The sequence below is a fragment of the Pararhizobium sp. P1_E7 genome (assembly GCF_056405855.1).
On record NZ_JBFUBH010000001.1, the window covers coordinates 401,012 to 456,945 of the forward strand.

Below are 55,934 nucleotides of genomic sequence, written 5' to 3' on the forward strand. Positions count from 1 at the left end.
GGCGTTGCCGCCTACAACATCATCAACGAACCGGCGCCGGAAAAGAACAACGGCGTCGCCGAGCATGGCGGCACCGACGCAATGAAGGCCTGGTATGCCAAGCAGGCCGATACCGCGCGCGACCTGCCTGCCTTCTACGATACGGTGATCAAGGCCATCCGCGAGGTCGATCCATCGACCCCGGTCATGGCCGATGCCGGCTGGTATGCGGCTGCCGATGCTTTCAGCTACTGGCCGAAACCGCTCGCCGACGGCAAGGTACTCTACAGCTTTCACATGTACGAACCCTATGCCGCGACAAGTGCACCGAACATGAAGCGTGAAAAACCCTATGCCTATCCGGGCAAGGTGCCGTTTGGCGAGGTCGATGAGACCTGGAACGGTGAGCGCGTCGCCGCCTACCTGAAACAGCCGGTCGACTGGGCTGACAGTCACAACATACCGCGCAACCGCATGGTCGCGGGTGAGTTCGGCTGCATGCGCCGCTGGACGGGCTGCAAGACCTATCTCGAGGATGTGCTGACCTCGCTCGACGACAACAAGCTGCACTGGGCCTTCTACAGTTTTCGCGAGGACAGCTGGGATGGCATGGACTACGAGCTCGGCTCGCAGAAGGTCCATTGGACATATTGGGACGCCATCGACGAGGACAAGCCTGATCCGGTGGAGCGTAAACCGGGACCGGAATTCGATCCGATCCGGAAAAGGCTGTAAGCTACAGTTTTTCCATCAGATTTTGCGTGCTTGATCGCGTGTTGCCAACTCTCCCGTCATTCCTGGGACAGGCACTGGAATGACGGGGACGATGGATGCCCTTGAAAGGGGAACAACAACAGCCAAGGCGATCGGCACCCCCTACCGTCCCTCGCGATGCCAGGTGGCCGAGAGCATGAACAGCAGGGCAGCCAGGCCGAGAAAGCCGGCAAACAGCGACAGTGAATTGATGCCCTTCAGCACGGTTTCGTCGGTCATGCGCAGCGACAGGCGATGGTCATCGGCAACGCGGACCGCGCCGCGCACCGGCAGGATCGGCGGCAGGTCCACGGGGCCATCGGTGTTGGCAAGGCGCTGCACCAGTCCCTTGGTCTTTTCCGCCCAGGGGGCAAGCGTCCCGGTGGTCGAGATCGTTGCCTTGAATTCAGGTGCATCGACGCTGCCGACATGCACCAGCGTGTTGAGTTCGCCGTTGGTAATCTCGAAAAGACCTGTCTCGTCGGTGCGCACGCTGGCCTTATAGAGGCCGGGCTCGCCTTCCTTGAGGGCAATTTCCTGGGTCTTTCCGGACGGAGACGTCAGAACCGCAGGGCCCGGATCGCTTGCGATGGTCTGCCGTGCAATCTCGAGCGTGCGGCCGCTGGCATGCGCCGTCAGCGCCTCTTCCTCCAGCGCCGGTTCCTGCATCAGCCAATGAGCCGTTCGCCGGTAGAGCGAAATGCTCGGGCCGCCGCCTTCGAAGCCGCGCGCCCAGAGCCAGCCCTGGTCGGAGAGCAGCATGGCGACGCGGCCCTTGCCGACGCGGTTCAAGACCAGCAGCGGCTTGCCGTCGGCCGCCTGCATCACGGTCTGGCCGAGCGGCTTGTCGACATCGACGGTGCGGAACCAGCGTCCCCAATGCGGCGGTTCGCTGTCGGCGCCTTCGAGCCCCCGGGTAACCGGATGTTTCCTGCCCTCGTCGGAAAGGCGCGGATAAAAGGCCTTCTCGTTCATGAAGCCGGTCGGGTTTGCAGGTAGCACCGCCGACAGCGGCGTCGTCGCGATCGAATCGTTGCCGGCATGTTCGGGCCCTGCGGCAATCAAGAGCGCGCCGCCGTTTTCGACGTATTGGGCGATATTGTCATAGTAGAGGATCGGCAGCACGCCACGGTGCTGGTAGCGATCGAAAATGATCAGGTCGAATTCCTTGATCTTTTCGACAAACAGTTCGCGGGTCGGAAAGGCGATCAGCGACAATTCGTTGATCGGCGTGCCGTCCTGCTTTTCCGGCGGCCGCAGAATGGTGAAATGCACGAGATCGACAGCGGCATCGGACTTCAAGAGGTTGCGCCAGGCCCGTTCGCCGGCATGCGGCTCGCCCGAAACCAGAAGCACACGCAGGTTTTCGCGGATGCCGTCGATGACATGGACGGCGCGGTTGTTGGCCTCCGTCACTTCGCCGGCAACCGGGGCGACGGCAAATTCGAGAATGTTGTTGCCGCCGCGCGGCACGGTGAAGGCAAAGGGCACATCGGTGCCGGGCTCAGCCATTTCGGTGGCGATCTTGTTGCCATTGAGGCTGATGGTCACTTCCGCCGTACCGCCGGGTGCCTTGCCATCATCGGCGACGCGAAACGTCACCTTCTGTTCCTCGCCGACAATGCCGAAGCGTGGGCCGCTGACGATCTCGACGCGGCGGTCGAACTCGTCCGGCTTGCCGGTGATCAGCCCGTGCACCGGCGCATCGAAGCCCAGCGGCTGGCTGATGTCGGGAACATCGTGGATCTGGCCGTCGGTGATAAAAATCGCGCCGCCGACGCGGGCGGGCGGTACATCGGCCAGTGCCGTCTGAAGGGCCGTAAAGAGCTTCGTCGAGGGCGCTTCGGTATTGTCGTCATCGGCGGCTTCGACGATGCGCGCCTCGATCTGCGGGAACTTGGCCAGCCGCTGCTTGAGCGTTGCCAAGGCCGCATCGGTCATGGCGCGGCGCCCGGCATTGTCCTGGCTCTGGCTGCGGTCGACAACGACGCCGACGATGGTGGAGAGCGGCTCGCGCTCTTCCTGGAAAAACACCGGGTTGGCGACGGCAAGGCACGAGGCTGCGAGTGCTGCGGTCCGGAAGGTGGCGCCGCGCACGCCGCGCCAGAAGCCGAGCATCGACAACAGCACCGCGGCAAGCGTAAGCACAGCGATGAAAGGCCAGGGGAGCAGAGGCTGGAAATCGAGTGTCATCCGCACGCCCTCACTGGCCAAGCCGTTCGAGCAGGGCAGGGATATGCACCTGGTCGGCCTTGTAGTTGCCGGTCAGCATATACATCATGATGTTGACGCCGGAGCGGAAGGCCAGTTCGCGCTGCTGCTCGTCCGGCGGCACGGTCGGCAGAAGCGGCATGCCATTGCCGTCGATCGCCCAGGCGCCGGCAAAATCATTGCCGGTGATCATGATCGGCGAGACGCCATCGCCCGTACGCGCCGGCCTGCCGGTCGGCTGCGAGCCGTTGTCCGGCTGCGCCTCGATCCACAGTGGGCTGCCATTGTAACGGCCGGGGAAACTCGACAGCAGATAGAAGGACTTGGTCAGCACGTTATCGGTCGGTACCGGTTCCAGCGGCGGAATGTCGAGATCGGCAAGGATCGTCTGCAGCCGTTCCGCATTCGGGCTGGTGCCGGAGCCGGACGACAGCGAGGAAAACTGGTCGCGTGTATCAAACAAAACGGTGCCGCCCGACCGCATATAGGCATCGATCCGGCTGATCGCCTGCGGGCTCGGCATCGGCGCATTGGCGGATACCGGCCAGTAGATCAGCGAATAGAACGACAGTTCGTCCGCGGCGATATCGAGGCCGATCGGCGGGCCGGGTTCGAGCGTCGTGCGGTAGGTCAGGAAATCGGTGAGGCCTGCCAGACCGCGCTCCGACAGGCGGTCGACATCGGTTTCGCCGGTGATGACATAGGCAAGATGGGTCTTGTCCAGCTGCCGCAGAATGTTGTCGTCCCCAGGCTTGCTGTCGTCGGCGAGGGATTGACCGGGCATTGCGATCAGCGCGCCGGCTGCAAGCGTCAGGGCAATCATGACTGCCACAGGTATTTTCAGCCGGGCGAAGGCGCCGGCCATGAAGAGGACGACAGCGGAATCGATCAACAGCAGGATGAGGGCTACGGCGAACAGCGATGGTTTCAGCGACCAGGCCTCAGCGCCGATCAGCGGCTCTGCCGTGTAAGGAATAGACAGCCCGCTGGCGTCAATCGGTTTCAACTGGGCGTCGCGGGGCAGGAGGTTCAGTGCAGTAAATCCTTCTTCCGAACCATAGAGACCGGGCGGGTGCTCGGCGCTGGAGACCGGTGCCGTTCCGGCGGCGATTTCAAGCGGCCGCGCCTTGCCGGTCTCGCTGATCAGGATGCCATTGGCATTGAGCAGGCGGTACGGCGCCAGCGTTTGACCCGGTGTTGCCCCGTCGCTTGCCACACCGCCGCTGCGCGACAGTTGCACGCTGCGCCGCAGCATCTCGACGAAATCGCCTGAGATCGGCAGGTTCGACCATGTGGCTTCGGCGCTGACATGGAAGAGGATGATGCGGCCGGCCCCTTGCGTCTTCGTGGTCACCAGCGGCGTTCCATCGGCAAGGCTTGCCCAGGTCCGCGAGGAAAGATCGGCCGTCGGTTCGGCGAGCACCTGGCGCTTGACGAGGATACCTTCAGGCTTGGGCATGCCGGCAAATGGGCTCAGCGCCGGATAGTCGGCAAGCGGCTGCGGTTCAGACCAGGAAAGCGCTCCGCCCAGCGCCCGTTCACCCTGCCGCAGCGTTACCGGCACCAGCGGATCGTCGGCGGGAGCGGCGGCAAGGCGCGGACCGGCAAACCGAACCAGCGTGCCGCCGTTTTCGATCCACTTGGTGATCGGCGCGTAGGTTTCTTCCGGCAGGCGGCCGATATCGGCCATGATCAGCATGGATGGCTTCTGGGCCAGAAGTTCGGGGATCGAAACCGCCATATCGGCTTCGTTCGGCTGGATCAGGTCCGCATAGGGGGCGAGCGCCCGGTTGATATAGTAGAGCGGCGAGAGCAGCGGCTGCGATTGGTCGCGGGCTTCGCCGCTCAGGAGCGCCACGCGGCGGCGGCGGAAACCGTCGTCGAGCAGGAATGTACTGCCGGCGGTTGCTGCGCCATCAATTGCGACGCGGGCAAAATCGTTGCGCAGTTCGAAGGGGGCGGCGAGCGTGCCCTTGGCGAGGCCTTCGCCGGCTGCAAAGACGACCGAACCATTGGCGATCGCCCGGCCGCGCGTGTCGTAGGCGGTGACCGGCAATGTCTGCGCATTGGCCGTGTCGAGGCGGCTTAGGCTGACGACCATCGATTCGGCGTCATTGGCGGAATTGCTGATCGCTACCGCCTGATCGTTGCTGCCTTCGATCAATTTGAAATTTTCCGGCAGGAGCGCGGCAAGCTCAGTCATGACATTTGTGTCACCGGCCTCGATACCATCCGAAAGGAAAGCCAGCGTGCCTGGCGCGGTGCCATTCAGAGCGGTCTTCAGCGCGTTGACGGCAGCAGCCCGATCCGGGCGAAGCGGTTGCGGCTGAGCGGCTGCCAGACGATTGCGTGCGGCTGCGGCCAATCCCGGCACGGCATTGTGTTCCTGATCCGCGGTAAAGACGATTGCGACCGGCAGGTCCCTTTCTTCGGCGTCACCGATCAGGGCGTCTGCCGTCTCGACGCGGCGCTGCCAGTCGGGCGCTGTCGCCCAGCTGTTGTCGATCACCAGAGTCAGCGGGCCGTTGCCGGCAAGCGTGTTGGTCCGCGGATTGAACACCGGATCGGCAATCGCCAGGATGATGGCGGCGGCCATCAGCATGCGCAGCAACGTCAGCCACCACGGGCTTTTCGAGGGCGTCTCCTCGCGTTTCAGGACGCTGGCGAGGATGCGCAGCGGCGGAAACACCTCGGTGACAGGTTTGGGCGGCGTCATGCGCAAAAGCCACCAGATCGCCGGTAACGCAACAAGGGCGGCGAGCATCAGCGGATTGGCGAAGACAAACGGCAGGAAGCTCACAACTGGCCTCCATGGGTGGCGCGTCCGGGCATGCCGGAGAGATACATATGCACGGCGACCAGCGCCTCTGAGGCGAGGTGGTCGGTGCGATGCGGCGTGAACGTCCAGCCGAGATGGCGCAGATTTTCACCGAGGCTGTCGCGCCTTGCGATATAGGCCCGGCGATAGTCGTCGCGGACGATTTCGGCGCGGCCGGCGGTCAGCTTCTCGCCGGTTTCCGGATCGGTAAACTCGGTGCGTCCGGCATAGGGAAAGCTCTCCTCGGCCGGGTCGGCAATCTCGATGACATGGCCACGCAATCCGCGCCGGGCAAGCGGCCCGAGGCGTGCCATGATCTGTTCGGCAGGATCGAGGAAATCGCCGATCAGCACCAGGTCGCTCGCACCGCGGATCATTGCCGTCTGCGGCAGTCCGCCCGAAAGGGGCGTGTGCATCAGCGCTGTTGCCAGCCGTTCGGCAGCGTTGCGGGCCGAAACCGGCTCCATCACGCCAGGGCAGCCGATCCGCTCGCCGGAACGGGCAAGGATTTCGGCCAGCGCCAGCATCAGCACCAGCGCCCGGCTTTCCTTGGAGACCGAGCCGAACTTCGACTTGTACATCATCGAGGGCGACAGGTCGGCCCACAGCCAGATCGTGTGGGCAGCCTCCCATTCCCGGTCGCGCACATAGGTATGATCGTCGCGGGCGGATCGACGCCAGTCGATGCGTGACAGGCTCTCGCCGTCGCTATAGGGCCTGAACTGCCAGAAGTTTTCGCCGATGCCGCGCTTGCGGCGGCCGTGCCAGCCGGAAATCACCGTATTGGCGATGCGCTTTGCCTCGACCATGCAGTCCGGAATCAGCCGGGCACGGCTCTGCGCGCGGGAAAGGACCTCTCCGGACGGTGTTGGCTCGACGATTTGGCCGATGGCAGCCATTCATTATCCCTTGGCTTGCTTGACCAGACTGGTGATGACGTCACGAACCGACATGCCTTCCGCCCGGGCTGCGAATGTCAGCGCCATGCGATGCTGCAGCACCGGTTCGGCAAGCGCCATGATATCATCGATGGATGGCGCGAGCCTGCCGTCATAAAGGGCGCGGGCGCGGGCGCACAGCATCAGCGACTGGCCGGCGCGCGGGCCGGGACCCCAGGCGACGTTCTTGTCGGTGGCGGCATTGCCGTTGCCGGGGCGGGCCGAGCGAACGAGCGACAGAATGGCATCGACCACTTTCTCGCTGACCGGCATCTGGCGGATCAGGTGCTGGATATCCTTGAGCTGGGCGGCATCGATGACGCCGCGCGCTTCGGCTTCATGAATGCCGGTGGTTTCCAGCAGTATCTGCCGTTCGGCGGCAAGTTCGGGATAGCCGACATCGACCTGCATCAGGAAGCGGTCGAGCTGGGCCTCGGGCAGGGGATAGGTGCCTTCCTGCTCCAGCGGGTTCTGTGTCGCCAAGACGTGGAAAGGCTGCGGCAGGTCATTGCGCTGGCCGGCAACGGTGACGTGATATTCCTGCATGGCCTGCAAGAGCGCCGATTGCGTGCGTGGGCTGGCGCGGTTGATTTCGTCGGCCATCAGCAGCTGGGTGAAGATCGGGCCGGGTACGAAGCGGAACGAACGGCGTCCGTTTTCGTCCTGGTCCATGACTTCGGAGCCTAGAATATCTGATGGCATCAGGTCGGGCGTGAACTGGATGCGGCTGGAGTTGAGGCCAAGCACGGTACCGAGCGTCGAGACCAGCTTGGTCTTGGCAAGACCGGGAACGCCGACCAGGAGCGCATGGCCGCCGGACAGGACCGCAAGCAGGGTCTGCTCGACGACGCTTTCCTGGCCGAAGATCACCTTGCCGACTTCCTTGCGGATCAGGGCGATCTCGCCCAGCGCCTTTTCGGCCGCGGCGATGATCGCCTTTTCGTCGACCGCGCCGTCTGTCGTTTTCATCACACCCATTGTCTGTCTCCAGTGGCCGGCAACGGTGCCGAATCGCGAAAAGCGCTCTTTCCGTCTCTGTTTTTCAATCTATGCTCCGCCCGGTGGCTGACAAGACGTGAGCAACGCACTATCTCGTGAGCCAATGCTCGATAAAAAGCAAGAATAGGGCCAAACGGGACGGAACGATGGCGGATGCGGAAATACATCAGACGGGCGATGCAGCAGGACTTGCAGCGCTGATCACCCGCGCGGCCGGGCAGACGAACGGGCAGACCAAGGGTTTGCCGCCCGTCGAGCGGTGGAATCCACCGTTTTGCGGCGATATCGACATGGAAATCCGTGCCGACGGAACCTGGTTCTACATGGGCACGCCGATCGGCCGGCAGCCATTGGTGCGGCTGTTTTCCACGGTCCTGCGCAAGGACGAGGACGGCAAGACCTATCTCGTAACTCCTGTGGAAAAACTGGGCATCCGCATCGCCGATGCGCCTTTCGTCGCCGTCGAAATGAATGTGACCGAACGCGACGGCACGCCGGTCATCACCTTCCGCACCAATGTCGGCGATGTCGTCGAGGCAGGCCCGGACCATGGCCTTCGTTTCGCCGTTCATGGCGAGAACCGCGAATTGAAACCCTATCTGCATGTGCGCGGACGGCTGGAGGCGCTGGTATCGCGCGCCGTGATGTACGATCTGGTGGCGCTCGGTGAGACGATTGATGTCGGCGGCACCCGGATGTTTGCCGTCCGCTCCGGCGGCGTGACATTCGCCATCATGCCGGCGCAAGAACTCGAAGCGCTGTCGGCATGAGCGGGGTCTTGTTTTCAGCGGATGATTTTCGCCGCCGCGCGCTTCAGCAATCCGGCAGTCCGGTCGAGGAGGCCTGGCGGGAACATGGCGATTTTCTGCTCAATCCCGATACCGTGCCTTATCTCGAAACCTTGAAGCTGAAGGACGCCGCCGTTCTCGTGCCGGTGATCGACGATGGCGACGAGGCGCGGGTCATTTTCACCCAGCGGACGGCGACGCTGCGCAAGCATTCCGGCCAGGTTGCCTTTCCCGGCGGCGCCATCGATCCGCAGGACGACACGCCGGAGCGCGCGGCCTTGCGCGAAACCGAGGAGGAAATCGGCCTTGACCGGCGCTTCGTCGAGACGGTCGGCCGGTTGCCCCACTACATGGCCATGTCCGGCTTTCGCATCACGCCGATTCTGGCCGTCGTGCAGCCCGGCTATGACCTTACGCCCAATCCGGACGAGGTGGCCGCCGTCTTCGACGTACCGCTGTCGTTCCTGATGAACCCTGACAATCACGGCCGCGGCCAGGCCACCTGGAAGGGTGCCGAGCGGCATTTTTACAGCATGCCCTATGGCGAGCAACATATCTGGGGCATTACCGCGGGCATCGTCCGCCTGTTGTATGAAAGGCTTTATGCATGACCTCCGTTGCCGCTGAAACATGGTTTTCGGCGCCCGCGCTGACGCGCATCTTTGATCTTCTCAATGCCGATGGCGGCGAAGTTCGTGTGGTCGGCGGCGCGGTGCGCAACAGCCTGATGGGTCTTGCTGTCGCCGATATCGACATGGCCACCACGCTTCTGCCGGACGTGGTGGTTGCGCGTGCCAAATCGGCCGGCATCAAGGCGGTGCCGACCGGGATCGACCACGGTACGGTGACGCTGGTCATCGACGGAAAGCCATACGAAATCACGACCTTGCGCCGCGATGTGGAGACGGACGGCCGCCATGCCGAGGTCGCCTTCGGTACGGATTGGAAGGTCGATGCCGAGCGGCGCGACCTGACGATCAATGCGCTCTATGCCGATGCCAAGGGCGAAGTGATCGATCTGATTGACGGTCTCGCCGACATTGAAAAGCGCAATATCCGCTTCATCGGCAATGCCAGCGAGCGAGTGGCTGAAGACTATTTGCGGGTGCTGCGTTTCTTCCGCTTCTTTGCCCATTACGGCTCCGGCCGGCCGGATGCCGACGGGCTGCGCGCCTGCGCGCAAGCGCGCTCGAAACTGTCGGCCCTGTCGGCGGAGCGGGTCTGGTCGGAGCTGAAGAAACTGCTCTCGGCAAAGGATCCGGGCCGGGCGATGCTCTGGATGCGGACCTCCGGCGTGCTGACGGAAATTCTGCCCGAAAGCGAAAAATGGGGCATCGATGCGATCCCGGGCTTGGTTGCCGCCGAGCAGACCTTTGGATGGCAGCCCGATCCGCTGCTCAGGCTTGCATCGATCGTTCCGCCGGACGCCGAGCGGCTTGATGCCATGGCCAGGCGGCTCAGGCTGTCGAAGGCGGAAGCAGCCTATTTTGCCGCCTGGACCAAGGCACCGCGCCTGCCGGCTGAGATTGCCGATACGGCATTTGACCGGCTGCTTTACCGGAACGGGGCGAAGGGCCTGTCGACGGTGCTTGGGCTGGCGCTCGCCTCATCGCGTCAAAAATCTGAAAACGACCCGGCACATTTGTCCGAGACGGCACGGCTGCAACGGCTGCTGACGCGGGCAGAGAAATGGCAAAAGCCGGTGTTCCCGCTAACCGGTGCCGACGTTTTGGCGACGGGTATTCCCGCCGGGCCGCGTGTCGGCGAAATTCTCGGGCTGCTTGAGGACACATGGGTGGACGGCAATTTCAATGCCGACCGGGCAACGCTGGTTGCCCGGCTTCAATCATTGGTCTGAAGGTCAGAGGTTGAGGATCAGGCGGCCTCGGTCTCATCGACGATACGCGCCTTGATATTGTCGATCATGTTTTCGCGAATGAGCGTTTCTCCATGCGCCGAGCGCATATGTTCCACGACGCGCCGCACGACTTCGGCGTCGTTGTCGGCGTGGGTGTGCCATTCGCAGCCGGGCACGAGGGTCCCGCATTCAAACAATCGCATGATGCTCCTCCTTGCGTTTGCTCATTCCGCCCGAATGGTCGGTTTGCAAGCGGGCGGAATACGCTGAGTATAACTGAAAACGGGCGTCGATGGTTCCGCCGAATGCTCATTCGCGTTCACAATATCAGCCGTGCGGTCAGGACCGATGCCCGTTTTCTGAACGCGACATGGCCTTGAAGCTTCCTTTTCAGGGTCACATTGTCGCCCGATCCGTCCTCAAACCTTAAGCATGGGGCTCGCCCCTTTCTGAAAAGAGCGGTGAAAGCCGTCTTGAGACTGACTTAAGGAAGGATACGCATATGACCATTCGCCACATGCCCGTTGCAGCCCTGACCGCTGCTGCTCTGAGCCTGATCGTCATCAATTCGCCGGCCTTTGCGCAGACAGCTGCCGAACCGCAAGCGACCCAGCCGATGCAGGGCGCAGCGCCTGCCGCCATCACAGACAAGAAGATCGAAGCCTTCGCCGTCGCCTATCTGCAGGTCGACAAGGTGCGCCAGGACTATGCCGCCAAGATTGGCGCCGAAACGGACGCGACGAACAAGCAGAAGCTTCAGAACGAGGCCAACAAGCAGATGATCAATGCGGTCGAAAAATCACCGGACATGTCGCTCGATGAATACAAGTCGATCATCACCGCCGCGCAGACCAACCCGGATGTCGCCAAGAAGGTGCAGGAAAAGCTCAAGACGACTGGAGCTGCCCAATAAGGCTGTGATCGCGGGGCAGGGCGGTCCGGTCCTGCTCCCCATTTCCAGCAAGAAAGCACTATAGAAAACCTGATCTTTGATGCTATGCCTTCGTCTCCCTGAGACGTCCGCAAAGGCATGCCATCCATCATGAGATCTTCTCTTCAGCAGGAACTGATCGATTCAATCCGCAACATTGCTGATTATCCGAAGCCCGGCATCATGTTCCGCGATATCACCACCCTGCTCGGCAATCCGCGTGCTTTCCGCCGGGCGATCGACGAACTCGTGCATCCGTTTGCCGGCACCAGGATCGACAAGGTGGCCGGTGTCGAAGCGCGCGGTTTCATTTTGGGCGGCGCCATGGCGCATCAGATGTCGGCCGGCTTCGTGCCGATCCGCAAGAAAGGCAAGCTGCCGCACGATACGGTGCGCATCGCCTACAGCCTGGAATACGGCGTCGATGAGATGGAAATGCATCGCGACGCCATCAAGCCCGGCGAGAAGGTCATTCTGGTCGATGACCTGATTGCGACCGGTGGCACCGCCGAAGGCGCGACCAAGCTCTTGCAGCAGATGGGGGCCGATATCGTTGCCGCCTGCTTCATCATCGACCTGCCTGAACTCGGCGGCCGCAAGAAAATCGAGGCGCTGGGCGTCAAGGTGCTGACGCTGATCGAGTTCGACGGTCACTGACAAGGCGGGAAAAGACTATGGCTTCGATACGCGATGCGCTCAGCTCTGCGGCTGACGAGGGGATCATCACGGCAGCGCAGGCCGAAATGCTGATGCCGTTTCTGCTCGGCGCGGGTCCCGGTGCGAGCGGCGAAACGCATTCTGCGATCGGTGAGCTTTCTTCGGCCGCTGATGCGCTCGAGGCCGAAGAAAGCGAACAGCCGCGCTTTGTTCGTGGCTTCCACGACATCCTGATCACCATCGGCGTCGTCGTGGCACTGGTTGGGCTCTGGGGTATAGGCAGCCTGTTTGCGGTTCTGCCGGCGATCATTATCCTGGCCGAAATCCTCATCCGCCGCCAGCGGCTGGCGCTTCCGGCCGTGGCGCTGACGGTGGCTCTAGCCCACTGGACCGGCATGTTTGCCCTGCTGGTTGTCGAAATGGCTGCGCCAGATGGCCTCGACACCCTTAGCAACTGGCTTCTGGTGCTGCCGATCTTTGTCGCGGTTCTCTCGGTGTTTTACTGGCGATACCGCGTACCGCTGGCGCTGGCCATAACGCTTCTGGCGCTGTTCCTTTTGGCGATGGACATCGTGCTTGTCTTGCTCACCAGGGCCTTGGGCTCCGCCGAGATCATTGTCGAACATTCCGGGCTGGCAGCGACGGTGTTCCTGATCAGCGCGCTGGGCATCTTTTCAGCGGCGATGTCCTACGACATAGCCGATCCCACGCGCAAAAGCCGTCAATCCGATGTGGCGTTCTGGCTGCATCTCGCAGCCGCTCCGGCGCTGCTCTACGCCATGCTGTCATTCATCTTCCTGCGCAATGTTTCGGGAGACTGGTGGGGAGACGCCACGTCGCCGAGCGATGCCGCGGCGGTGCTGGCGATCGTCGTGGTGTTCATGGCGATCGGCCTGATCATCGACCGGCGCGCCTTCGTCACCTCCGGCCTGCTCTCGCTCGGTCTGGCGATCTGGACGATCCTTCAGCGCGGCGGCGTTGCTTTCACCGATTATTTTTCCGTCACCGTCCTTGCTGTCGGCATCGTTGTGCTGATGATCGGCATTTTCTGGCAGGTGCTGCGGCGGGCGATTGTCTCTATGCTGCCCGCCAGCATCACGTCACGCCTGCATCCGGTTTACCGGGCAGGCCGCTGACGGCAGAGTTTCTCAAGGGAACTCGATTACCTTGCTTTCGAACCGGATGACCGGCTGGCCGTCCTGGTTCTCGCCTTCGCACAGGATGGTGTTGATCCGCCATCCCGGCCGCGATTCCAGATCCTTTGCTGCAACGAAGGTGACGGAGTAGGTGATGGCGTCGCCGGCAAAGACCGGCCGAAGCCAGCGCATGTCGCGAAAGCCCGGCGAGGGGCCAAGCTTGGGGGCAACGATGCCCTCGGCCGCCAGCCGTTTCATTTCCCCCATCCAGTAGGGCACGAAGCATTTCATCCATCCGGCACAGGTATGCCAGCCGGATGCGCAGAGCCCGCCGAACAGCGATTGCCTGGCCAGGTCTGCATCGAGGTGAAACGGCTGCGGATCGAATTTTCCGGCAAAATGGATGATATCCGCGGCGGTAAAGATCACCGTGCCGATGGTTTCGCGCGTGCCTTCGGGGTGCAGGTCCGACAGCTTCATGGCTTTTCTCCTGCCGTTTGTTCTCCCGTCGGTTGGCAGCGGATCATGTTGGCATAGTCGCAGATCGCCACGGTTTCGCCGCGCTGGTTGGTGACGGTCGCTCTGAGCCGCACGATGCCGATCTGTGGCCGCGAGCGCGACACACGCGCCTCGACGACCGTGCAGCTGCCCGACAGGGTATCGCCCGCCAGCACCGCCTTCTTCCATTCCATGCTATCGACGCCGGGAGAGCCTTCCGATGCGGTCTCGTGAATATAGCTGTCGCAGAGCATGCGCATCATCATCGCGCTGGTATGCCAGCCGGAGGCCGCGAGCCCGCCCAAAATGCTGGCCTTGCCGCCTTCCTCGGACAGATGCATCGGCTGCGGATCGAACTCCCACGAAAAGGCGATGACCTCTTCGGCCTTGACCTCGACCGGCGTGAAATCGAACCGTCTGCCGGCCGGAAAATCCTCGAAATGAAGCATGGTCACTGTCCTCCAACCAGGATGTTCTCGCATCCGTGCCACGTCCGCGGCGCCGCGCGTCATTCATGACGCCACAATACACAACGATATGTATTTTTGCCCCTCATCCGCCCTGCCGGGCACCTTCTCCCCGTCGTAACGGGGAGAAGGGACAAGCCGCAACCTCTGTCGTCCCCTGTCCCCGCCTGCGGGGAGAGGGCTAGGGTGAGGATCGTAAGTGTCGTGCACTGTGTCTCTCAAGCCAAATCAAGGCTGGAAAGGCAGGTCCTGGCCGTTGATCTTCACCTTCTTGTTCTCATCGACAACAATGTTCCACATCTGGCGGCCATCGGGCGCCTGCTTGGCAAAGCCCTTGACCATCAGAAGCATGAAGGCCGCCTGGCCGAATTCGGGCACGGTGGCGGCGTTCTGCTGGAGATAGGAAACCGTCTTGTCGAAATCCTTGGCGTAAAGGGTAATGTCTGTGTTCTGGCGGCCCTGCTGCTCGGGATAGACCGTCGTCGTGCCCGAGAGGCTGAAATCGTAGACCGCTGAGCGGGCCGAAACCTCGTCATACTTGATCGTCATGGCGCCGCCCGGCAGGAAGATACGGCCGACTTCCGCCGATTGTTCGTCGGTCAGCGGCGTGTCGGTGTCGAAGTTGGCGTGATCGATGAAGTAGGTGATGCCGCTGGCGAGATTGATGTTTTCCAGCGAGATGCGGGTCGTCACGGTTTCAGGAAGCGCCGAGGCAAAGGCATCCGGAACCAGGCCGGCCGGGATGGAAGGTTTGTCGATTGTCACGCCGAAGCCGAAATTGGCGTTGTCCTTCAGGCCGTTGGTGCTGATCGTATAGCGCAGGGTTTCCGCGCCATAGCTACCGGTGGGGGTGCCGACCTTGAGATTGGCGACTTCGATCGATTCCAGCAGATTTTCGAACATCGGCAGATTGGCGCGAACCAGAGACTTGAGACGCACCTGCTCGGTTGCCGCCAGCTTTTCCTTTTTCGCATTGTCGAGGACGAAGAAAACCAGATCCTGCACCGGGCGATAGGCGAGCCCATTGAAGGCGACATCGCCGGTGACGCTGCCGGCCGACACGTCGATCTTCATCTTGGCCGGGTCGATGATCGTCTCGGTAAAGCCGTTCATCGCCATGTTGGAGCGCACGTCGATGGTCGCAGGCGTCGCCCGGGTCGAATTCATCGTCGAAGTCATCGATCCGAACCGCGCTTCGACCGATTGCTGCGGCGACGTCGAGGTCATGACAATGCCGTCTGCCGACATGTCGGCGGATTTGAAATAGAGCAGATCGGGATCGACAATGCCTTCGGCACGTATCGCGTCGACCTTGTAGGTGAAATCGGTCTTTTCGGTTCCGGCGGTGAAGTGCCCCTTCACATCGAGGTCGGCGGCCTGAGAGAAGTGCCAAAGCCCGTCTTCCAACGGCCGGATCAAAGAGAGCAGCGGCTTGAGGCCGGAAATGCTGAAGGTGTTCGGGTCCACATCCTTCAGGAGCACGGTGGGATCGAAGGTCAGCTCGTAGTCGGCGGTGCCCGGCCTCACCTTGATCAGACCTGATTTAGCCAGGTTTTCCGGCAGGTAGGCGGTGAATTTCTGCTCGAGCTCCTGCGCACCCTGATGGCTGATATCCGCGGCCTGAACCGATTGGGTGGCGAGGGCGGTTGAAAGCAGAAGGGCAGGATAAAGGCGCATTGAAAACTCCTAAAGTGATTGCGAGGCCAACATATCGCCGATTGCCCGAAGGGCAAGCGCTGTGGCCGCGACAAACGGCTCCTGACGAAAACGCCGTTCGTCAAAGTTAACGAACGGCGTTGTGATCGCTTGAATTGCTGGCCGTAGCGCAGCCGTCTTGTTGGCCGGCGCTCCGTTTAAAGCATGCCGCGCAAAAGTGTACAGCGGTTTTGCGATAACGGCATGCGTGAAATCAAAGACCTAAAGCGCAGGAAGCGGGACTGAAAGATCGCGACCCGCTTTAGGTGTTGAAGCGGAAGTGGATGACATCGCCGTCCTGGACGACATATTCCTTGCCTTCGTCGCGCGCCTTGCCGGCTTCCTTGGCGCCGGTTTCGCCGCCAAAGGCGATGTAATCGTCAAAGCCGATGGTGAAGGCGCGGATGAAGCCGCGCTCGAAGTCGGTGTGAATGACACCGGCGGCGGCCGGTGCCTTGGTGCCGCGCGGGATGGTCCAGGCGCGCGTTTCCTTCGGGCCGACGGTGAAATAGGTGATCAGGTCGAGCAGCTTGTAGCCGGCGCGGATCAGCTGGTCGAGGCCGGCTTCGTGCAGGCCGAGGGCCTCGAGGAATTCCTTGGATTCCTCTTCCGGCAGCTGCGCCACTTCGGATTCGATCGCCGCCGAGATGACGACGGTTTCGGCCCCTTGAGCCTTTGCCATTTCTTCAACGGCCTTGGTATGGGCGTTGCCGGTCGCGGCATCGCCCTCGGCGACGTTGCAGACATAGAGAACCGGATGGGCCGTCAGGAGATTGAGGCTCTGCAGCACCAGCTTTTCCTCAGCGTCCAGCGTCGGCAAAAGCGTGCGTACCGGCTTGCCGTCCTGAAGCAGTTTCAAGGCCGCGTCCATAACCGGTAGCAGGGTGAGAGATTCCTTATCCTTGGAGGCGGCGCGCTTGCGCGTCTGCTCGGTGCGGCGCTCCAGGCTTTCCAGGTCGGCGAGCATCAGCTCCGTCTCGATCGTCTCGGCATCGCCGACCGGATTGATGCGGCCTTCGACATGGGTGATGTCGTCGTCTTCAAAGCAGCGCAGCACATGCACCGTCGCATCGACTTCGCGGATATTGGCGAGGAACTTGTTGCCGAGACCTTCACCCTTGGATGCGCCGCGCACGAGGCCGGCGATATCGACGAAGGAGATGCGGGTCGGGATCAGTTCCTTCGACTTGGCGATATCGGCCAGCTTGCGCATGCGCGGATCGGGCACGGCCACCTCGCCGGTGTTCGGCTCGATGGTGCAGAACGGATAGTTTGCCGCCTGCGCCTGCGCCGTCTTGGTCAGCGCGTTGAAGAGAGTGGACTTGCCGACATTCGGCAGTCCGACGATACCGCATTTGAAACCCATGGTCTTGAAACCTGTCCGATCGAATTCTGTTGCAGTGCCTTTTGCGGAAACTTGGGCCGAGGTCAAGCCTTATACCAAGGATCGATGATTGGAGATGGCGGGCAAGCGCATCTTGTTTGAAGGCTGCTTGCGATGCACAATAGCGTTTCCACCACTCCCTGTGATCAAAGGGCGGTTTCCGATGGCGGACAACGACACCAGTCTCAAACCGAAAACGACGACCAAGCCGAAGCTGGAAAGGCCGAAGCTCTACAAGATCATTCTGATCAACGACGATTATACGCCGCGCGAATTCGTCATCATGGTGTTGAAGGCGGTGTTCCACATGAGCGAGGAGACCGGCTACCGGATGATGATGACCGCCCACAAGCTCGGCGTCTGCGTCATCGCCGTTTGCGCCAGGGACATTGCCGAGAGCAAGGCCAAGGAAGGGACCGATCTCGGCAAGGAGGCTGGCTTTCCGCTGATGTTCACGACGGAGCCGGAGGAATAGGCCGGCGTTCTCTGGGCGTCAAATCCCGGCTGGCCGCCTGATCTGGAAACCGGTCTTGTCCTGCCTGAACCCGCATCCCTCGTAGAATTTCAAGGTCGCGGGGGCCTTTGATCCGGTCAGAAGCATGACTTTGTAGCAGTCCTCCTCCCAGGCGGACGCGAATGCATGTCTGATCAGGGCTCTCGCATGGCCGCGCTGGCGGTATTCTGCGTGCGTGACGACATTCTCGATCAACGCATAAGGCGCGCCGCCGCGGGTGAGGTTCGGGATCACGGACAGCGTCACCGAGGACGTCAGGGTCTCGCCCGAGACGCCGATCAGCACCGTCATTCCGGGACGGGCGGTAATCTCGGCGAAGCGTCCGGCTGCGACATCCGCCGGTATCTCCGGATCATTCGCATTGAGGTGGCGATAGAGCGAAAGCAGCGCCGGCAAGTCGCCTTGCGCTGCAGGCCGGATGGAGAAATCGTCAGCGGGCACCGGCTAGTCGCCCTTGTTGCCGAACAGCTTCTTCAGCATGTCGGCCATCGGTCCGGTTGTCGGCAGGATCTTTGGCTGGGCGCTGTTGCGGGCTTGGCGGATATGCGATTTTCCAGCCGGTTTGGCGGGCGCGGGTTCAGGCTCCGGCTTGCCGCCGGTTGCCAGCGTCAGCTTGTTGAGAAACTGTGAATCCTCGGCCTTCACCAGCATGTCGGCATTGTCGGCAAGCGCATCCAGAAGCGGTTCCAGCCAGACGCGATCAGCCTTGGCGAAATCGCCGAGTACATGATTGTGCACCTTTTCCTTCGAGCCTGGATGACCGATGCCGAGGCGCAGACGGCGATACTCCCGGCCGCAATGGGCGTCGAGCGACTTGATGCCGTTATGGCCGCCATGGCCGCCACCGGTCTTGATCCGTGCCTTGCCCTGAATGAGATCGAGTTCGTCGTAGATCGCCAGAATATGTTTCGGCTCCAGCTTGTAGAACCGCATGGCTTCGCCGACCGCTTCGCCCGACAGGTTCATGAAAGTCTGCGGCTTCATCAGGAGCACACGTTCGCCGCCGATCTCGCCTTCCGAAATCAGCGCCTTGAACTTCCTCGACCATGGCGAGAAGTTATGGCGCCGCTGGATCGCATCGACGGCCATGAAGCCGATATTGTGGCGGTTGCCGGCATATTCGGCGCCGGGATTACCGAGACCTGCGAAAATCAGCATGGAATAATCTCTAACAGTCGGACAGACCTGTCTTGCACCGCGTCGGCGGGCGGAAGTCAACTGTGTAGCGCAGAAAACCGCTATTTTCCCGATTGACCCTGCTGTTTGTGGAACGCTGTCCGGGCGCCGTTGGCGGCGAACGAAAAACACGCCGCCGCCGGTTGGGCGCAATCGCGGGATGGGTCAGCGGTTCGGGCGCAACCCGTATTTCAAGAAGATCCGGTCTTGCGTGCCGTCGGCAATGAGCTTGTCGAGTTGCGCCTGCATTCCGTTCACTACGTCGTCCGGCATGCCGAGATTGCAGGCAAAGCCATAGAATTTGCCTTCAAGCACCAGAGCGGATTCAAGCGCTGCACCCTGATCGCGCATCATCTCGAATGTCTTTTCCGAGGTCATCATCAGATCGATGCGGCCGCTCAACAGCTTCTTCGCCGTTGTTTCCAGATCGGCAGCGAGATCGATCTTGGGGAAATCGTGTTTTTCAAGATAGCTGGCCGAAAAGTCGCCGCGCTGTGTCCCGACGGTGAAGCGCTTGGCCTGCTCCGCATTGGCCGGATTGACGCCAGAGCCTGCCTTGCGCACCATCACCATGCGATCGACCAGCAGGGGCTCGACCCATTTGAATCGTTTGTCCCGCTCGTCGTCGTGACCGGTGGTGAACAGACAGGTCCACGGCTGGTTTTCAGTCAGCGACAGCGCCCGCGCCCAGGGGAGAATCTCAAGCGAGTAGGGCGCGCCGAGCGCCTTCATCATCAGTTCGGCCTGCTCGACCGCAGCCCCGCTGATGACGCCGTCCTTGCTGAAATTGTAGGGAGCATATTCCTCGGTCAGCAATCTCAGCGTTTCGGCATCGGCCGTGCCCGACAGCAGGAGGACGAGTGCGAACGCGATGTGTTTCATACCCATTCTCCCTTGGTTTTTGTCATGCGGTGACCTTCGCTTCTGATTCCATTTCAAGCATCAAGAGCATGTTCTCGATCGGCATCGGCCGGCTGAACAGATAGCCTTGGCCGAAATCGAGGCCGAGCTTGCGCAGCAGCTCCCATTGCTCCTTGGTCTCGATGCCCTCGGCCACGACGGTGCAGCCCATCTGGTGGGAGATCGTCCGGATGCCCTTGATCAGCATACGGCTCTTGCGGCGAATGTCGGCTGCTCCCGTCGTCAGCGACCGGGTGAAGGACTGGTCGACCTTGACGATATCGACGGGGAACCGGTTGAGATAGCTGAGCGAGGAATAGCCGGTGCCGAAATCGTCGAGTGCGATGCGGCAGCCGAACTCGCTGAGCTGTTTCAGCACCGCGTGTACATCCGGATTGTCGAGCATCAGCACGGCTTCGGTAATCTCGATGACGATGCGGGCAGGCGAGACATGATACTTCAGAAGCAGTGCGGCCAGCTTGTGCGGCAGTGTCTCCTCGAACTGCAGCGGCGAGAAATTGACGGCGAGATAAGTCGTCTCGGTGCCTTCGAGCTGCGTCAGGCGGGCGAGGTGGCCAATGGCTTTTTCCAGCACGCGCTCGCCGATGCGGGCGATCGAGCCGTTCTCCTCGGCTATGCCGATGATCTTGGCTGGCGGCAGGATGCCCTTTTCCGGATGGTTCAGGCGCATCAGAGCCTCGAATCCGGCAATACGGCCATCGCTGAGACTGACGATCGGCTGCAGGTAGGCTTCGAACCAGTCTTCCTTGAGGCCGGCCTCGATGTTCTGTTCCATCTCGTGGCGCTCGCGGGCGGTATCAAGCATGCTGGTATTAAAGAGCAGCATGCCGTTCTTGCCGTCGCGCTTGCGCGCATACATCGCCATGTCGGATTTCAGCAGCAGTTCCGACGCGTTTGCTGCATGGTCTGGATAAAGTGCGATGCCGACGCTGGCGCTGACCGAGAGTTCGGCGCCTTCGATGAGGATCGGCTGGCGCAAGCTGGCGCAGATGCGGTCGCCGATTTCGCTTGCCAAGGCCCCAACGTCCTCGGCGCTGACAAGGATGGCAAACTCATCGCCGCCAAGCCGCGACAGCGTATCGTCGGGGCGAAGCGTGGTGCGGACACGGGCAACGACCTGGCGCAGCACTTCGTCGCCGGCGGCATGGCCGAAATTGTCGTTGATCCATTTGAAGCGGTCGAGGTCGATGAAGATGCAGGCCAGTTGCATCGTATTCTCATCTGCGTGGCGGATGGCCTCGTCCAGCGCGGCCTCGAAGCCCTGCCGGTTGAGAAGACCTGTCAGGTGATCGGTGATCGCCTGGGCGTGGTTGCGGCTTTCTGCCTGCTTCAGTTCCGTAACGTCGGTCATGACGGACAGGGAGAGACCGCCGCGCTCGCCGCTGGTGGCACTCTTCATCTCCAGGATCAGCACGGTCATGGTTTCACCGTTCGCCTTGATGAACGGCACCGTGACTTCGCAGATATTGGCATGCGTGGTGTTGCCGTTGCGGCGGCGGGCCCGGTAGGTTTCGTGCCAGTGCTCATCAACGAAATCGGTAAAGACACGGCCGATCGCCTCGTCGCGGCCATAACCGGTGGCCATCAGCCAATAGTCGCTGACCGCGGTGATGCAATTGGCAGGGTCAAGCGAAAACAGCATGGAGGGCGTGAGGTTGTAGATATCGGTCGCATTGCTGTGGGCGAGTTTCAGCTCGGTCTCTTCGCGCTCCAGTTTACTCTGCATTTCGTTGAAGTTGTGGGCAAGCGTGCCCATCTCATCGCCCGAGGTCCAGTCGACATGATGCCGTGAGCCCAGCCGGCGCGTCGCCTCGATGGCAGCGGTCAGGCGCATCAGCGGCCGGATCACCGTCAGGCGGTTGCCGATGATGGCGGAGGCAAAGACAATGCCGACGGCCACGATCAGAATGCAGAATATGCTCAGTTCATCCTTGCTGAAGCGTGACAGGAGACGGGGGGTGGAGACCATTATCTCGACGGTACCGACCGCTTTTTGCCCGTCTTGCGAGTCGTAGAAGATCTCTTTGCTCAGTATCCTGTGTCGCGCACTGGTATCCACCGGGCCGGCAGGCAGCTTGAGCGAAATCGAGTTCGAGCTGTCCCTGACCTGAACGGTCATGATGTCGGCATCGGCAATCAGCGATTTGGCGATCTGCTCAATGGCGTCGGTATCGAAATCCCACAGCGGTTTGCCAAGCGCCTTCGCGCCGGCTTCCATGAGAATCTGCGTGTTCTGCAGGTTCTCACGGGCGACACGCTCTGACGACAGGGTCAGAAACAATACGATGAGAGGGGCGATGAAAATAAGCATCGCACCGCAAACAATCGCGATAAAACGATTTTCGACAGAATGCATCATCGGATGCACCCGGTCGCGTTACCAGTCTGACGTCCCATTAGGATTCTCGTACCCTGAAGCCGGATAATCCCCCAGCGACAACACATCACGAAAATCTTAAATGTTGCTGAAACATTTGGACAAAAGTGGAAACGGCGCCTGTCCCGCAGGCTGGAAATCCGGGCACCATGACGCGCAATAAAAAACCCGCCTCACGCAGGGTGAAGCGGGTTCGCAATCCAGGCCGTCAGGCCGGAATTTTTATTCGGCTACGACTTCTTCTTCCGTCGTGCCGCCAGCCGGCTGCGCGATGGTCGCGATCGTGAAGTCGCGGTCGGCGATAACCGGCGCTGCGTTCTTCGGCAGCTTGATGTTCGAGATATGAACGCTGTCGCCGATCTTCAGGCCGGACAGGTCTGCCGACAGGAATTCCGGAATGTCGTCGGCCGGAACAACCAGTTCGACTTCGTGGCGAACGATGTTCAGAACGCCGCCGATCTTCAGGCCCGGGGACTTTTCTTCGTTGACGAAGTGAACCGGAACTTCAACGGTGACGACGCTGTCCTTCGAAACGCGAAGGAAGTCGACATGCATGGTGAAGTCACGGACCGGATCCAGCTGGTAGTCCTTCGGCAGGACGCGGATCTTCTCGCCGCCAACGTCGATCGTGGCGATGGTGGTCATGAAACCACCGGCGTGAATCTTCTGGGTGACTTCCTTCGTGGAGAGGGCGATGGAAATCGGAGCCTGCTTGTCACCATAGATGACTGCAGGAATAAGACCGTTGCGGCGAAGTTCACGGGAGGACCCCTTACCAACCCGTTCGCGCGTTTCGGCCTTGAGCTCGTAGGATGCGTGGCTCATGGTCGTACCTTTCTGGTGTTTTTGGAGAGCTCATCCGCTTTTCTATAAAGACAGGATGAACCGAGACGTTTGACCGTCTCATCCGCGTTTGCCTCCAAGGGTGTCTGCGCGGACGCGCGTCCATAGCCGAGAACGCCCGCAATTGCAAGCAAAGCCCGGCTTTCCCGGAAAACCCACTCGAAAGTAGCGTTGCAATCTTGGCTACACGTCAGGCGCGATATCGTTCAGGGCTTGATAACCGTCAAATGATCATCTCTGGGGCGCGTTAATCTCTCTTAGTCCTTGCATGGCACATTGCGCTCGATTTTAAAACAGGTGTCCCATGCTCAAGATTCTTTCCTGCATCGCTGTAGACCATGATTACGGCCTGCTGGCGCTTGCAACTCTCGTCTGCATACTCGGTTCGGTGCTGACCATGCGGCTCTATGCCCGTGTCAGGCGCTCCGTCGGCGTGCAGAAGCTGAACTGGCTGTTCATGGGCGGGGTCATCGGCGGGTCCACCATCTGGACAACACACTTCATTGCCATGCTGAGCTTCAAATCCGCATTGGAGCACGCTTATGAGCCCATACTGACCATGGCGTCGCTGGGTGCTGCAATCGGCATAACGGTAGTCGGCTTTGCCGTCACGGCCATGCGCAAGACCGGCCCGACCATCGAGCTGGGCGGTGCAATCGTCGGCGCTGGCATCGCCATCATGCACTATATGGGCATGATGGCCTATCAGGTCGCCGGTCATATGGAATGGGATTTTACCTACTACGCCGCCTCGATCCTTCTTGGCGTGTTCTTTGGCGCCGTTGCCACGAGCCGGATTGCGCGTCCGGTAACGCGCTTCTGCAAATATGGCGGTGTGCTCGGTCTCATTCTGGCAATCGTCAGCATGCACTTTACCGGCATGGCGGCCGTCACCATCATTCCCGACCCGATGGTCACCCCGTCTGCAGCGCTTATTCCGGACAATCTGCTGATCATCATGGTTCTGGCGCTGATGTGCCTGATGCTGGGACTTGGAGCATCGACCTATGTCATCGATCTGCATTCCAGTCATCTGGCTGCCGAACGGTTCCGACATCTCTCGCTTCACGATCCTTTGACGGCGCTGCCGAACCGGGTTGCCTTTGGCGAACACCTTGACGAGATCATCCGCTTCCAGAAGGACGACACTGCGCGGGTCGCGGTTCTCTCCTTCGATCTGGACCGCTTCAAGGATGTGAACGATGTCCACGGGCATGCGGCGGGAGACGCGGTTCTGCGCGCGATCGCCGAGCGGATGACGCAGGTTCTGGGCGAGGGGGAATATGTTGCGCGGGTGGGTGGCGATGAGTTCGTCGCCCTGACGTCCAATTTTTTCATGAGAAGCGAAGCAAAGGCTTTTGCTTCGCGGCTGATTGCGGAGATTGGCAAGCCTGTCGAGTGGCAGGGCAAGACGCTTTTGGTCGGCACGAGCGTCGGCATTTCGCTCTTTCCCGTTGATGCACGCACGCCAGAAGAGCTTTTGGCACAGGCGGATCTGGCCATGTATCGCGCCAAGGCGGCCGGATCGAACTCCATCCGGCTTTACGAACCGTCGATGGACGACGCCGCCAGAAGTCGCAGCATTCTTGCCATGGATATGCGTCAGGGGCTCGAACGCAACGAATTTGAACTCTATTACCAGTATCAGAACAACTCGCTCACCCGCGATGTCATCGGTTTCGAGGTTCTGTTGCGCTGGAAACATCCGGTGCGCGGCATGGTGCCGCCGGCAGAGTTCATTCCGATTGCCGAGAAAAACGGCTTCATTCACGAACTCGGCGACTGGGTCCTGTTGACGGCCTGCCAGCAGGCGGCGTCCTGGGAAAACCCGATCAAGATCGCGGTCAATGTCGCGCCGGCCCAGCTCGCTGACACGAATTTCCCGAACCGTGTGAGCGAAATCCTCATGCTCACCGGTCTCGACGCCGCCCGCCTCGAACTGGAAATCACCGAATCGGGCATTATCGCCGACCAGCAGCACGCACTGCACATCATCCGGCAGTTGAAGCAGCTCGGCGTCAAGATCGCCATGGACGATTACGGAACAGGCTACTCGTCTCTCTCGACCCTGCAGAACTTTCCGTTCGACAAGATCAAGATCGACCGCGCCTTCATCGACGGCGTGACCAGCAACCGTCAGTCGGCGGCAATCGTGCGCTCGACCATCATTCTTGCCCAGAGCCTCGATATCCCTGTACTTGCGGAAGGGGTGGAGAACGAGGAACACATGGATTTCCTGCGCAGCGAAGGCTGCCTGCAGGTGCAGGGATATCTGTTCGGAAAGCCGATGCCGCTCAGCGAAATCGAGCATATTGTCAATGCATCAAGCGCTGGGCATTCCGGGACGGCAACGGCATCCGAAATGGACGGGGATAGTGCGGTCGCCGCATAACCTGCCTTTCGATACCCCGCGTCTGTCGAACCGGACGCGGACGAACATGAGGGCGCCGGCGCAATAGCCGTGGCAACAGCGGGCTCAGCGTCACGGCAGGTCCTGGCAAAGCCACCGCCGCACAACACGTATCGGTTGTGCCCCTCTGGTTGGAGGGGGAGTGCCGGCGCAGAGATTCAGGAGCCGCAGCACCGAAGAACGCATGTTTTCCGGGCGTTGCCTCCCAAAGAACATTCGATTTCCTGAGGCGTTGCCGGTCACGAGAATTAGAAGAATGTCATTTAGTTATTATTAGTGGTTGTATGAAACGATGCCTCCCGTATCAATACGGGCGGCGTCAATGCTTAAGGTTCTTTCCTGTATCGCCATGGAGCATAGTTACGGGCTCCTCGCGCTCGCAACTCTTGTTTGCGTATTGGGTTCGATCCTCGCCGTCCGGCTCTACGCCCGCGTCGAGCGCAGCACCGGCATGCAGCAGCTGAACTGGCTGTTCACCAGCGGCGTCGTCGGTGGATCGACGATCTGGATGACGCATTTCATTGCCATGCTGAGTTTCAAGCCGCCGCTGCCACATGCCTATGAGCCGACGCTGACAATGGCATCGCTGGCTGCGGCGGTCGGCGTCACAATTTTGGGATTTCTCGTTACCGCGGCAGGCAAGCCCAGCTTTCTCGTCGAACTCGGCGGCGCCATTGTCGGGGCAGGCATTGCCATCATGCACTATACGGGCATGGCCGGCTACCAGATCGCGGGGCGGCTGGAATGGGATTCCGGCTACTACGCGGCGTCCGTATTCCTGGGCGTCGGCTTCGGCGTGGCCGCCATGAGCCTGATTGCACGGCCGGGTACGCAGTTCCGCCAATATGGCGGCATTCTCGCCCTGGTCCTTGCGATTACCACGATGCATTTTACCGGGATGAGCGCGATCACGATCGTCCCCGATCCGCTGATCGTTACGTCGGCCGATGTGATCCCAGATAGCCTGCTGACCGTTATGGTTGCTATTATCGGCGTGATGATGGCGCTCGGCGCCTCGACCTATGCCATCGATCTGCACTCCACGCGCGGGGCGGCGGAACGGTTCCGCCATCTGTCACTGCATGATCCGCTGACCGGATTGCCCAATCGGGTCGCTCTTGGAGAGCACCTGCACACGGTCATTTGCCGCCAGACGGACGGTAGTGCGCCGATCGCCGTCCTGTCCTTCGATCTCGACCGGTTCAAGGATGTCAACGACGTGCATGGCCATGCGGCGGGCGATGCGGTTCTGCGCGGCGTTGCCCGGCGCATGTCAAGGGTACTGGGTGACGGAGAGTTCATCGCGCGCATGGGCGGCGACGAATTCGTTGCCCTGACCAGCAACCTTTCTCTCGACCACAACGCTTCGGCTTTCGCATCGAGGCTGATTGCCGCGATCACCGGTCCTATCGAATGGGAGGGGAAAAACCTGCTTGTCGGCACCAGCGTGGGCATTTCCCGGTACCCTGATGACGCGCGCTCCCCGGAAGAGCTGTTGGCGCATGCGGATCTTGCCATGTATCGGGCCAAGGCTGTCGGCTCGAATGCCATCCGGCACTATGAGCCGGAGATGGACGATGCAGCCCGGGACCGCAGCGCGCTTGCGATGGACATGCGCCAGGGGATCGAGCGCAACGAGTTCGAGCTCTATTACCAGTACCAGAACAATTCACTGACCCGTGAGGTCATCGGCTTCGAAGTCCTGCTGCGCTGGCACCACCCCGTCCGCGGCCTGGTGCCGCCGGCGCAGTTCATTCCGATCGCTGACCGGAGCGGCTTCATACACGAACTGGGGGATTGGGTCCTGCGCACGGCCTGTCAGCAGGCGGCATGCTGGAAGAACCCGCTGAAGATCGCCGTCAATGTCGCGCCCGGTCAGCTCGCCAATGTCAACCTTGCGGCAAGGGTGCACGAGATCCTTCAGGAAACGGGTCTCCAGCCCTCGCGGCTGGAACTGGAAATCACCGAATCCGGCATCATCGCCGACCAGCAGAACGCGCTGCGCATCATCCGGCAGCTGAAGCAACTGGGCGTCAAGATCGCCATGGACGACTACGGCACGGGCTATTCCTCTCTTACGACCTTGCAGAACTTTCCGTTCGACAAGATCAAGATCGATCGTGCGTTCATCGATGGCGTGATCACGAACCGCCAGTCGGCGGCGATCGTGCGCTCGACCATCATCCTTGCCGACAGCCTCGGCATTCCGGTGCTGGCCGAAGGCGTGGAACGCGAAGAGCATATGGACTTCCTGTTGAACGAAGGCTGCCCGCTGGTGCAGGGTTATCTGTTCGGCAGGCCGATGCCGTTGGGCGAAATCAGCCATCTCGTGAACAGGCCGCGTGGTGAAATGCCCGTTGGCCAGGCTGAAGCCGCAGAGCTGGAAACTGTCCATATCCGTTCCGCCGTTGCGTGACGGTGTCTCTCAGCGTCCCCGCGACCGGGTGAACCGGGCGAGCGCGAGCATCAGGCCTCCGGCCATCAGCCCCCAGAAGGCGCCCGAAATCCCCGCGAAACTCACGCCTGACGCCGTCACCAGAAAGGTGACCGCAGCTGCCTCCCGGCTGTCCTGTTCCTTGAACGCTGCCATGGCCGAGCCTGCAAACGCGCTGATCAAAGCAAGGCCCGCAACTGCCTGAATGAGGATCGGCGGGGCGAGGCTGACAAAGGCCGTCACGGCCGCTGCCAGCAGACCGAAGACGATGTATCCGGCACCGGCGACAATCGCCGACCAGTAGCGCCGGGCCGGATCGTGATGGGCGTCCTCGCCTGCGCACATGGCCGCGGTGATTGCCGCCAGATTGACCGCATGGCCGCCGAATGGCGCGCTCAGGATCGAGAAGACACCGGTTGTTGCAAACAATTGGCCGGGCTGCGGCTCGTAGCCGTTGACCTTCAAGACAGCGATGCCCGGAATATTCTGCGAGGCCATGGTGACGATGAACAGCGGCAGCGCAATACTGACGAGACCGGCGACGGAAAAGACCGGACTGACCCATTCGACATGCGGAACCAGGGTCGCTGAAATCCGCGCCATGGCATCGGCGGGCATGTCGACACCGAAGGCAAGCACCAGAATGAAGGCAAGAAGTGCTGCCGGGACGGCAAACAGCCGGTTGATGCTGCCGACCATGACCCAGGCGAGGACGATGGGCAGGCCGAACAGCGGATTGAAGGCAATTGCCTTGACCGGCGCAAAGCAGAGCCCGATCAGCACGCCGGCGAGCATTGCATTGGCCAAGGCGGCCGGGATCGCCGCCACGGCGCGGCCGAGCGGTTTCCACAGACCGGCAAGAATGATCAGTGCACCGCAGATCAGGAAGCCGCCGACCGCCGTGTTGAACCCGCCGGCCACAGCGCCCGAGCTTGCCAAAAGTGCTGCGCCCGGCGTCGACCAGGCAATGCTGACCGGCAGCCGGGTCGCCATGCTGAGCGCGATCGCGCACACGCCCATCGACACCGACAGCGCCATCAACCCGGACGCCGCCTGCGCTTCCGTCGCTCCAACGCCGGTCAGCCCGTGCAGGACAACGGCAAAGGAGCTCGCGAACCCGACAAAGGCAGTGAGCAGGCCCATGAACAGGCTCTGGAGGGAGAAGTCACGAAACATTGTCTGGAAACCATGTCGCAGGGAGGTATCTTGAGGCACACTTGCCGTATCACATCGTCATGATCGTGCAAGACCAGGCCAGCATCGCGGAAGCAAAACTGGGTTTTGCCGTCTTGTCTTTAACTTTTGTCCGGCTAGACGTTTCATTGCGAATAAACCTATAGTACCTGTCCTGGTCAACTTTAGCGGGAGAAGATCCGGTGAAACATTCCGATCACGTGCAGGCAATCGCGCATCATGCGTCGGCTGCCGCCAGCTCTCCGGTGGCTGCTTCCTGGCGCCGTTGCCTGACGGTGCATGGCCTGTCGCCAGACGAGGCCCGTTCGCCTCTTCGGCTCTCCGAGCAGGAATTCCGCACTGCCCGTGAAAAATCCGGGCACCTGATCGAGGAGGCCCAGGGCGAGCTCGACCGGTTGTTTTCAACCGTCGGCAAGGCGGGCTGCTGCCTGCTTTTGACCGACCAGAACGGCATCGCGCTCGAACGCCGTGGCGCACCGGGTGACGATCATGATTTTCGCGGGCTGGGGCTCTGGTCGGGCACGGTGTGGAGCGAGGCCAGCGTCGGCACCAACGGTATCGGCACGGCGATCGCCGACGAGCGCCCCGTCGTCATTCAGCGCGACCAGCATTTTTTGAGCTGCGATACGGGGCTTTCCTGTGCCACGGCGCCCATCCGCGATCACCTTGGGCGGATTGCCGCAGCGATCGATATCTCGACCTGCCGCGATGATGCCGGCGAAATCGCCGTGCTGCTTCTGTCGCAGGCGGTGCGCGATGCCGCTGCCCGGATCGAGGCCAATCTGTTCCGCCGCGCCTACAGCGGCGCGCGTATCCTTTTGGTACCGGCCGACGGCAAGACCAGCCCTGCGCTGCTTGCCATCGACCGCGACGATCTCGTGCTCGGTGCCACCCGCGCCGCCCGCCTCAAGCTCAATCTTGATGACCGGCGCATTGCCAGCGGCGTTCCGGCTGCCGATCTGCTGAACGAGGCGCCAGCCGGGCAGGGCGAGGATCTGGTGGATGCGGAGCGTGCTGCCCTCCGGCGCGTTCTGTCACGCGCCAACGGCAATGTTTCTCTGGCCGCCGATACTTTGGGCATCAGCAGGGCGACGCTCTATCGCAAGATGAAAAAGCTCTCGGTCAATTGAACAAGGCGATGCCGCTGGTATTGTTCTTGCTGTGTCGCAGCACATTTGTTGCCGTTCGCGTGTCGCACATCTGAAACACTTGCGCTCTTGCGCAGGCACAGTGCCCCTACACGTTCGCAGGATTCCGGCGCACCTTTCCTCCCGGCAGATAGTTGGAGTCTGTTTCAGGAGGAGAAGTCACATGTTGCATCAGAAGATCGTCGAGAATCCGTTCAAGCAGAAATACGGCAACTATATCGGTGGCGACTGGCGCGAGCCGGTGAGCGGCCGCTATTTCGACAATACCACCCCGGTGACCGGCGGCGTGCTGTGCCAGATCGCCCGCTCCGAGGCGGCCGATGTCGAACTGGCGCTCGATGCCGCCCATGCCGCCAAGGACAAGTGGGGCCGCACGTCCACGACGGAGCGCGCCAACACCCTGATGAAGATCGCCCAACGCATGGAAGACAATATCGAGCTTCTGGCCAAGGCCGAGACCTGGGACAACGGCAAGCCGCTGCGCGAAACCATGGCAGCCGACATGCCGCTTGCCATCGACCATTTCCGCTATTTCGCCTCGTGCGTCCGCGCCCAGGAAGGCTCGATCGGCGAGATCGACCACGACACTATCGCCTATCATTTCCATGAGCCGCTCGGTGTCGTCGCTCAGATCATCCCGTGGAACTTCCCGATCCTGATGGCCGCCTGGAAGCTTGCGCCAGCACTTGCCGCAGGCAATTGCGTCATTCTCAAGCCTGCCGAACAGACACCGGCCTCTATCCTCGTGTGGATCGAACTGGTCGGCGACCTTCTGCCGCCGGGCGTGCTCAACATCGTCAATGGCTTCGGTCTGGAGGCCGGCAAGCCTCTCGCCACCAACCCGCGCATCAACAAGGTTGCCTTCACCGGCGAAACCTCCACCGGCCGGCTGATCATGCAGTATGCCAGCCAGAACCTCATTCCGGTGACGCTGGAACTGGGCGGCAAGTCGCCGAACATCTTCTTCGAAGACGTCATGCGCGAGGACGACGACTATCTCGACAAGGCGCTTGAAGGCTTTGCCATGTTCGCGCTCAACCAGGGCGAAGTCTGCACATGCCCGAGCCGCGCGCTGGTGCATGAAAAGATCTACGACCGCTTCATGGAAAAGGCGATCAAGCGCGTCGCCGCCATCAAGCAGGGCAACCCGCTCGACATATCGACGATGATCGGCGCGCAGGCCTCCAGCGAACAGCTGGAAAAAATCATGTCCTACATGGATATCGGTAAGCAGGAAGGCGCCGAAGTCTTGATCGGCGGCGAGCGCAACAATCTGGAAGGCGAACTGGCCGGCGGCTTCTACGTCAAGCCGACGGTGTTCAAGGGCCACAACAAGATGCGCATCTTCCAGGAAGAAATCTTCGGCCCGGTCGTATCCGTCACCACCTTCAAGGACGATGCCGAAGCGCTCGAAATCGCCAACGACACGCTCTATGGCCTCGGGTCGGGTGTGTGGAGCCGCGATGCCAACCGCTGCTACAACTTCGGCCGCAATATCCAGGCCGGTCGCGTCTGGACCAATTGCTACCACGCCTATCCGGCCCATGCGGCCTTCGGAGGCTACAAGCAGTCCGGCATCGGCCGCGAAACCCACAGGATGATGCTCGATCACTACCAGCAGACCAAGAACATGCTGGTGAGCTACAGCCCGAAGGCACTCGGTTTCTTTTGATCTTTTCCTTCTCCCGCTTGCGGGGAGAAGGTGCCCGAAGGGCGGATGAGGGGCCGCTCGAGCATGCCCCTCACCCTAACCCTCTCCCCGCAGGCGGGGAGAGGGACTGTTTGGGAGATAAAAATGACCGGCACCATCAACGGTGAACCGCGGGTCCTCGCCACGGACGCGGCACTCGCCTTCCTCAAGGAGATTCGGGAGGATCATCCCGATGTCCTGTTTCATCAGTCCGGCGGCTGCTGCGACGGCTCGTCGCCGATGTGCTATCCGGCCGATGACTACATCGTCGGCGATAATGACATCGAGCTGGGGGAGATTGGCGGCGTGCCGGTCTATATCAGCGCCAGCCAGTTCGAAGTCTGGAAACATACGCAGCTGATCATCGACGTGGTACCGGGCAGGGGCGGCATGTTCTCGCTCGACAATGGCCGCGAACGGCGGTTTCTCACCCGCTCGCGGCTGTTTGCAGGCGGCGAGGCCTGTGCCATTCCGATTGTCAAACGGGCGTAAAGGGGGCCGTGCCGCCGATTGAGCGGATCAGTCGAACAGGCTGGAAACCGACTCTTCCTGGCTGGTGCGGTTGATCGCTTCGCCGATCAGGCTGGCGGTCGAGATGACGCGGATATTGTGCGCCGACTGGACTGCCGTGGTCGGCTGGATCGAGTCGGTGATCACCAGTTCCTTCAGCTTCGATGAGGTGACGCGGGCGACCGCGCCGCCGGACAGGACGCCGTGGGTGATGTAGGCTGTGACGCTGGTCGCGCCGTTCTTCAAAAGAGCTTCCGCCGCGTTGCAAAGCGTGCCGCCGGAATCGACGATGTCGTCGATCAGCAGACAGTCCTTGCCGGTGACATCACCGATGACGTTCATGACCTCGGATTCGCCGGCGCGTTCGCGGCGCTTGTCGACGATCGCCAGCTGGCAGTCGAGACGCTTGGCAAGCGCGCGGGCACGCACCACGCCGCCGACGTCTGGCGAGACGACCATGACGTTTTTCAGATCGTAGTTTTCCTTGACGTCGCGCGACAGGATCGGCACGGCGTAGAGATTGTCGGTCGGAATATCGAAGAAGCCCTGGATCTGGCCGGCATGCAGGTCGAGCGTCAGAACGCGGTCGGCACCGGCCTCGGTGATCAGGTTGGCGACCAGCTTGGCCGAGATCGGTGTGCGCGGGCCGGGCTTGCGATCCTGGCGGGCATAGCCGAAATACGGAATGACGGCCGTGATGCGCCGTGCTGACGAGCGGCGCATGGCGTCGATCATGATCAGCAGTTCCATCAGGTGGTCATTGGTCGGAAACGATGTCGACTGGACGACAAAGACGTCCTCGCCGCGCACGTTTTCCTGTATTTCCACGAAAATTTCCTGGTCGGCAAACCGTCTGACGGTTGCTTTGCCCAGGGGCAGGTTGAGATAATTGCAGATCGCTTCGGCCAGGAGCCGGTTCGAGTTGCCTGCGAAAACCTTCATCGATGGTCCGCCTGTGCTGGCGCGGGTCTTTCGTCCGCGCAAATTCCGTAAGCCAGCCGGGGCCTCGATCGTCCCAAGCTTATGCGCGCTTCATAACGTCCTTGACTTTGAATGCAAGAGGGATTGCCGCGTTGCAGCGCAGTTTATCCCAAAAAGATTCGCATCAGCGTGCCGAAGTGATGATATTTGGCCTGGTAACGCCTGATTTTCGGCCCTATCCGGCGTTGCTGGCGCGCCAGCTCAGATATTCGCTGATCGTCTTGGTGGCGATCGCCTGCATCGTCTGCGGCGGCACGACAGACCAGAGATTAGCGGCGGTGGCGTTCACTGTGTCCTGTCCCTGAATGCGGTGCAGCCGGTTACCGGTGCCATCCAGCACGTCCCAGACATAGACCACCGTCGTCTTGCCGCCGTCGTTCAGCGCAGAGAAATATCCCTTCAGGATGTGCTGGCTGCTGGTGTCGGATGCGGCCTTGATCGTCAGGCCGTGCGAACGGGCTTCGTTGCCCAGCTGTTTGGAGAGCGGCGTGACAACTTCGACCGGTGCGCCGATGATCGGCAGGAAGCGGATCGTGCCGGCCGCGGCCGCAGGCGCGATGGCTGCAGCCTTCTGCGGCGGCTTTTCTTGCGGCTCCTGCTTGGCGACTTGCTGGATCGGCTCGGCGGACTGCTCGCCCGGCGTGGCATCGTTGTTCAATGCTGCTTCAGCCGGTTCGGCAGCAATCGGCCGGCGGGTGATCTGCTGCTCCTGTGCCGGAACCTGGCCTTCCGCCAGGCGGCTGGCCTGCGCATCCAGAGATCCGGCCGGATCGGTATAGTCGGAATCGCCCTGCGCCATCATCGTGCCGCTTGGACCTTGCGAAAATCCTTCCTGCTCCGGCGAGGCGAGTTGTGCACTTTGCACCGGCGCCGACGCCTGTGGCATGACGTCAACCGTCTGCATGGAGTCGAGATCGGACTGGTTGACCGGCGGGGAGCGGAGCGTACCGGCGCCGACATCGACCTGCGGGGTCAGGTCATCCATGCTGTTGCAGCCTGTCAGAGTTGCAACCATTCCAAGGCTCGCAAGAAGCGTGATCAGCTTGTGCATTGTCCTACCGTCCGGTTCCTTGGTGACGGAATGCTTGAAGGCCCCCACCTTCTTCCGCCGTTACGAGGACGATAGTTCAACTTTCCTAAGCAGAGATGAAGTCCAGTCCATAGCGCGACAATGCCGTCGGCGCGCCTTGCGTGGTCAGGTAGGTCTGGCCGAGCGACATTGCCGTGCCGCTGTCACTGTCCATGATGATCATATGGACGAAAAGCGACATGTCGGACTCGATCTCCTGTGGGTTGCCCATGTGGAACATCTGGTGCTCCATCCAGGACGGCGAGAAGCGGGCGCCGAGCGAGTAGCCGCAGGCGTTCAGCCGGTGCCGGGTCAGGCCGCGCTCGTCCATCATCTTGGAGTGAACGTCGAAGACGGTACCGAACGTGTTGCCGGGGCGAAGAACCATTTCGATTGCCTGGATGGTGTCGCGGCAGGCACTGTAGAGTTCGCGGTGGCGGTTGGTCGGCTCGCCGATGACGACGGTGCGCATCATCGCGGCGTGATAATGAGCGCTGGCACCCGCCCATTCCAGCGTCAGCTGGTCCTGCGCATCCAGCGTCCGGCGGCCGGCCTTGTAGCGGCACAGCAGCGCATCGGCACCGGAGCCGATGATGAATTCGTTGGCCGGATAGTCGCCGCCACCGGCAAAGACCGCTCCTTGCATCGCAGCCAGAATGGCAGCTTCGCTGCCGCCGGCATGAATGAGCGGAATGGCCGCGTCCAGCGCGTCATCGGCAAGGCTTGCGGCTTTTTCGACATAGGCGATCTCAGCTGGACTCTTGACCAGGCGCAGGCGGCTGACCAGCAGCGAGGCATCGACCAGTTCGCCGAAACTCGTCAGCTGCTGATCGAGCAGACGGGCCATGCGGCCGGTCATGCCATGCGTGTCGTATTCGATGCCGATGCGCATGCCGAGCAGATCGAGATCGCTCAAGAGGTTCTTCAGGTCCATCGTTGGATCGGCGTTGACCCGGTCGACCCAGACCTCGACGCGCTCGATGTTGGAGGTGTGCTTTGCCTGGCGCAGATCGGCAGAGCGGGTCAAAAGCACCATCGAGCCGTCGGCCTTCACCACCAGCGTCTGGAAGAAGCAGTAGCCGAACGTATCGTAGCCGGTCAGCCAGTACATGCTTTCCTGCGCAAACAGCAGCATGGCAGCCAGCTTTTCTTCCTTCATCCTGGCCGTCAGCCGGTCCAGCCGCGCCGAAAATTCGTCCTGCGTAAAATGCAGTGCCATGTCATGCCTCCCGGATGAATATTGCAGAGATTTGCCGGCCGTAATCCGGCTCGCTGCGATGGGTCGTGCGGCGGTAGGAGAAGAAACGCTCCTCGTCCGCATAGGTGCAAAGATCAAGATTTTCCGCCGTGACGCCGGCCTCGGTCAGCCGCATTGTGGTCAACCCGGGCAGGTCGAACATTGCGTGGCCCTCGCGGGTCGAGGGGGTAAAGAACGCCGCGTAGCTCGGATCCTTCTCTAAAAAACGCTCGACGAATTCGCTGCCGACCTCATAGTTCCGGCGGCTGATCGAAGGGCCGAGGCCAGCGACGATATGCTCGCGGCGGGCACCGAGCGAGATCATCGCCTCGATCGTGCTTTCCAGCACGCCGGTGAGCGCGCCTTTCCAGCCGGCATGCGCCGCCCCGACGACACCTGCCTCGGCATCGGCGAAAAGGACCGGGCCGCAATCGGCCGAGAGCACACCGATCACCAGGCCCGGCGTCGCGGTCACCAGCGCATCGGCCGGCACCCGCGTTCCGTCGTAGCTGCCATCGACGATGACGGCGTCTGGCGAATGGATCTGATGCACGGTCGCCAGCCTGTGGGGTTCGGCGCCGAACCACGCGCTGACCCGGGCACGGTTCTCCTCGACGCGGGAGCGCTCGTCATTGGAACCGAGGCCGACATTGAGGCCCCGATAAATCCCTTCCGAAACGCCGCCTGCACGCGTGAAGTAACCGTGCTTCACAGTGTTTCCGGTTCGTGTCGATAGAAGCGGGCTCTGAACAGGCAAGGGCAAGGCATCATCCTTCATCGGTGGTTTTGCCCTTTCGATATGCTGCGATGCGTGGGGTTTCCGGGCATCCCACGTGGGTCAACCTGGGCGATTTGGCCGGATGTTGGCCTTAAGGGACGGCCTGTGTCAATCCATCGAAACGATGGCCGGCGTTGCCGCTGCGTCTTGGCCGTGACTATTTCTGGAAGGGCACGAGAGCCACATTCGGGCTGCTGACGACAAGAACTTTGAACAATTCGCCCATTTTCCCTTCGCCGGCGCCTGCCAGCCGTTCGGCGTCCGCGCGGATGTTTTCCTGGGTACTGGCGTCCTTGTCACGGCCAAGCGCTGCGGCGCGTTCGGCAAGCCCGAGCGCCAGCAGAAAGTCGCCCTGATAGGTCAGTCCGTTGATCTGCAGGCCCTCTGTCACCGCCCGCCGGGCAAGCTGTTCGAAATCGACATGACTGGTGATGTCGGCTTGCCCGGGATGGGCAAGCGGCGGATCGAACTGGTGGCTGTGGACCGCCTGCAGGGTGTCGCCGAGAGCCGTTGCCATATGACCGTAATCGATGATCACGGCTGTACCGCCATGTGTCCGGATGCGCTCGCTGAGTGTCGCCATCACCGCGTCGCGGGCAGGGGCGGTCTCGAATGCCGTTCCAAGGGGGGCCGAATGGGCGGCAGGCGGCAGCAGGTCCGGATCGATGCCGGCGACGCCGGCGGCAAACGTAAGTTCACCGGCTGCATCAAGGCCGACAAGGCGCTCCTTGAACCCATGCGCCGTCTTGACGAACTGGCGGATGGGGATGGCGTCGAACAGTTCGTTGGCGGCCAGAAGCAGGAAGCCGGCCGGCACGCTGTCGAAACTGTCGTGCCACGTCACCTTGAACTTGTGGGCGACGAGCGTCTGTTGCTGGACCTTTTGCAACCGCGCGCTGGTTTCGACGAGATGCACATGGGCTGCATCATACAGGGCGGGAGAAAGTTTGCGGACCACGCGCAGGATATCCGCCATCATCGTGCCGCGGCCGGGGCCGACCTCGGCGATATTGACGGGTACGGGTTCGCCGTGGCTGTGCCAGGCCTGGACAAGGAATATGCCGATCATCTCGCCGAAAAGCTGGCTGATCTCCGGCGCCGTGATGAAGTCGCCGGACTGGCCGAAGGGTTCGCGCGTCCTGTAGTAGCCATGTTCCGGATCGGCCAGGCAGAGCGAAAAATAGTCGGTGACGCTGATCGGGCCGTTGGCGAGGATGATCGCCTTGATCTTTTCTGCAAGCGGCGTCGTCATGAAAACCCCATCATGCCGTGGCGACGCTGGCGCGGCGGGCCCGCAGGATCGCCCAGAGACCGATCAGCACCATCGGCACCGACAAGAGCATCCCCATGGTCAGCCAGCCGCCCATGAGATAGCCGAGCTGCGCATCCGGCTCGCGGAAGAATTCGACGAAGATGCGCGCCAGGCCGTAGCCGGTAACGAACACCCCGCAGACGAGGCCCGGGGTCTTCAGCGCCTTGCGATAGTAGATCAGCACCGCAAGGACGCTCAGCAAGACGAGGCCCTCAAGTGCCGCCTCGTAAAGCTGGCTCGGATGGCGGGCAAAAGGGCCGCCGGTCGGAAAGACGACGGCCCAGGGCGCCGAAGACAACCGCCCCCAGAGTTCGGCATTGATGAAATTGGCGACGCGGCCGAAGAAAAGCCCGATCGGCACGACGGCTGCAACGATATCGAACAGGCTCCAGACGGCGATCTTGTTGCGCTTGGCAAACAGGATCATGGCAATCATCGTGCCGATCAGACCGCCATGGAAGGACATGCCGCCATTCCATATTTCCACCGCCCGGATCGGGTTGGCGAGCACGCTTTGAAGATCGTAGAACAGGATATAGCCGATGCGGCCGCCACCGACGATGCCGGCCGCGACCCACAACAGGAAGTCGTCAAGCTGTGCCTCGGTCGCAGCTGGCGTTCCGTTGGCCCAGAGCGTGGTGTTGCGGACCAGGCGGCGGGCATATTGCCAACCGATCAGGATGCCTGCCACATAAGCCAGGCCGTACCAGTGGATCTGCAGGGGGCCAATGGAAATGAGCACCGGATCGATTTCCGGAAAAGGCATGATCGAGAAGAGTGTCGCTATTGTTTCCAAGGTCTTGCTTCATTCCGGTCCGTTGTTTGCCGGAACATGGCCCTGCGACAAGGCAGGGTCAAGGCAAGGCGTTCGCAGGAAAGGCGGTCATCACCGGTATTTTTCCTTGCATCGGCCCGCATGTGCTCCTACCTCCTCTGTCAAGTCCGCGATGGCGGGCAATCACGCTACAGCGCCGCGCGTCATTGATGACGCGCAGAGGCCGCTGCAGCACTTTTTGCAGTTGGGACCGGAGACCGAGACGATGAGCACAGGTGCAAACCGCATTCTGGATGATTTTGCCAAGTTGATGACGGACGCGGCGGGTGCCGCTCAGGGCGTGCGCAAGGAAATGGAGACGGTTTTTCGCGCGCAGGGCGAGCGGCTGTTGAATTCCATGGATATCGTCAAGCGCGAGGAATTCGAAGCCGTCAGGGAAATGGCGCTGAAGGCGCGTGAGGAAAACGACGCGCTTCTGGCCCGCATCGCCGCACTTGAAACGCGCCTGTCCGACGCTGGCAAATGAAGAGATTCGAGCCGGTGGCGCTCAATGCGCCACCGGCTTTGACCGGTTTATGGGACACATGTCCCGGGACGCTACACTGGTGCTCTTTTTCAAGGCCGCCCAAAGCGCGTTTTTCATAAATCTTTTACCCTGTGGACACTGCCGAAAAACGCTTATGGCAGAGTCGTTTAAGAACGGGCGCTGAATCAATTTGAGAGAGCCTATCCACAACCGCCGGCGCTATTTTTGACGCAGGGGGCTTTCATGCGGACTCCGTCATTATACACTGATTTTAAATGATGATTCGAAACGGATCACGCAAGCTCCAGGCAGGGTATGTCAGTCAGGATGGTCGTGTTTCCGGTAATCATAAGTGTTTGTTTCTGGTGTTTGAGTTTGCAGCCCTCGTGTGTGAACGCGATGTCGCATGTCTGCACCAGGACTTTTGGGGTGATGCATGAGCCTGATGGAACTGGAACTTGAGCGTCAATCGAACCCGGTCGATATGATCGAGTTCGTCGCAGCCAACAATGATTGGTGCTTCGAGCGCTCGGGCGAGGATGAAATCGCCATGACGGTCGAGGGGAAGTGGACCGATTACCACGTCTCCTTCTCCTGGATGGAGGAGTTCGAAGCGCTGCATCTCGCCTGCGCTTTCGACATCAAGGTTCCCGAAAGCCGCGTCAACGAAGTGATCCGGCTGCTCTCCCATATTAACGGCCAGGTGCTGATGGGCCATTTCGATCTTTGGCGTCAGGAAGACGTTGTGATCTTCCGCCAGTCGCTGCTGCTTGCCGGCGGCGCCGAGCCGACCAACCAGCAGGTCGAGGTGCTGCTTTCCAGCGCGCTTGAAGCCTGCGAATCCTATTTCCAGGCCTTCCAGTTTGTCGTCTGGTCCGGTATCGATGCGCAGAGTGCCGTCGAGGCCGTGATGTTCGAAACTGTTGGGGAGGCATGACCATGGTTGTGCATGCGTCGGGTCCGATCGTTCTGATCGGTGCAGGCAATATGGGCGGCGCGATGCTCGCCGGCTGGTTGAAAAGCGGCATCTCCGGCGCGGACCTCTTGGTGATCGATCCCGGTCCGCCGCCTGCCATGGCCAAGCTGATTGCCGACAACGGTGCGCGCCATGAAACGGCAGCGCCTGCCGGCTTGAAAGCCGGCGTTCTCTTCCTTGCGGTCAAGCCGCAGATGATGCCAGCGGTGCTGCCACCGCTGAAAGGGCTTGTCGGTCCTGAAACGGTGGTTGTTTCGGTCGCTGCCGGTACGACGCTTTCCTTCATGCAGTCCCATCTCGGCGATGCTGCCATGGTGCGGGCTATGCCGAATACACCGGCGATGATCGGCCGCGGCGTCACGGGCGCCTTTGCCAACGGCGCGGTGTCGGGCGCGCAGCGCGATCTCGTCCACAATCTCTTGAAAGTTTCCGGCCCGGTCGAATGGGTCGATACCGAAGCCGATATCGATGCGGTCACCGCCGTCTCCGGCAGCGGCCCGGCCTATGTCTTTTATCTCGTCGAGTGCATGGCAGAGGCCGGCCGCAAGGCTGGTCTTCAGGCGGACCTTGCCATGCGGCTTGCACGGGAAACCGTCGCGGGGGCTGGCGAACTCTTGCACCAGTCCCCCGACGACGCCTCCAAGCTGCGGCAGAACGTGACGTCTCCCGGCGGCACGACGGCGGCAGCCCTCAATATCCTCATGGCCGATGACGGCATGCAGCCTCTGTTCGACAAGGCGATTGCCGCAGCCCGCAAGCGGGCCGAAGAACTGGCCGGTTAATTCAGGACTTTTTCCATGGCCGAGACCATCGCCTACGCCGATTTCGAGCGTGTCGACATTCGGGCCGGCACGATTGTCGAGGCCTCGCCCTTTCCGGAGGCGCGCAAACCGGCGATCAAGATCGTCATCGATTTCGGGCCGGAGATCGGCCTTAAGAAATCCTCGGCGCAGATCACCGCTCATTACACGCCGGAAAGTCTCATCGGCCGCCAGGTGCTCGGCGTCGTCAATTTTCCGCCGCGCCAGATTGGTCCGTTCCGCTCGGAAGTGCTGACATTGGGGTTCGAGGACGAGGCTGGTGCGATCGTGCTTGCCGCCACCGGCAAGCCGGTGCCGAACGGCAAGCGGCTCCTGTAGGAAATTTCTGGTAAGGATACTGTCGATGGACCATAGCGCCGTTCGTGAATTCGTCCGCGTCACCTGCCTGCGTGACGCCGCCATGGTTGCGACAGACTGGTCGGCCTCGCATGTGGTTTCGCTGCTCGATCCGGAACTGGCCGAGGAGCATGTTCCACGCATGACCAGTGCCAAGCACCATGTCGTGCGGCTGCGCGATCAGGAAAATGCGCTGGCAACCAGCCATTTTCCGGATGCGGTCACGGCCCTCTTCGATACCGTCCTTCCGGCGATCGAACAACAGAACAGCCGCATTCTGGTGCATTGCCACGCAGGTGTCAGCCGCTCCACGGCGTTTGCCTACGCCATCATCGCCCACCGCTTTGGCACCGGCCGCGAGGACGAGGCTTTTGCAGCGCTGCTGTCGATCGTCAACAAGCCCTGGCCGAACCGCCGCATCATCGAGATATTCGATGCGCACTGGCAGAGGGAAGGGCGGCTTCTGGCTCCGCTCGATGCAATGCGGGCGCGTCATCCCAAGCGCATCGACGCCTGGCACCGGTTTAACGCACAGCGCGGGATGATCGGCACGTATTCGCGGTGAGGACTGCCCGTGGGACGTTGATCCCATGATGGATTTGACAAGCCATACTCTGTCCATACAATAGCGCTATGCCGAAACTTCTTTGGAGCGTCGATAAAAACCGTGCCCTGAAGGAGCATCCGGATAGGCATATCTGCTTTGAGGACGTTGTTGCCGCGATCGATGCCGGTGGTTTGCTGGATGACATCGAGCATCCGAATGTCGAAAAATACCCCAGGCAGCGCATGCTCGTCGTTTTGGTCTCAGGCTATGTGTATGCGGTTCCCTATGTGCAGGAGGCGGACGGTAGCCTGTTCCTGAAAACTGCGTTTCCAAGCCGAAGGCTTACGCAGGTTTATTTGCCGGGAGAATATGATGTCGAAGAAACCTAAGATTGGCGTTTATCTCGATGACGAAGACGCTTTGTTGATCGACGCCCTCGAAGGGGGTGACACGCCCCTCAGCAGCGTGTTGACGGCGGAACGCCGCGCCGAATTGGAGGCGATGGCACGGGCGACATTCAGCGAGGATCGTGAGAAGATTTCCCTTCGCGTCTCAAGGTCTGACCTCGCCCGCTTGAAGTCCCGTGCCCTGCAGGAGGGTATCCCGTACCAAACCCTGATCAATTCCCTTATTCATAAATATGTTTCCGGTTGACCGGCATTTACACCAAGTCTCTATCACCGAGACTTGGTATCGCTTGCGGTGATCAGACCGGCACTCGAACCATCGCCCGCAATCCGCCCATCGGGCTATCCGATAGCGTGACATTGCCGCCATGGCTTCTGGCGATGTCGAGGGCGATCGCAAGGCCGAGGCCCGTTCCCGAACTGTCTAGATTGCGAGCCTCATCGAGGCGGAAGAACGGCTTGAAGACGTCGTCGCGCGAGCGCTCCGGAATGCCGGGGCCATCGTCGTCGACGGTGATCGTCAGCCATCTGCTGCTGTGTTTGGCATCGATGTGGACGGTATTGGCATAGCGGTAGGCATTGGACGCCAGGTTGGCGATCAGCCGGGTAAAGGCATTGGGGCGGACGCGGATATTGTCGTCGCCCTCGATCGAGGTCGTCACCGTCTTGTCGTGCAGCTCGCCCTCGAGGGCCAGCCTGTTCATGAGGTCGCTAAGCTTCAATTGCCCGACATCTTCCTCCGCTTCGCCGCGGGCAAAGGCGAGGTAGCCCTCGAGCATGCTCTGCATGTCCTCGACATCCTGGTTGAGATTGTCGAGATCGGCGCTGTCGCCGGCAAGCGCCAGCTGCAGCTTGAAGCGGGTGAGGATGGTTCTGAGGTCGTGGCTGACGCCGGTCAGCATGGCGGTGCGCTGCTCGATCTGGCGCTCGATGCGCTCGCGCATCTGGATAAAGGCAAGGCCGGCGCGGCGAATCTCTTCGGCGCCGCGCGGCGAAAAGTCGTCGATCTTCTGGCCCTTGCCGAAGCTTTCCGCCGCCTTGGCAAGCGCCAGGATCGGCCGGATCTGCCCACGCAGGAACAGGATAGCAATCGCCAGAAGCACCAGCGACGCGCCGACCATCCAGACGATGAAAATATGGGTGTTGGAGGCATAGGCCTGGCTGCGGCGTGCATAGACGCGCAGGATGCGCTGGTCATCGAGCTTGATGCGGACCTCGACGAGATCGGAATTGCCGACCGTGTCGATCCAGAACGGCTTGCGGATCTGGTCGGATATCTCTTCGCTGAGGATCTGGTCGAGGATCTCGAAAAAGGGTTTTGGACGCGGCGCCGGCAGTTCGCCGTCGGGCTCGATGGAAATGCTGAGGTTCAACCGGTCCCGGGCAATGCGGACGATGTTGGAGTAGTCGCTGGCGGGCATCGCGTCGATGAGATCGATGACGGCGGCGATATCACCGGTTACGGCCGCCGAGAGCCTTTGGGTCACCAATTGCCAATGCCGCTCCATGAAGACGAAGGCGACGACCGACTGCAAGAGGACCATCGGGATGATGACGATCAACAGCGAGCGGGCATAGAGCCCCATCGGCAATCGCCGGCGCAGCCAGCGGACGATGCGTTTCCAGGGCGTGTCGCCAGTTGGCGCGCGATAGCGCCGCAGGATGTCAAAGCTCGCCATGGATACCCAGCCGGATGATCATAGGGCTAGTCCACACTCAATCGGTAGCCGATGCCGCGGACCGTCTGCAGCCAGACGGGATTTGACGGGTCGTCCTCGATCTTGCGGCGCAGACGGTTGATCTGCACATCGATGGTCCGTTCGCCGACCTCGGCCTCGTCACTGACCAGTTCGTGGCGCGGGATGGTCTCGCCGGCACGCTGCGAAAACAGCATCATGATCTCCTGCTCGCGGTCGGTCAGGCGGATATGGTCGGCGCCGCGCCGCAGTTCCTTGCGCACCACCGAGAAAGTGAAGGGGCCGAAAATGACCTGTTCGACCTTGGGCGCCTTTGCCGGCGCATTGCGCCTGAGGATGTTGTTGATGCGCAGCACCAGTTCGCGCGGATCGAACGGTTTTGGCAGGTAGTCGTCGGCGCCGGCCTCCAGGCCCTCGATGCGGGCATTGGATTCGGCAAGTGCCGTCAGCATGATCACCGGCACGGTCTTGATCTTGCGCAGGCTTTGGGTGAGCGAAATGCCGGTCTCGCCGGGCATCATCACATCGACGATCAACAGGTCGTAGTCTATGCCTTCGAGCTTGCGGCGGGCTTCATCGGCATCCGCAGCGGTGGTGACGCGAAATCCCTTTTCCATCAGGTAGCGGTTCAGAAGATCGCGAATCCGGCGATCGTCATCCACGACCAGCAGATGGGCGGCATCATCGTCGATCCTGATCGTCTTTGTCATCTGTCGTAGGCCCTGTCATCTCGCATAGGCCGGCTATGACTGCCGGGTGTCAATTGTCGTCAGCATTTTTCATGCCAGCCAGGAAACGCTTGACCAGTTCGCGTGCACCTGGACCGGTTTTTTCCATGGCCTCGGCGATGCGCCGTGATTGTGGCTCGGCCAAGGCCCTTGCGAGCGTCTTGCCTTCCTTCGTTGTATAGAGCTTGCGTTGCCTGCGGTCCTCCGGCCCGGCAACCTGATGAATATATCCTGAATCGATCAATTGTTTGAGAACGCGCGCAAGGCTCTGCTTGGTGATCCGCAGCGTATCGAGCAGATCGGCAACCGTCATGCCTGGCTCCCGATCGACGAAATGCAGGACGCGATGATGGGCGCGCCCGAAGCCGCGCTTTTCGAGAATTACATCCGGGTCGGAGGTGAAATCCCGATAGGCAAAGAAGAACAGCTCGATAATTTCAAAATCGACCGCCTCTGTCGCATCTGTCCCGGCTGAGGACGTTTCCTTCTCGGCCTTCTGGTTCGGCTGTCCTGCCACGCAGTCGTTTCCTTTCAATCGTCATGCACTTTACGAAACATTCGAAAAAATATGTCAGCTATATTGACATATTTTTTCGCCGTTGGTAAGCCGTTAACCGCTGAAGGGCGAACTCCCGGCGCTTGTTCTATCCTTGAAGATAGGCCGCGCCGCGCCGATCGCCAATCCAAAATCACCATAGCGGATTTCCCTGGCTCGCGTTTGCCGATAAAATGAGTAGGGGAAGACAATCAACACAAAGAATGGCGCATGGACGCCCAGGGATGAGACGATGGCAACAGTTCCTTTTGATCAGTTGGACGGGCAGATCTGGTTCAATGGTGAATTCGTCGATTGGAAGGACGCAAAGATCCACGTGCTGACCCACGGGCTTCATTATGCCAGCGCCGTCTTCGAAGGCGAACGCGCCTATGGCGGCCGCATATTCAAGCTCAACGAGCATAACCAGCGCCTGCACAAGTCCGCCGAAATCCTCGGTTTCACCATTCCGTATTCGGTTGAGGAACTGGATGCCGCCACGGTGGAACTGCTGAAGCGTCAGGGTTTTTCCGAGGCTTATGTCCGGCCGATCGCCTGGCGCGGCTCGGAATCGATGGGCGTATCCGCCCAGAACAACCGCATCAACGTTGCCATCGCCATCTGGCAGTGGGGCAGCTACTTCAATCCGGCCGAGAAGCTCAAGGGCATCCGTCTCGATATCGCCGAGTATCGCCGCCCCGACCCGAAGACCGCGCCCTGCGCTTCGAAAGCTGCCGGCCTCTATATGATCTGCACCATTTCCAAGCATGCCGCCGAAGCCAAGGGCTATGCCGATGCGATGATGCTCGATTATCGCGGCCAGGTCGCCGAGGCGACCGGCGCCAACATCTTCTTCGTCAAGGATGGCGTCATCCATACGCCGGTGCCGGACTGCTTCCTCAACGGTATCACCCGCCAGACGGTCATCGAGCTTGCCAAGCGCCGTGGCTACCAGGTGGTTGAGCGGGTGATCATGCCGGAAGAGCTTTCCGGCTTTTCGGAATGCTTCCTCACCGGATCGGCCGCCGAAGTGACGCCGGTCTCCGAGATCGGCCCTTATACGTTCAAGCCGGCGACGATTTCCGAGACGCTGATGAACGACTACATGAAGGAAGTCTATCCGGCCGCTGCAGCTGCGGAATAAACGGCGGATCTGATTTAAATAAGAAAAGGCGGCTGGTGTGCCGCCTTTTCGTTTGATGATCAACCATGAAGATGCGCGATCGCGCGGACTGTTTCAGGCCTTGCTTCCGCCCATGACCATGCCGGCAAGGCCCGTCAGGACGCCGCCGCCGACAAGTCCGCCGATGGCTTGCGTGATCAGGCCGGCGGCTGCGGCTTCGCCACCCAGCATCTGAACGAGAAACCCGCCGCCAAGTCCGCCGATCGCACCGACGATCGTGCGCACGACGACGCTGAGTGCCTGTTGCTTGAGAACCGCGCCCGCCGCGTTTCCACCCGCTGCGCCGGCAATCAATTGCGTAATGATAGGCAGTAATGCTTCCATTGCTCGCTGCTCCCATGTCCGCCAACGGCGTCCGGCCCCCCCGGACTCACCTGGCACGCCGTCGATCCGGCATTGGCAGGTTGGGGGGAAATTTCGCCCAAGTCAATTTCGCAACTGCGAAATGATATTCTTTGTTGGAATCGCCTTTAGGTGGAAAGAAAAACAGCTCCGGTCACGGTGCTGTCATGACACGGCGATAGGGAAGGCCGTGATTGCCTCGGTATGCCACCGGCCGGAAGATTCTCCCTTTGCCGGTCTTTTTGCCATTCCTTCCCCCGTTACCGGCAATCCCAGATGCAGGCGCCCTGCTGCTCGCTTCTACAGCGACCTTTGCGCCTCATGAATGACGCGCAAAGGTCGCTGTAGCACTTTAAATTGACTGGATAATTTTTCCTTAAATCGATTCCGAGGGAAGGAATTATGCAGGAGGCGCATCCCGGTGTTCCCTTCGGAACTGTCAATATAAGAAAAATATAAAATACTGAAATCGTTCCGCTTTACTGGAACTTTTGCACAATCCCGCTGTTTAACGCCAATTGAGAGGCAAGGAACATGCAACAGGACACTTCCGAGGATCCGTATTCACCTGCACGCCAACTGCGTCCGGTCGTCATTACTGTCATTGCCGCCAAGCTTGCGGTTTTCGTTCTTTTGATGACCACGGTCCATTTCCAGGCGCCTTTGCCGGCAGCCGTTGAAGTCGCCGAAATGCGCTAGGGCGAATTGCCGGGTGTCTTCACGGCAGTCTGCGTCTTGCCGTTGCTCTGCGTCCCAATGGCGACTTTGCCGTTTTCATTGCAGCGCGTCCATCCTATATGCTGTTCAACGAGTAAGACAGCGAGGCACAGGCGGCATGTTACAGGCGGGCATTATCCCGGTTACCCATTTCCAGCAGAATTGCACGGTTTTATTCGACAGCGACACCAAGGAAGGCGTGATCGTCGATCCGGGCGGCGACGTCGATGTGATCCTGCAGACGATCAAGGAAAACGGCATCACGCTGAAGGCGATCTGGCTGACCCACGGCCATATCGACCATGCCGGCGGGGCCAAGGAGCTCAAGCAAGCCTTGGATGTGGAGATCATCGGGCCGCACAAGGACGACCTGCCGCTGCTCGAAAGGCTCGAGGCCCAGGCCGAGAAATTCGGGCTGGCGATGAAGGTGGAAAACGTGCTGCCGGACCGGTGGCTGGAGGACGGCGACACTGTCTCGTTCGGCGATCACGTCTTCGAAGTCCTGCATTGCCCAGGTCACGCGCCTGGCCATGTCGTCTATTTCAATCGCAAGCAGGGTTTCGCCCATGTCGGCGACGTCCTGTTTCATGGCTCCATCGGTCGCACCGATCTGCCGGGCGGCAACCATCAGCAGTTGCTCGATTCCATCCGCGAGAAGATCCTGCCGCTCGGCGATAGCGTCGGCTTCATCTGCGGTCACGGCCCGGGTGGCCAGATCGGCGAGGAGCGCCGGACCAACCCATATCTGCGCGGTATGTAAGCTGTCGCCCGGCATTGCCCACCAGTTCATGGTGTGCCGCATGCCGGGACAATAACCAGGACAATAAAAAAGGCACGTGCCGGTCGGCACGTGCCTTTTTAGTCAATCGATACTGTCTCAGCCGGCCCTGCAGAAATACTCTCTGCCGTCGTAACCGACGAACGTACCCGACTGGGAATCGAACGAGCGGTAGCGCTGCGAGCAATAGCGGTACCAGGAGGGTGTCCAAGGCTCCAGGCTGCCGTAGGTTTCAACGACAACCGGACGGGCGCGGCGATAGACCGGACGCGGTTCGTAATATTCGGGCTCTGGATCGACATAGACCCGTTCCTGGTAGCGCGGCTGGCTGGCAATGGCGCCGCCGATGATCACGCCGGTGGCAAGACCAAGCGCGCCAAGCGCAACGGCATCGCCGTTATTGTGGTGCCGGTAATGGTGGCGGCCCCAGTCTTCGGCCTGCGCGGGGGTGATTGCCGGGATAACGGTCGCTGCCGTCGCAATGGCAAGAACGGCAGCTTTGATAACCTTGTTCATTGTTTCGATCCTGTTTTGGTCTGGACGATTCCCGTCCTTCATGAGGACAACAGAATATTGTGGCGAAACTGAACGCAAGGTGAATGAAAAAACCCGGCAACGATGCCGGGCTTCAACGTGAATCTGTTTGCAGAAAACGGCTGTTTAGCCCGAAACCTGCAGGTTGACCGCCTTCGGGCCCTTGCCGCGGCGATCCGGTTCGGTGTCGAAGCTGACCTTCTGATTTTCGGAGAGTCCGTTCAGGCCGGAGGCCTGGACTGCGGAGATATGCACGAAGATATCGGCGCCACCATTGTCAGGCTTGATAAAACCAAAGCCCTTGTCGGTGTTGAAGAATTTAACAATGCCAGTCTCGGCCATTCGTCAGGTCCTTTTTCCTCTGCCCGGATGCGGCGGGCAGCATTACAATGTTTGCCCCAGGGGCGTGCGGCAGGCAGTTCTCGACTATGAGGAAAGGGTCCTGTAATTGCAGCCAGCCATCGAAAAACTCTGTTTTTGCCCGACTGCCCGGAACATACTGCGTGTCCGGCGCGCGTTACTTAAAGGTCTTCCCGTGTTCGCAAATTGCCCGAACACAGTAAGCTTGCTGTGTTTATTTTAAATTGGCAAGCAAAAGTTTTTCGAAACAAGTGTGCCGTTTTGGTTTGTTTAAAAAGCAATCAACTGCTGAAAAATATGATTTTATCACTGATATATTGCAAGCCATTGAAAATGTTTATTTTTCTCGAATATTTGATGATTTTTAGACTGTTTGCGTCAGGATATGTCGCAGAATGCCATGGTGCGATAGGCTGTCCTCGTCGCTTCCTTAAATATTAACCGTTTGATAAAATCTGATATCTTGCATGCACTGCCGCTATTGTTCAGTGAGCAATCCCAGGAAAATTAGATCTGTCGCATGTGCAGGTCTCAGGCGCTGGCGGCAACGTTTTTCGGCCTTGTCAATTCCGGCACGATCTCGGCAATCAACATGGCGGCAAAGATCGTGGCACAGCCGATATAACCGGCCGTCGTGATGGTTTCGCCCAGAAGCAGGACGCCGAGCAGGGCGGCAAACAGCGCTTCGCTCGAGAGGAAGATCGCCGCCTGCGGCGCCGTCGTGTAGCGCTGCCCGACCACCTGGCAGATGAAGCCGATGCCGCTGGAAAAGAAGCCGGCGTAGAGGATTTCCGGCAAGGCGTTGGTCACGGCGGTCAGGTCGAGCGGTTCGAAGACCGCACCGGCCGCACAGCCCAGCACAGCACAGACGGCAAATTGCACCACCGACAGCAGCATCGGCCGGCCCGTGCTGCCGACAAAAATGCCGACGAGCATGAGCTGCAGCGCCCAGAAGACGGCGCAGATGATCGTCAGGAAATCACCGTTGTTCAAACCTGCAAGCTCGCCGCCGCTGAGAAGGAAAATGCCCAGAAGCGCCATCCCGGCTGCCGGCCAGATGATCCAGTGCGGCTTGCGGCGCAGGAAGATCACCGTCAGGATCGGCACGAACACGACGTAGAGCCCGGTCAGAAAGCCGGAATTGGTGACACTGGTGGTCAGGAGGCCGAGCTGCTGGGTCATGGCGCCGGCAAACAGTGCCAGTCCGATCCACAGGAAGTTGCGGATGCTGGATTTCGGCATCGGCTGCCGGATCTTGCGATGTTCCCACAGCGCTAAAGGTGCCGCGACTGCGGTTGCGATCGCAAATCGAAGGCCGATGAACCACATCGGACCGATCGAATCCATCGCCGTCGATTGCGCCACGAACCCTGCACCCCAAATGGCGCCGGACATAAGCAGGAAGAGATTGGCCTGGATGCGGGTCACGATTGCATTTCCTGATGGCTCGGCACGAAAGGCCTCGCATCGGAACGATCTCAGAGCAGGCGTGCGTCGGATTTTATTGCCATGTCAGCTAACATCTGCATCGATTTCAGGCAAGCGTGCGGCCCGTCGCGAAAAACGAGGAGCAGTCAGCTCCGGTTGGATGCGGATACCCGCAGCAGCGCGCCGTCGTCTCCGTCCGTGAGCATCAGGATCGACCCGTCGGGCGCCACCTTGACATCGCGGATGCGTCCGAACTCGCCTTCGAACAGCCGCTCCTCGGCAATAACCGCGCCGCTTTCATCGCGCTCCAGCCGTGCCAGCAACTGATACTTCAGCGCCGAGACCAGCAGATCGCCTTCCCATTGCGGAAACATTGCGCCGTGATAGACGTCGATGGCGCCGGGTGCGATGGATGGATCCCAGTAGTAGAGCGGTTGCTCGTAGCCATCGGCCGCCTGGCCGATGCCGATCTCGGCGCCGGAATAGTCCTTGCCGAAGGTGATGACGGGCCAGCCATAGTTCTTGCCCGGTTCTGGCGTGTTGATCTCGTCGCCGCCGCGCGCACCGTGTTCGACGGTGATGAGCTGGCCGTCGGCCGGGTCGATGGCGATGCCCTGCGGATTGCGGTGACCTTTCGACCAGAGCTCGGCAAGTCCGACCTTGCCGTCCTTGTATGGATTATCCGCAGGGATGCTGCCGTCCGGCTTGATATGGAGAATGGCGCCCGCATGATCGCGCATGTCCTGCGCCCGGTCGCGTTCGCCCCGATCGCCGATGCCGAAGAACAGGCTGCCATCGGCGGCAATCGCGATCCGCGATCCGAAATGCTGGCCCTTGCCGGTGAGCCGGTTCATCCGGAAGAGCTCCTGCGTCTGCGTCAGGCTTTTCCCGTCCCTGGAAAGCACTCCGCGGATGACAGCCGTTCCCAAGTTGCTGCCATCGGCAACCGTCATGGACAGGAACAGCGTGCGGCTGGTCTGAAAGCCGGGATCGAGCGCCACATCGAGAAGCCCGCCTTGCCCCTTGCGCGCGATCTTCGGCACGCCGGAGACCGGCGCGGATGCCTTGCCGTCGCGGATGATGCGAAGGGCGCCGCCAAGCTCTGTGACAATATACGCGCCGTCCGGCAGCACTTCGACTGACCATGGGTTATCCAGGCCGGAAGCAATCGTATGGACCTGCACGGCGGCCCGGTCGGTTGCAAATTGCTTCGGTTCCTCGGCAAGGGCAGGCGTTGCAAGAAGAACCGATGCCAGACCGGTCAACAGGCTTTCGAACGTCGTCTTCATCTCATTCTCCGTCGATACCCCTTGAAGCTGGGGTTGAGGGCGAGAGGATCAAGGCCAGACATGAGGTTTTGCGATCAAAAGGATTTTATCGCGGCAGCTCCACCGCGCGCGGCGAGCGTCGATGGACCGGCATCTGGGACAAGCTCGGCATTGACGATGTAGCGCAGGGGGCCTTGCCCGGTCGCGTCGAACGGCCAGCAGGTGGCAAGAACCAGATTGCGGCCGGGTGCATCGGCGTTGATACCGCTTTCGTCCCAGCGGGCAATGCGGCTGGTGCCGGCGCGGAAGGTCAGGTTGGCTCCGTCCTTGCGCGTGATGATCAGAAGGTCGCCCGGCTTGACGTCTTTCAGCCAGCGGAAATGTGTGTCGCGATGGGCGGCGATGACCGATGTTCCAGGTTCTCCCGGCATCGGCGTGTTGGCGAGCCGGGCCGGACCGAATGCAAGGGCCTCGCCGCTGGCGCCGGAGAGGACGACGGCGGTCTTGCCAATCCGCAGCGCGGTGATTTCCGCCTCGGTGGTAAAGTCTGCCCAGGGCCATGGCCTGGCATCCGTCTCGCCAGCAAGCTGCGCTGCAAAGCTGCGCTTCAGGAGGACCTGGGAAACCTCCGCCTTGGCCTTCATGTAAAAGCCCTTGCCCACCAGCATCGCGCCGGCCAGCGCGACCAGCAGGATACCGGCCAGCACCACGGTCTCGAGCGCGTTGAGGCGCGCCAGAAAGCCGGCGCGCCCTTCCTTGTCCTGCTCTTGCCTGTTTTGCTCCAGGTTTGCATCGTTGCCAGGTTTATCGGACACGGTCGCGCGCCTCCGAAACCAGGCCGCGCAGCTGCCAGCGCCACAGGCTGAAGGTGGCTGCCGCCATCAGGGCGAAGGCAAGCAGCATCAAGCCGATCAGGATATGGCGGTCAGCGAGCGTTGCCGTTTGCGGCAGGTCCACCTGTTTGCCGGCGTCGGCAATCATGCTGGCGGCGCGGGCGGTCGGTGCAGCCGCCATACTGCCGGCGACCAGCATGGCCTGCTGCTCGCTCTGTTCCAGCGCCGCCTTGCGCTGACCTTCCGGGATGACCTCGTGCGGCGCCTCGTCGAACACCTTGCCGAAATCCCAGCCTGCGGGCAGGTTCAGCGGCATATCGGTGCTGGCGACAGGCTCGCTGGCCGGACGGGACGGCGTCACATCGACGGCCACCAGGCTGGTGACGCGCGAGACGAGGTGGTTGGCAAGCGCCACTGTCTCGATCTGTCTGTCGAGGGCTGCGGCATCGTTCACCGCATAGGCGTTGGCTTCGAGATCATCGATCTTGCGGCGGGCCCAGAGCTTGGCAATGCCCTTGCCTTCGGAGGCCTTGGCGATATCCATCTCGATCCGCCAGGGCTGGCTGCCGGTCTTGCCGGTAATCTGCAGCCTGCCTGCTGCCGATGTGCCGTCGAGCTCGGCGGTCAGCACCACCGGTTCGCCGCGATAGAGGTCCGGCATCGGGTCCGGGGTGATATCCTCGGCATTCGTGCCGTCGAAGCTGACGGCAATGCCGGTCATCACAGGGTTTTCAAGCTTGTCGAACAGCTCGCCCATGCGGGCTGCCACCTGATCCTCCGAGCCGATCAGCGTAAAGGTGCCGCGGCCGATTTCGGCGGCCTTGGTCATGAAGTGTGTATTGGGCGCCGAGCCGATGCCGACGGTGAAGACGCGGGCGTCGCCGCGGTTTTTGGAAATCTCCGCAAACAGCTGCGCCTCGTTGCCGATCGCACCGTCGGTGAGGAACACGACCTGCCGCAGGGCGCCGGGCGCGACCGGACCCTGGGTGCGCAGGGCAGCCTCCAGCGCCAGCAGCATTTCAGTGCCGCCATCGGCGGTCAGACCGCGAACGAAGGCGATGGCATCCTCGCGCTTGTCCGGCGTTGCTGCAACCAGAGCCGGGAAATGCACCTCCATCGTGTCATCGAAGCGCACGACGTTGAACTTGTCTTCCGGCCTCAGCTTCGAGATGGCCAGTGCCAGGCTTTCACGCGCCTGCTCGATCGATTTCCCGGCCATCGATCCGGAATTGTCGATGACGAAGACGACCTCGCGTTTCGGATATGTCTCTGCTGCTGCGTCTTCGGCCGGCGGCGTGACGAAGCCGAGCAGATAGGTCTTGCCGTTCTGTGTCTCGCGGAAAAGGCCGGCATTCGGTGTCTTGCCGGCGACGGCGCTCCAGCTCAGCTCGAAATCCTTGTCGGCCGGCACACTGCCGCTCTTCAGCGAGATTGTTCGCGCCGTGTCGTTGACGGTCTGGATATCGGTGTCATGGAACGGGGAGATCACGCTGCCGAGCGGGAAGCCGGCATTGAGATTGACCGTCAGCGTCACCGGGTTGATCTTGGCGTTCTGGGCAGGATCGAGTACGGGCGGGGTGATCTTGTCGCGATCCGGCACGGGGTCGTTGACGGCATAGCCGGACGTGGGGTCGAGATCGACCGTCTGGACGATCGGATCGGGATTGTAGCGCGGCGCGACCACCATCGGGAACCTGAGCGAGAATTCGCCGCCCGACTGATGCACGCCGCTCTGATATTCGATCTGCACGACGATGGTTTCGCCCGGACCGATATTGGCGACCTGGTTGGTGAAGATATTGGGGCGCTGCTGCTCCAGAAGTGCAGTCTTCTTGCCCGCAGCCTTGGCTTCCTCATAGACCTTGCGGGCCTCGTCGCGGGCCTTGATCTCACCCTCGACGAAGCGGTCGCCGATCTGCATCCTCAGCGTATCGACGGCGGAGTTTTCCGGCAGCGGAAAGACATAGGTGCCCTCGACCCAGCCTTTGCTCGGGTTCTGGAAGCGCTGGGTCACGCGGGTGCGGATGATCGGGCCGTTGACGTCGATGACGACATCGGTTGCCAGCCGCGGCGCCTCGACGAAGGAGCCGGGCTCCTTGGACGGGAAGAGCAGGGCGCCGGTGCCCATGTCGTTCGGGTGCACGTAGCCTGCAAACTGCTGCGGCTTGCCCTTCGTCGTCTCGGCCGCCGCGTGTGAGAAAAAGCCCATCGCGAAAAGCAGAACCAGCGTCACGGCCGCAAGCAGCGCGACCAGCAGATATTCGATATGTCGGGTGTTTACGCGGCTTTGCGGCTTTACCGCATTTTCGGTGTCCAGAAGCATTGCGGGCCCCCTTGGCGCGAATGGATTCGTCTGCCTTCAGAAAAGGCTTCGAAATCGGCTGGACAAGGACGGAATTGCGGCGGGCCAAGGCATTTGTTGTGACCAAATCAAGGCCTTGTGGAAATCGGCCAAAGCTTTTGTTTTTGATGAATAAATTTTTGCATGGAAACGTTCTTGTTCCTGATGCGCACGCCCCCGGCGGGTCCCTCACATTTCTCCTTGGCCAGGTTCAAAAAGCAGAGTCGTTTCAGGCTTCTGCGCGGCGGAGCCGACAAAGTGATTCATCCAATCCTGTGATGTGACGGATGAAACATTGTCATGATGACGCATTTTGCCGGTTTTCCGGGTTCTTTGCGCTTGAAACCGGGGCGGTCTTTCGACATACACCTAACCGCTATGGAGCCCGGCAGAGCCCGCTCCATTGGCCGCATGCTGTTTCAACCTGATCAGGACAAACATATCATGGCCTTTCTTGCCGACGCCCTTTCCCGTGTAAAGCCATCCGCCACCATCGCCGTTTCCCAGAAAGCCCGGGAACTGAAAGCCAAGGGCCGCGATGTGATCGGGCTCGGCGCCGGCGAGCCGGATTTCGATACGCCTGATAATATCAAGAAGGCCGCCATCGACGCGATCAACCGCGGCGAGACGAAGTACACGCCGGTTTCGGGCATCCCGGAACTGCGCGAGGCGATCGCCAAAAAGTTCAAGCGCGAGAACAACCTCGAGTACACCGCTGCCCAGACAATCGTCGGCACCGGTGGAAAGCAGATTCTTTTCAACGCCTTCATGGCGACGATGAACGCAGGCGATGAAGTCGTTATCCCGGCACCTTACTGGGTTTCCTATCCGGAAATGGTGTCGATCTGCGGCGGCACGCCGGTGTTCGTCGAGGCGACCCAGGCCAACAATTTCAAGCTGACGGCTGAAGACCTCGACAAGGCGATCACGCCGAAGACCAAGTGGTTCATCTTCAACTCGCCGTCCAACCCGTCGGGCGCTGCCTACACCCATGCCGAACTGAAAGCCCTGACCGACGTGCTCCTGAAGCACCCGCATGTCTGGGTGCTGACCGACGACATGTATGAACACCTGACCTATGGCGACTTCAAGTTCG

56 protein-coding genes (2 of these 56 running past the window's edge) are annotated in these 55,934 nt (G+C 60.9%); 25 read left to right on the forward strand and 31 right to left on the reverse strand.

Annotation, left to right across the window (positions count from 1 at the left end; translation table 11 throughout):
- On the forward strand, positions 1–714 hold the 3' portion of the coding sequence (locus tag AC1D17_RS01840) for a glycoside hydrolase family 5 protein (RefSeq protein WP_477563715.1). It extends 459 nt beyond the left edge of the window; 714 of the gene's 1,173 nt are visible here — the last part of the coding sequence; the start codon falls outside the window, past its left edge; its stop codon occupies positions 712–714.
- 141 nt (positions 715–855) lie between these two features.
- Here AC1D17_RS01840 and AC1D17_RS01845 read toward each other — a convergent pair whose 3' ends face one another.
- The 4 genes from AC1D17_RS01845 to AC1D17_RS01860 are packed head-to-tail and all read right to left on the reverse strand — an operon-like array spanning position 856 to position 7,677.
- Entirely contained in the window at positions 856–2,925 is a 2,070-nt protein-coding gene (locus tag AC1D17_RS01845; protein WP_477563716.1) for a hypothetical protein, read from the reverse strand.
- A 10-nt stretch (positions 2,926–2,935) separates the two neighbouring features.
- Complete coding sequence (locus tag AC1D17_RS01850; RefSeq protein WP_477563717.1) at positions 2,936–5,743, reverse strand: DUF4159 domain-containing protein; 2,808 nt, start codon at positions 5,741–5,743, stop codon at positions 2,936–2,938.
- Positions 5,740–6,660 (reverse strand): DUF58 domain-containing protein, encoded by a 921-nt coding sequence (locus AC1D17_RS01855; protein WP_477563718.1) that lies wholly within the window; start codon positions 6,658–6,660, stop codon positions 5,740–5,742. The genes AC1D17_RS01850 and AC1D17_RS01855 overlap by 4 nt, the downstream gene beginning before the upstream one ends.
- A gap of 3 nt (positions 6,661–6,663) precedes the next feature.
- Positions 6,664–7,677, reverse strand: a complete 1,014-nt coding sequence (locus AC1D17_RS01860) for an AAA family ATPase (RefSeq protein ID WP_477563719.1) — start codon at positions 7,675–7,677, stop codon at positions 6,664–6,666.
- Positions 7,678–7,844: 167 nt separating this feature from the next.
- Between AC1D17_RS01860 and AC1D17_RS01865 the strand changes: the two genes are divergently transcribed.
- From AC1D17_RS01865 to AC1D17_RS01875, 3 genes are read left to right on the forward strand one after another with little or no spacing between them, the layout of a single operon-like run.
- Positions 7,845–8,468, forward strand: coding sequence for a DUF1285 domain-containing protein (locus tag AC1D17_RS01865; protein ID WP_477563720.1), 624 nt, complete (start codon positions 7,845–7,847; stop codon positions 8,466–8,468).
- A complete protein-coding gene (locus tag AC1D17_RS01870) occupies positions 8,465–9,097 on the forward strand; it encodes a CoA pyrophosphatase (RefSeq protein WP_477563721.1) in 633 nt (210 codons plus the stop codon). Before AC1D17_RS01865 ends, AC1D17_RS01870 begins: the two co-directional genes overlap by 4 nt.
- Positions 9,094–10,344, forward strand: a complete 1,251-nt coding sequence (locus AC1D17_RS01875) for a CCA tRNA nucleotidyltransferase (RefSeq protein WP_477563722.1) — start codon at positions 9,094–9,096, stop codon at positions 10,342–10,344. The genes AC1D17_RS01870 and AC1D17_RS01875 overlap by 4 nt, the downstream gene beginning before the upstream one ends.
- 17 nt (positions 10,345–10,361) lie before the next feature.
- Here the strand turns inward: AC1D17_RS01875 and AC1D17_RS01880 are convergent, their stop codons facing one another.
- Entirely contained in the window at positions 10,362–10,547 is a 186-nt protein-coding gene (locus AC1D17_RS01880) for a DUF1059 domain-containing protein (protein ID WP_477563723.1), read from the reverse strand.
- A gap of 299 nt (positions 10,548–10,846) precedes the next feature.
- Between AC1D17_RS01880 and AC1D17_RS01885 the strand changes: the two genes are divergently transcribed.
- The 3 genes from AC1D17_RS01885 (at position 10,847) to AC1D17_RS01895 (ending at position 13,068) form a co-directional block, all read left to right on the forward strand.
- A complete protein-coding gene (locus AC1D17_RS01885) occupies positions 10,847–11,257 on the forward strand; it encodes a DUF4168 domain-containing protein (protein WP_477563724.1) in 411 nt (136 codons plus the stop codon).
- A 129-nt stretch (positions 11,258–11,386) separates the two neighbouring features.
- Entirely contained in the window at positions 11,387–11,932 is a 546-nt protein-coding gene (locus tag AC1D17_RS01890) for an adenine phosphoribosyltransferase (protein ID WP_477563725.1), read from the forward strand.
- Between the two features lie 17 nt (positions 11,933–11,949).
- A complete protein-coding gene (locus tag AC1D17_RS01895; protein WP_477563726.1) occupies positions 11,950–13,068 on the forward strand; it encodes a hypothetical protein in 1,119 nt (372 codons plus the stop codon).
- A 12-nt stretch (positions 13,069–13,080) separates the two neighbouring features.
- Here the strand turns inward: AC1D17_RS01895 and AC1D17_RS01900 are convergent, their stop codons facing one another.
- The 4 genes from AC1D17_RS01900 to ychF all read right to left on the reverse strand — a co-directional run bounded on the left by AC1D17_RS01900 (position 13,081) and on the right by ychF (position 17,094).
- The gene (locus AC1D17_RS01900; RefSeq protein ID WP_477563727.1) at positions 13,081–13,548 is read right to left on the reverse strand and encodes a MaoC family dehydratase; all 468 of its coding nucleotides are present in this window, start codon (positions 13,546–13,548) and stop codon (positions 13,081–13,083) included.
- Complete coding sequence (locus tag AC1D17_RS01905; RefSeq protein WP_477563728.1) at positions 13,545–14,015, reverse strand: MaoC family dehydratase; 471 nt, start codon at positions 14,013–14,015, stop codon at positions 13,545–13,547. The genes AC1D17_RS01900 and AC1D17_RS01905 overlap by 4 nt, the downstream gene beginning before the upstream one ends.
- A gap of 246 nt (positions 14,016–14,261) precedes the next feature.
- Positions 14,262–15,710 carry a hypothetical protein gene (locus AC1D17_RS01910; RefSeq protein WP_477563729.1) on the reverse strand — a complete coding sequence of 483 codons (1,449 nt, stop codon included), beginning with the start codon at positions 15,708–15,710 and terminating at the stop codon, positions 14,262–14,264.
- A gap of 280 nt (positions 15,711–15,990) precedes the next feature.
- On the reverse strand, positions 15,991–17,094 hold the full coding sequence (ychF, locus tag AC1D17_RS01915) for a redox-regulated ATPase YchF (protein ID WP_477563730.1): 1,104 nt from the start codon (positions 17,092–17,094) through the stop codon (positions 15,991–15,993).
- A 181-nt stretch (positions 17,095–17,275) separates the two neighbouring features.
- Between ychF and clpS the strand changes: the two genes are divergently transcribed.
- Positions 17,276–17,587, forward strand: coding sequence for an ATP-dependent Clp protease adapter ClpS (clpS, locus tag AC1D17_RS01920; protein WP_477563731.1), 312 nt, complete (start codon positions 17,276–17,278; stop codon positions 17,585–17,587).
- An 18-nt stretch (positions 17,588–17,605) separates the two neighbouring features.
- Here clpS and AC1D17_RS01925 read toward each other — a convergent pair whose 3' ends face one another.
- The 4 genes from AC1D17_RS01925 to AC1D17_RS01940 all read right to left on the reverse strand — a co-directional run bounded on the left by AC1D17_RS01925 (position 17,606) and on the right by AC1D17_RS01940 (position 22,082).
- Positions 17,606–18,067 carry an N-acetyltransferase family protein gene (locus tag AC1D17_RS01925; RefSeq protein ID WP_477563732.1) on the reverse strand — a complete coding sequence of 154 codons (462 nt, stop codon included), beginning with the start codon at positions 18,065–18,067 and terminating at the stop codon, positions 17,606–17,608.
- A gap of 3 nt (positions 18,068–18,070) precedes the next feature.
- Positions 18,071–18,784 carry an aminoacyl-tRNA hydrolase gene (gene pth / locus AC1D17_RS01930; protein WP_477563733.1) on the reverse strand — a complete coding sequence of 238 codons (714 nt, stop codon included), beginning with the start codon at positions 18,782–18,784 and terminating at the stop codon, positions 18,071–18,073.
- A 183-nt stretch (positions 18,785–18,967) separates the two neighbouring features.
- Positions 18,968–19,684, reverse strand: a complete 717-nt coding sequence (locus tag AC1D17_RS01935; protein ID WP_477563734.1) for a substrate-binding periplasmic protein — start codon at positions 19,682–19,684, stop codon at positions 18,968–18,970.
- A 22-nt stretch (positions 19,685–19,706) separates the two neighbouring features.
- Positions 19,707–22,082 (reverse strand): putative bifunctional diguanylate cyclase/phosphodiesterase, encoded by a 2,376-nt coding sequence (locus tag AC1D17_RS01940; protein ID WP_477563735.1) that lies wholly within the window; start codon positions 22,080–22,082, stop codon positions 19,707–19,709.
- A 100-nt stretch (positions 22,083–22,182) separates the two neighbouring features.
- Between AC1D17_RS01940 and AC1D17_RS01945 the strand changes: the two genes are divergently transcribed.
- Positions 22,183–22,263 carry a hypothetical protein gene (locus AC1D17_RS01945; protein WP_477563860.1) on the forward strand — a complete coding sequence of 27 codons (81 nt, stop codon included), beginning with the start codon at positions 22,183–22,185 and terminating at the stop codon, positions 22,261–22,263.
- Positions 22,264–22,322: 59 nt separating this feature from the next.
- On the opposite strand, the gene AC1D17_RS01950 is transcribed toward AC1D17_RS01945, so the two are convergent.
- A complete protein-coding gene (locus AC1D17_RS01950; RefSeq protein ID WP_477563736.1) occupies positions 22,323–22,925 on the reverse strand; it encodes a 50S ribosomal protein L25/general stress protein Ctc in 603 nt (200 codons plus the stop codon).
- Positions 22,926–23,247: 322 nt separating this feature from the next.
- Between AC1D17_RS01950 and AC1D17_RS01955 the strand changes: the two genes are divergently transcribed.
- Positions 23,248–25,335: a putative bifunctional diguanylate cyclase/phosphodiesterase gene (locus AC1D17_RS01955; RefSeq protein WP_477563737.1), complete on the forward strand. Its 2,088-nt coding sequence runs from the start codon at positions 23,248–23,250 to the stop codon at positions 25,333–25,335.
- 340 nt (positions 25,336–25,675) lie between these two features.
- A complete protein-coding gene (locus tag AC1D17_RS01960; protein ID WP_477563738.1) occupies positions 25,676–27,769 on the forward strand; it encodes a putative bifunctional diguanylate cyclase/phosphodiesterase in 2,094 nt (697 codons plus the stop codon).
- Positions 27,770–27,778: 9 nt separating this feature from the next.
- Here AC1D17_RS01960 and AC1D17_RS01965 read toward each other — a convergent pair whose 3' ends face one another.
- Positions 27,779–28,963 (reverse strand): benzoate/H(+) symporter BenE family transporter, encoded by a 1,185-nt coding sequence (locus AC1D17_RS01965; RefSeq protein ID WP_477563739.1) that lies wholly within the window; start codon positions 28,961–28,963, stop codon positions 27,779–27,781.
- 200 nt (positions 28,964–29,163) lie between these two features.
- Here AC1D17_RS01965 and AC1D17_RS01970 point away from each other — a divergent pair, with 200 nt between their 5' ends.
- From AC1D17_RS01970 to AC1D17_RS01980, 3 genes are all read left to right on the forward strand, one after another.
- Positions 29,164–30,111: a helix-turn-helix domain-containing protein gene (locus tag AC1D17_RS01970; protein WP_477563740.1), complete on the forward strand. Its 948-nt coding sequence runs from the start codon at positions 29,164–29,166 to the stop codon at positions 30,109–30,111.
- Positions 30,112–30,292: 181 nt separating this feature from the next.
- A complete protein-coding gene (gene adh / locus AC1D17_RS01975) occupies positions 30,293–31,801 on the forward strand; it encodes an aldehyde dehydrogenase (RefSeq protein ID WP_477563741.1) in 1,509 nt (502 codons plus the stop codon).
- A 123-nt stretch (positions 31,802–31,924) separates the two neighbouring features.
- Positions 31,925–32,311 carry a DUF779 domain-containing protein gene (locus AC1D17_RS01980; RefSeq protein ID WP_477563742.1) on the forward strand — a complete coding sequence of 129 codons (387 nt, stop codon included), beginning with the start codon at positions 31,925–31,927 and terminating at the stop codon, positions 32,309–32,311.
- A gap of 27 nt (positions 32,312–32,338) precedes the next feature.
- On the opposite strand, the gene AC1D17_RS01985 is transcribed toward AC1D17_RS01980, so the two are convergent.
- From AC1D17_RS01985 to lgt, 6 genes are all read right to left on the reverse strand, one after another.
- Entirely contained in the window at positions 32,339–33,271 is a 933-nt protein-coding gene (locus tag AC1D17_RS01985) for a ribose-phosphate pyrophosphokinase (RefSeq protein WP_037165216.1), read from the reverse strand.
- 214 nt (positions 33,272–33,485) lie between these two features.
- On the reverse strand, positions 33,486–34,361 hold the full coding sequence (locus AC1D17_RS01990) for a hypothetical protein (protein WP_477563743.1): 876 nt from the start codon (positions 34,359–34,361) through the stop codon (positions 33,486–33,488).
- An 85-nt stretch (positions 34,362–34,446) separates the two neighbouring features.
- Entirely contained in the window at positions 34,447–35,598 is a 1,152-nt protein-coding gene (locus tag AC1D17_RS01995; protein WP_477563744.1) for a M24 family metallopeptidase, read from the reverse strand.
- 1 nt (position 35,599) lies between these two features.
- Positions 35,600–36,394 (reverse strand): peptidoglycan editing factor PgeF, encoded by a 795-nt coding sequence (gene pgeF, locus AC1D17_RS02000; protein ID WP_477563745.1) that lies wholly within the window; start codon positions 36,392–36,394, stop codon positions 35,600–35,602.
- Between the two features lie 157 nt (positions 36,395–36,551).
- Positions 36,552–37,646, reverse strand: a complete 1,095-nt coding sequence (locus AC1D17_RS02005) for a class I SAM-dependent methyltransferase (protein WP_477563746.1) — start codon at positions 37,644–37,646, stop codon at positions 36,552–36,554.
- Between the two features lie 10 nt (positions 37,647–37,656).
- A complete protein-coding gene (gene lgt / locus AC1D17_RS02010) occupies positions 37,657–38,502 on the reverse strand; it encodes a prolipoprotein diacylglyceryl transferase (RefSeq protein WP_477563747.1) in 846 nt (281 codons plus the stop codon).
- A gap of 244 nt (positions 38,503–38,746) precedes the next feature.
- Here lgt and AC1D17_RS02015 point away from each other — a divergent pair, with 244 nt between their 5' ends.
- From AC1D17_RS02015 to AC1D17_RS02045, 7 genes are all read left to right on the forward strand, one after another.
- Positions 38,747–39,007 (forward strand): accessory factor UbiK family protein, encoded by a 261-nt coding sequence (locus AC1D17_RS02015; RefSeq protein ID WP_477563748.1) that lies wholly within the window; start codon positions 38,747–38,749, stop codon positions 39,005–39,007.
- Positions 39,008–39,443: 436 nt separating this feature from the next.
- Complete coding sequence (locus AC1D17_RS02020; protein ID WP_264221740.1) at positions 39,444–39,944, forward strand: type III secretion system chaperone family protein; 501 nt, start codon at positions 39,444–39,446, stop codon at positions 39,942–39,944.
- A gap of 2 nt (positions 39,945–39,946) precedes the next feature.
- The gene (proC, locus tag AC1D17_RS02025) at positions 39,947–40,765 is read left to right on the forward strand and encodes a pyrroline-5-carboxylate reductase (RefSeq protein ID WP_477563749.1); all 819 of its coding nucleotides are present in this window, start codon (positions 39,947–39,949) and stop codon (positions 40,763–40,765) included.
- Positions 40,766–40,780: 15 nt separating this feature from the next.
- Positions 40,781–41,122: a tRNA-binding protein gene (locus AC1D17_RS02030; RefSeq protein ID WP_477563750.1), complete on the forward strand. Its 342-nt coding sequence runs from the start codon at positions 40,781–40,783 to the stop codon at positions 41,120–41,122.
- A gap of 25 nt (positions 41,123–41,147) precedes the next feature.
- Positions 41,148–41,705 (forward strand): dual specificity protein phosphatase family protein, encoded by a 558-nt coding sequence (locus tag AC1D17_RS02035; RefSeq protein WP_477563751.1) that lies wholly within the window; start codon positions 41,148–41,150, stop codon positions 41,703–41,705.
- A gap of 68 nt (positions 41,706–41,773) precedes the next feature.
- The gene (locus AC1D17_RS02040; protein ID WP_477563752.1) at positions 41,774–42,076 is read left to right on the forward strand and encodes a toxin; all 303 of its coding nucleotides are present in this window, start codon (positions 41,774–41,776) and stop codon (positions 42,074–42,076) included.
- Positions 42,060–42,341, forward strand: coding sequence for a DNA-binding protein (locus AC1D17_RS02045; RefSeq protein ID WP_477563753.1), 282 nt, complete (start codon positions 42,060–42,062; stop codon positions 42,339–42,341). Before AC1D17_RS02040 ends, AC1D17_RS02045 begins: the two co-directional genes overlap by 17 nt.
- 52 nt (positions 42,342–42,393) lie before the next feature.
- On the opposite strand, the gene AC1D17_RS02050 is transcribed toward AC1D17_RS02045, so the two are convergent.
- From AC1D17_RS02050 to AC1D17_RS02060, 3 genes are read right to left on the reverse strand one after another with little or no spacing between them, the layout of a single operon-like run.
- A complete protein-coding gene (locus AC1D17_RS02050; RefSeq protein ID WP_477563754.1) occupies positions 42,394–43,773 on the reverse strand; it encodes an ATP-binding protein in 1,380 nt (459 codons plus the stop codon).
- A gap of 26 nt (positions 43,774–43,799) precedes the next feature.
- Positions 43,800–44,501 carry a response regulator gene (locus AC1D17_RS02055; RefSeq protein ID WP_264221735.1) on the reverse strand — a complete coding sequence of 234 codons (702 nt, stop codon included), beginning with the start codon at positions 44,499–44,501 and terminating at the stop codon, positions 43,800–43,802.
- 49 nt (positions 44,502–44,550) lie between these two features.
- Positions 44,551–45,036 carry a MarR family winged helix-turn-helix transcriptional regulator gene (locus AC1D17_RS02060; RefSeq protein WP_477563755.1) on the reverse strand — a complete coding sequence of 162 codons (486 nt, stop codon included), beginning with the start codon at positions 45,034–45,036 and terminating at the stop codon, positions 44,551–44,553.
- Between the two features lie 271 nt (positions 45,037–45,307).
- Between AC1D17_RS02060 and AC1D17_RS02065 the strand changes: the two genes are divergently transcribed.
- Complete coding sequence (locus AC1D17_RS02065) at positions 45,308–46,198, forward strand: branched-chain amino acid aminotransferase (RefSeq protein ID WP_477563756.1); 891 nt, start codon at positions 45,308–45,310, stop codon at positions 46,196–46,198.
- Between the two features lie 93 nt (positions 46,199–46,291).
- On the opposite strand, the gene AC1D17_RS02070 is transcribed toward AC1D17_RS02065, so the two are convergent.
- Positions 46,292–46,561, reverse strand: a complete 270-nt coding sequence (locus AC1D17_RS02070) for a hypothetical protein (protein ID WP_455270811.1) — start codon at positions 46,559–46,561, stop codon at positions 46,292–46,294.
- A gap of 552 nt (positions 46,562–47,113) precedes the next feature.
- Between AC1D17_RS02070 and AC1D17_RS02075 the strand changes: the two genes are divergently transcribed.
- Together AC1D17_RS02075 and AC1D17_RS02080 are read left to right on the forward strand one after the other, a co-directional pair.
- Positions 47,114–47,278 carry a hypothetical protein gene (locus AC1D17_RS02075; protein WP_477563757.1) on the forward strand — a complete coding sequence of 55 codons (165 nt, stop codon included), beginning with the start codon at positions 47,114–47,116 and terminating at the stop codon, positions 47,276–47,278.
- A 136-nt stretch (positions 47,279–47,414) separates the two neighbouring features.
- Positions 47,415–48,056 carry an MBL fold metallo-hydrolase gene (locus AC1D17_RS02080; protein WP_477563758.1) on the forward strand — a complete coding sequence of 214 codons (642 nt, stop codon included), beginning with the start codon at positions 47,415–47,417 and terminating at the stop codon, positions 48,054–48,056.
- Positions 48,057–48,173: 117 nt separating this feature from the next.
- Here the strand turns inward: AC1D17_RS02080 and AC1D17_RS02085 are convergent, their stop codons facing one another.
- From AC1D17_RS02085 to AC1D17_RS02110, 6 genes are all read right to left on the reverse strand, one after another.
- Positions 48,174–48,590 carry a BA14K family protein gene (locus AC1D17_RS02085; RefSeq protein WP_477563759.1) on the reverse strand — a complete coding sequence of 139 codons (417 nt, stop codon included), beginning with the start codon at positions 48,588–48,590 and terminating at the stop codon, positions 48,174–48,176.
- A gap of 144 nt (positions 48,591–48,734) precedes the next feature.
- Positions 48,735–48,950 (reverse strand): cold-shock protein, encoded by a 216-nt coding sequence (locus AC1D17_RS02090; RefSeq protein ID WP_037098666.1) that lies wholly within the window; start codon positions 48,948–48,950, stop codon positions 48,735–48,737.
- 549 nt (positions 48,951–49,499) lie between these two features.
- Positions 49,500–50,396 (reverse strand): DMT family transporter, encoded by an 897-nt coding sequence (locus AC1D17_RS02095; protein WP_477563760.1) that lies wholly within the window; start codon positions 50,394–50,396, stop codon positions 49,500–49,502.
- Positions 50,397–50,542: 146 nt separating this feature from the next.
- Positions 50,543–51,685, reverse strand: coding sequence for a PQQ-dependent sugar dehydrogenase (locus AC1D17_RS02100; RefSeq protein WP_477563761.1), 1,143 nt, complete (start codon positions 51,683–51,685; stop codon positions 50,543–50,545).
- 74 nt (positions 51,686–51,759) lie between these two features.
- Positions 51,760–52,449, reverse strand: a complete 690-nt coding sequence (locus AC1D17_RS02105; protein ID WP_477563861.1) for a class GN sortase — start codon at positions 52,447–52,449, stop codon at positions 51,760–51,762.
- Positions 52,450–52,468: 19 nt separating this feature from the next.
- A complete protein-coding gene (locus tag AC1D17_RS02110) occupies positions 52,469–54,820 on the reverse strand; it encodes a marine proteobacterial sortase target protein (RefSeq protein WP_477563762.1) in 2,352 nt (783 codons plus the stop codon).
- Positions 54,821–55,282: 462 nt separating this feature from the next.
- Between AC1D17_RS02110 and AC1D17_RS02115 the strand changes: the two genes are divergently transcribed.
- A protein-coding gene (locus AC1D17_RS02115) for a pyridoxal phosphate-dependent aminotransferase (RefSeq protein ID WP_477563763.1) crosses the window boundary here: on the forward strand, positions 55,283–55,934 show its 5' portion. 551 nt of this gene lie beyond the right edge of the window; 652 of the gene's 1,203 nt are visible here — the first part of the coding sequence; the start codon lies at positions 55,283–55,285; its stop codon lies off the right edge, out of view.

Bases quoted from the DNA above. Each gene is read 5' to 3' on its own strand.
- AC1D17_RS01845 (WP_477563716.1), bottom strand. From the start codon at position 2,925: ATGACACTCGATTTCCAGCCTCTGCTCCCCTGGCCTTTCATCGCTGTG.
- AC1D17_RS01855 (WP_477563718.1), bottom strand. From the start codon at position 6,660: ATGGCTGCCATCGGCCAAATCGTCGAGCCAACACCGTCCGGAGAGGTC.
- AC1D17_RS01860 (WP_477563719.1), bottom strand. From the start codon at position 7,677: ATGGGTGTGATGAAAACGACAGACGGCGCGGTCGACGAAAAGGCGATC.
- AC1D17_RS01865 (WP_477563720.1), top strand. From the start codon at position 7,845: ATGGCGGATGCGGAAATACATCAGACGGGCGATGCAGCAGGACTTGCA.
- AC1D17_RS01870 (WP_477563721.1), top strand. From the start codon at position 8,465: ATGAGCGGGGTCTTGTTTTCAGCGGATGATTTTCGCCGCCGCGCGCTT.
- AC1D17_RS01875 (WP_477563722.1), top strand. From the start codon at position 9,094: ATGACCTCCGTTGCCGCTGAAACATGGTTTTCGGCGCCCGCGCTGACG.
- AC1D17_RS01880 (WP_477563723.1), bottom strand. From the start codon at position 10,547: ATGCGATTGTTTGAATGCGGGACCCTCGTGCCCGGCTGCGAATGGCAC.
- AC1D17_RS01885 (WP_477563724.1), top strand. From the start codon at position 10,847: ATGACCATTCGCCACATGCCCGTTGCAGCCCTGACCGCTGCTGCTCTG.
- AC1D17_RS01890 (WP_477563725.1), top strand. From the start codon at position 11,387: ATGAGATCTTCTCTTCAGCAGGAACTGATCGATTCAATCCGCAACATT.
- AC1D17_RS01895 (WP_477563726.1), top strand. From the start codon at position 11,950: ATGGCTTCGATACGCGATGCGCTCAGCTCTGCGGCTGACGAGGGGATC.
- AC1D17_RS01900 (WP_477563727.1), bottom strand. From the start codon at position 13,548: ATGAAGCTGTCGGACCTGCACCCCGAAGGCACGCGCGAAACCATCGGC.
- AC1D17_RS01905 (WP_477563728.1), bottom strand. From the start codon at position 14,015: ATGCTTCATTTCGAGGATTTTCCGGCCGGCAGACGGTTCGATTTCACG.
- AC1D17_RS01910 (WP_477563729.1), bottom strand. From the start codon at position 15,710: ATGCGCCTTTATCCTGCCCTTCTGCTTTCAACCGCCCTCGCCACCCAA.
- ychF (WP_477563730.1), bottom strand. From the start codon at position 17,094: ATGGGTTTCAAATGCGGTATCGTCGGACTGCCGAATGTCGGCAAGTCC.
- clpS (WP_477563731.1), top strand. From the start codon at position 17,276: ATGGCGGACAACGACACCAGTCTCAAACCGAAAACGACGACCAAGCCG.
- pth (WP_477563733.1), bottom strand. From the start codon at position 18,784: ATGCTGATTTTCGCAGGTCTCGGTAATCCCGGCGCCGAATATGCCGGC.
- AC1D17_RS01935 (WP_477563734.1), bottom strand. From the start codon at position 19,684: ATGAAACACATCGCGTTCGCACTCGTCCTCCTGCTGTCGGGCACGGCC.
- AC1D17_RS01940 (WP_477563735.1), bottom strand. From the start codon at position 22,082: ATGATGCATTCTGTCGAAAATCGTTTTATCGCGATTGTTTGCGGTGCG.
- AC1D17_RS01945 (WP_477563860.1), top strand. From the start codon at position 22,183: ATGTTGCTGAAACATTTGGACAAAAGTGGAAACGGCGCCTGTCCCGCA.
- AC1D17_RS01950 (WP_477563736.1), bottom strand. From the start codon at position 22,925: ATGAGCCACGCATCCTACGAGCTCAAGGCCGAAACGCGCGAACGGGTT.
- AC1D17_RS01955 (WP_477563737.1), top strand. From the start codon at position 23,248: ATGCTCAAGATTCTTTCCTGCATCGCTGTAGACCATGATTACGGCCTG.
- AC1D17_RS01960 (WP_477563738.1), top strand. From the start codon at position 25,676: ATGCTTAAGGTTCTTTCCTGTATCGCCATGGAGCATAGTTACGGGCTC.
- AC1D17_RS01965 (WP_477563739.1), bottom strand. From the start codon at position 28,963: ATGTTTCGTGACTTCTCCCTCCAGAGCCTGTTCATGGGCCTGCTCACT.
- adh (WP_477563741.1), top strand. From the start codon at position 30,293: ATGTTGCATCAGAAGATCGTCGAGAATCCGTTCAAGCAGAAATACGGC.
- AC1D17_RS01980 (WP_477563742.1), top strand. From the start codon at position 31,925: ATGACCGGCACCATCAACGGTGAACCGCGGGTCCTCGCCACGGACGCG.
- AC1D17_RS01985 (WP_037165216.1), bottom strand. From the start codon at position 33,271: ATGAAGGTTTTCGCAGGCAACTCGAACCGGCTCCTGGCCGAAGCGATC.
- AC1D17_RS01990 (WP_477563743.1), bottom strand. From the start codon at position 34,361: ATGCACAAGCTGATCACGCTTCTTGCGAGCCTTGGAATGGTTGCAACT.
- AC1D17_RS01995 (WP_477563744.1), bottom strand. From the start codon at position 35,598: ATGGCACTGCATTTTACGCAGGACGAATTTTCGGCGCGGCTGGACCGG.
- pgeF (WP_477563745.1), bottom strand. From the start codon at position 36,394: ATGAAGGATGATGCCTTGCCCTTGCCTGTTCAGAGCCCGCTTCTATCG.
- AC1D17_RS02005 (WP_477563746.1), bottom strand. From the start codon at position 37,646: ATGACGACGCCGCTTGCAGAAAAGATCAAGGCGATCATCCTCGCCAAC.
- AC1D17_RS02015 (WP_477563748.1), top strand. From the start codon at position 38,747: ATGAGCACAGGTGCAAACCGCATTCTGGATGATTTTGCCAAGTTGATG.
- AC1D17_RS02020 (WP_264221740.1), top strand. From the start codon at position 39,444: ATGAGCCTGATGGAACTGGAACTTGAGCGTCAATCGAACCCGGTCGAT.
- proC (WP_477563749.1), top strand. From the start codon at position 39,947: ATGGTTGTGCATGCGTCGGGTCCGATCGTTCTGATCGGTGCAGGCAAT.
- AC1D17_RS02030 (WP_477563750.1), top strand. From the start codon at position 40,781: ATGGCCGAGACCATCGCCTACGCCGATTTCGAGCGTGTCGACATTCGG.
- AC1D17_RS02035 (WP_477563751.1), top strand. From the start codon at position 41,148: ATGGACCATAGCGCCGTTCGTGAATTCGTCCGCGTCACCTGCCTGCGT.
- AC1D17_RS02040 (WP_477563752.1), top strand. From the start codon at position 41,774: ATGCCGAAACTTCTTTGGAGCGTCGATAAAAACCGTGCCCTGAAGGAG.
- AC1D17_RS02045 (WP_477563753.1), top strand. From the start codon at position 42,060: ATGTCGAAGAAACCTAAGATTGGCGTTTATCTCGATGACGAAGACGCT.
- AC1D17_RS02050 (WP_477563754.1), bottom strand. From the start codon at position 43,773: ATGGCGAGCTTTGACATCCTGCGGCGCTATCGCGCGCCAACTGGCGAC.
- AC1D17_RS02055 (WP_264221735.1), bottom strand. From the start codon at position 44,501: ATGACAAAGACGATCAGGATCGACGATGATGCCGCCCATCTGCTGGTC.
- AC1D17_RS02065 (WP_477563756.1), top strand. From the start codon at position 45,308: ATGGCAACAGTTCCTTTTGATCAGTTGGACGGGCAGATCTGGTTCAAT.
- AC1D17_RS02070 (WP_455270811.1), bottom strand. From the start codon at position 46,561: ATGGAAGCATTACTGCCTATCATTACGCAATTGATTGCCGGCGCAGCG.
- AC1D17_RS02075 (WP_477563757.1), top strand. From the start codon at position 47,114: ATGCAACAGGACACTTCCGAGGATCCGTATTCACCTGCACGCCAACTG.
- AC1D17_RS02080 (WP_477563758.1), top strand. From the start codon at position 47,415: ATGTTACAGGCGGGCATTATCCCGGTTACCCATTTCCAGCAGAATTGC.
- AC1D17_RS02085 (WP_477563759.1), bottom strand. From the start codon at position 48,590: ATGAACAAGGTTATCAAAGCTGCCGTTCTTGCCATTGCGACGGCAGCG.
- AC1D17_RS02090 (WP_037098666.1), bottom strand. From the start codon at position 48,950: ATGGCCGAGACTGGCATTGTTAAATTCTTCAACACCGACAAGGGCTTT.
- AC1D17_RS02100 (WP_477563761.1), bottom strand. From the start codon at position 51,685: ATGAAGACGACGTTCGAAAGCCTGTTGACCGGTCTGGCATCGGTTCTT.
- AC1D17_RS02110 (WP_477563762.1), bottom strand. From the start codon at position 54,820: ATGCTTCTGGACACCGAAAATGCGGTAAAGCCGCAAAGCCGCGTAAAC.